Source organism: Gammaproteobacteria bacterium (genome assembly GCA_029882975.1).
In the GTDB taxonomy this organism is placed as follows: domain Bacteria; phylum Pseudomonadota; class Gammaproteobacteria; order SZUA-152; family SZUA-152; genus JAJDNG01.
Genome location: JAOUJW010000003.1, coordinates 115344 through 173014, shown reverse-complemented (window position 1 = coordinate 173014; position 57671 = coordinate 115344). Strand labels below are relative to the sequence as shown.

The window sequence follows — 57671 nt, the reverse complement described above, 5'->3', positions numbered from 1 at the left end:
CCAACTGGGCAAAACGCGGCGGTAATTCTTCCACCTTGCTGCGATCGACTTTCTTTACCGGAACCAAAGGAACAATGAAACCCAAAACTAAGGTGATCACCATGACCACAATTAGTATGCGTTTAAGCCGCTCCAACTCCTCCCGAATGATGGTCCAGGGAAGCGTAAAGGAATGATATAAGGCTGTTGCACTCACGCGTTTACCCGTTGTCCTCAGATTTCCTCATGACCGCCAAGGAAATATTGGTGTAACTGGCTTTGGTACAGGTGTACATAATCTTTTTCAAGACCTCATAAGGTATGAGCCTGTCCCCCATGATAGTGACCTCACGAGGCAAAGGTTTTCCGTCAGGTGTCTTCTTCATGGCAACACGTTTGGACAATCGTGCCAGTTCCCGTTTCAAGCCTTCAATTTCCGGATCGTCCGAGCGCGTTACAGTTTTCAGGTCCGCCACCTTAAGTCCTTGCACTACAATATCTTCGTTACTCACCATGACCACAACGGTTTCTTTGGGAAGCTTTTCCGCTGTCGATTCCGGTAATTTGATCTTTTTAGCATTGGGCAGATCCTGCACCGTTGTGGAACTCACCAACAAAAAGAACACCAAAATGGTAAATATGTCCATGAGCGAAACCATATTCAGGACCGCTTTGCTCTTGCTGCGTTTGTGATGTCGTTCCATGCGCTTGGCGCGCCGGGACATTTTCATTGAGCTCATATGCTACTGCCTCTAACCCGGAGCGTCGCCAATCGAAATAACGGGAAACAATTCCTTTTGCACCACCGTGCCCACTTCAACTACACGTACCGCACGGGAAGCATCCATTGCTTGCACCAAAGTCTCATAAGGCACTTTGGGTTCCAATAGTATGGTGATGTTCTTTTTGTCCGGAAATCGGGACTTGATTTTCAACAACAGATCAGAAACTTCTTTCATGTTGAAACCATTGGCGGTTTTCTCAAAGGTTTTAATGGGCCCGTTAATGGTTTCTGAAACGACGATTTGATCCTTGCGCAAAATCAATTCAAAGTTCATCTCTTTCTTTTGCTGTAATTGCTGCGGATTTTGCTTTTTCTGTGGCGGTAAATTCAATTCCAAAACCGTCATGTGCGAGAAAACTGCCGTAATCAGCAAAAACGGCACCAATATAACCATCAGGTTCAAAAATGCGGTTATATTCAGCTCCGGAGCTTCCAAATGAGCTCTTCTCACCCGACGCGCCATGTTTTGTCTCCGCTATTTGGATCTGGTGGCGTGTTCTGTGATGACATTGAGAAATTTAACCGTCGCCATCTCCATACTATCCACCAGTTCCGTTGTTTTGGTTTGCAACACGGCGTAGACCAGCAGCAAAGGTATGGCAGCCATCAATCCAAATGCAGTCGTGTTCATAGCAACCGAAATACTGGCTGACAGCAGATCCGCTTTGTCAGCCGGATTGGCATTTGCCACTGCGGTAAATGCTTGAATCAGACCGATGATCGTCCCTAACAGTCCTAACAAAGTGGCAATATTGGCAAAGGTGGCAATGTAGTGGGTACGTTTTTCCAAGCGTGGCAATATCTCCATCAGGCCCTCTTCCATCGCCATCTCAATATCATCACGACTGCGCGCTGCCTGAACCCGGGTTAAACCGTAAGTTAAGATTTTACCAATGTCCGCTTTGGATTTAGAGCTGATCGCCATCGCCTGGGCGTAGTTGTTGGTTTTCAATAACGGCGTTAGCTTTTGCCACATCATACGATTCGTGGCTTTGGCGTAGCTGAGATAGAGATACCTTTCCACCGCAATGGCGATACCTGCAGCCAACACCAATGAGATGGGATACATGAACCACCCACCTTCCTGAAAAAATCTGACTATTGCCGAAAAGAATTCCATACGGTTCTCCTCACAAAACACATGCTTGCACAAACAAACTGCGTACTTGTGTCGTAAAAATTATGGCTGATAAAAACTAATTCCTTATGTTTCGATCACCAAATAACGCCCGCTTAAAGAGCCAAGCGACAACAAGCTTGACAAAGCTTACATTGATCTTGACATTAGTGATCTATAAACCTAACACAACTTAGTTCGTGGAATTGAGAAAAGAATCTCATAACAGGCAACTATTCAAAGCGTTTCGGGCCTTGCGATGGTTTGCATCACGCATCAACCCTTGACCTTGTCTCATTCTCCAACGAGTAAATCCATCGCGCTTTGACATTAGAGCATGCTAGCGCGGCGCATTGTCTACCGGGTTAAGCAAGCCATAGTAATCTATTTCGCGCTTAAACACATCACGGTCCAGCACATCCATACTGACCGCGCCACTTTCTTTAACCGGAGTCGCTGCAGTGATTTTTATTTCGGAATCCTTCCAGGGCACCACGTATAACACCTTAGGTAACTCCCGTGCCCCTGTAATGGAGGTCTCATCCATATTCATTTTTTCTTCAGCGGAGGCCTGAGACAGCATAAAAAATATACTAAAAATTGAAACACCAATTTTTTTCATCAGATTCACCACGCGGTTATATTACAAAAATTCCCAGCGAAAAACAAAACACTTTAGAACTAAAACTACTTATACAGGCTTTAATTTACCGGCTCTTTATACGTCTATCCAAGTCGATTAACCACTTTTCCACTTCCTTGTCTTGCTCTTTTGACAGCTCCTGGAAACGTTCATAGTGGTTCTTGGCTTTTTTCAAACGACCCAGATACAAGTCGTACAGAATCCCAATATTCAGATGCGCCAGCGCATATTCACCATCTGCTTCCAGCGCTTTCAAATAAAAGTCTTCCGCTTCCTTAAACTTTCCCCGCCCCCGGTTAATTATGCCCAAATGGTTATAACTCACCGAACTACCGGGATTGATTTCAATGGCTTTTAGAAACGCAGTCTCCGCATCGTCCATTTTTTGCTCACGGTAGTACAGCAAGCCCAAATTGGTATGGGGGCCTGATAAATCCGGGTAATTCTTCACCAGAGTCTGCAGCAGGGTCTTGGCCTTACCTGTGTCACCATTTTTCATCGCATCCAGCGCCTCCTGATAATCAGCGCGGGCTTCCGGTGAAACATTGACTGGAACACTTGAGGCTTTTCGTATAAGAGGGGTACTCGTACTCGCCCCACTACCAAAACATCCTTGCAACAGCAGCACCAACTGGCACAGACACAGGAATCTAATTAATGGTGTCAGCAATCAACTCACTCCTTTCCATTTTTCCGTACCGCGCCGGGCGCAGGGTACGTAAAGCAATGAAACTTTTCTTAACCCACTCATCGTAAAGACCTTCGGAGGCCCTATGAGCATTGGACTCATGAATATCTATAGACTTTTCTTCAAACGGATAAGCCTGTTCCTCCAGGAGGATATCATACTGTTCCAACTCCTCCCGGGAAAGCCCGGATGGCCGTTCAGATTTCATTAATTCTTTTCCAAAATTAGAGTAAATTTCACCCAATAAGTAAACGGACGCCGTTGTTACTTCAGCAATCCCATAATTGGCAGCCTGGGTATAGGCATCCACCGCAGCTTGCATACGCTGTTTTTTCAACTTTAGATTTTCTTTAAGCGGAGCCACTAGATTAATGTTCTGGAATGAGCGCAATGTAGGCTTAGCTAAAATAAAACTGGCCTTGGCCGCGAGAAATTTTGTGCGCTCGGAACGCTCTCTATTGGCAAATTCATCCGTTTGAATAATCTCTCTCAACCAATAATGATACTTGTCCGTATTACCCCGATCTTTGTAATGTGCAGCGATTTTCTGCTTTACTTCAATAGCCATATCTACAGGACGAGGATAATTTTTAGCGTATTCCAGATACAAATTCATGGCTTTGCCGGATTCAGAGGTCCCCTCATACAACTCACTCACGTGCAAAATCATTTGCCGTTGTTTTTCGCGGTCCGATTCGCCAATCATCAGTTTCTCGAATTCGCCTGCGGCTAACAGCGGTTGCTTGTTCTGCTCATAGGCGCGGGCCAACCCACGAGTAATTTGATCCTGATGTTTGCTGCCGGGATATTTACCCCGAAATTTCTCTAAACGCTTAATCGCTTCAGCCCACTGCTCTTTTTGTAAGAAGCCCATTGCCGCGTCAAACAGCGCTGCCTGATTGGCGCTGGAATCGGGAGCTTCCTGTTCAATACGACTGAATTGGGCCAAAGCACCTTCCACATCGCCGGAACTGCGTAGCTGCTCACCGCGTTTGTAGATTGCTGCGGCAATTCGTTCCTGCATATCCAAACGATCTTTCTTGTTTTTGGTCAGCTTGAGTGCGATTTTATATGCCGATTCCGCCTCAGAGAATCGCCCACCCTGCAAATCTGCCTGAGCAACAATCAACCAGGCTGAACGGCGGATTTTATCGGGCACCTTGCCACTAAGCTCCAACACCACCCGGGCAGCGGTTGCCGCCTGATTAAACTTTTTCAGCGCGTATAATTCTTCCGCTGCCTTCATGATCACTGTAGCCGAACGCTTGTCTTTGGGAAAAGACTTGGCAAATCGCAGCGCGCTGGCCACAGACTGACGACTGGCTTTTTCTTTGTCCAAGCCGGATATTTCCGCTTGCTTGGAATAAGCCACTATTGCGGCATACGCAGCATCTGCATCCGACGTCTTATATTGGTAAGCAATGGCCTCATATTCCCGTGCCGCATCCCCATAACGCTTAGCATCCAACAACAAATCCGCCATCAACAAATGTAGCTTCGGCGTCTTGGGATTCTCCGGAAAGCTCTTTAAATACTGCTCATACCACACCAAAGCCTTGGCCGAATCTTCGAAGGATGCAGTTTTTTGCGCGGCCGCATGATAGTGCTGTGCCAGCTCCTCGATATTCTGCGCCAACTTGGGACCTAACTTGTTTTTTTGCTCTTCGGTCAAACTCTTCCAAAACGCCCCATTTACCCGGTAACGACCGGCAAAACTGGCTTTTTCTGTCAGGGCCAGTTTAGCGAACCCCCCATTGGCATAGGCATCAATTGCATACAAATCAAAGTAGGGAGCTTGTGGATGGTCGGGAAAAGCGCTGACAAACTCTCGATAGGCCTTAGCCGAATCCCGTACCCGCCCCATCCCAAGGTAGTGCTCTCCTAACGCCTTGTACAGCCTATATTCATAGGGACGACGACCATTACGGGTAAAATACTCGGAGATGACATTACCACCGCCTAATTCGTTAAAGCTCAGCAAGGTTGCCCTAAACACATCATCCAGCAATTCTTTATCACCCCGACTCAAATGCGAATCGTCCTCTCCCACTTCACCGCTGCCGCTTCTAAGCTTGCGATCAATAAGGCTCACAAAAGAATACAGCGCCTGTTCATACTCGCCTTTTTTGTAGGCCGACCAACCCCGCTTTGACAGTGCTTTCTCATAGAATGGCGAACCGGGGCTAATCACCATAGCCTGTGTATAAGCATCTTCGGCCTCATCATAGGACTGCATGGCAAACAATAACTCACCGCGGCGAAAATGAATCTCATCACGGTTGGTTATACTGGGAAATTCCTCCAGCAATCGATCCAGGGAATGCAGCGACTTGCGCGAATTACCCGCTTGTTCATACGCTCTGGCCAATCGATACAATATTTTCGGTTTGGGATTGCCGCTACGCTTAGATACGGTAAAGGCATTTTCCAGTAACACAATTGCTTTCTCGTAACTCACGCCTTGCAAATTGATCGTCTCATCCGGTTGATCCTGCGTGGTTTGCTTTTCGGTCAACTGCTCCAATTGGGACTGGTAACGCGCTTCGCTTTTTTCCAGCTCCAGATCCGCCAGTCGCGTCAACGCCTCTACACGCAGCGAATCCTCCGGATTGTTATTCATGAATTGCCAGTAGTTATCCATCACATCACTGCGCGCACTCACCACCACGGCATCTTTCTCAATCTTCACGTGAAGCTTCTCGCCCAGTGATCCCAGTGTATTCTTACCGGTGGTGTTACAGGCAGCCAAAGCGATGATTAAACTCGCTGCTAAGGGCCGCAACAGGAATTGAACCTCATTCCTTCTCATGCTTTACCCCCCAGCGTTTGGCGGAATAATCGTAGATTTGCGCCACAGAAAACCGAGCTTGATTAAAGTATCCCACCAGGCGCTTTTTGCGCTGCTCCAATTCCTTGTAGGCCAGGCGTTGCAAATGATGATTGAGCTTTTCAGACGCTAATAACACCTGCGCCTGTAGCTGATTAATTCGGGTTTGGTAGGCACCGTAATTTTGTTGATTCAGCGTTTGGTAGGTGGGTAATGTGGCAGACCAGCTTTCCAGCTTCCCCAGTGAGAATCTCAACTGCTTATAGTTAAACAAAGTTTCGGAAAACTCATAGCTGGCAATCACAGGCCACAAATAGCGCCCTTCAGGTGAATCCAGAACCTTTTTCATCGTCCAGGCACCGGTATCCGCTTCACCGGTTTCCGTTCGCAATATGCCTTCGATCAATTTACCCCCGGCGATAGCATTGGCTGCCGAGTTTATTTTTGTAATCTCTTCCTGAAAAATCAGCATCGCTTTTTCGTAGTATTGCAAAGACTGTTTATACGCTTCCAATTGACCAAAAGCATAGGGAACCGCCATTAACGCTTCCTGCACATGGGGATCGCTGGGATCTCTTTCGATCAACTGCAACCAAGGGATAAGAGATTTCTCGTGTTCGTTACCGGTGGAATAGGCTCTTCCCAAACCCAGCAGACCTCTGTTGGCATGCACCCCATCCAAATAAATTCGTTTGAGAAACGCTTTAGCTTTTTCCGGCTCGCCACTGCCCAAGTATTCATAACCCAGAACCAAATTGGCTCTATCCTTCAAGTGTTGAGCTTCGTCATCCTTAACACGCAGCTTGCCCAACTCATCCAGAATTTCCGCACTTTCCACCTTTTTACCGGTTTTGGCCAACGCCATTGCCATATTGTATTTTCCATAAACCCACCACTGCCCACCCTTGGACTCCTGCGCTAACAATCGTGAAGCTTCACTGAAGCGTTCCAGCCGCATAAGAATGAGAGCCTCCAACACCACACGTTCGGCCCGAAGCTCAGAGTCTAACTGCCCCTTGATTCTGGCAAGCGCATCCAAGGCCTCAGGATAGCGCCCCCTTTGATACTGGGTTTTCGCCAGATAAAACCAGGCACGATCGCTCACCGGTCTGGGTTGATCTTTTTCCAAAAAAGCCTCAAAGAGACTGGCCGCCTCTTGATGAAAACCATAAGACAAATACAAACCACCCAACACCAGTCCGGCTCGGTCTTGATTTTTCTTGATGCGCCCCAGTTTCTGATGGGATTGCAGTCGGGTAATGGCAGCGAAGTGCCGCCCCTGATAAGAGTCAAACAAGGATTCCTGTAAACTGGGGTCACGTAAACCGGACCACTCAATCTCTACTGCAAAGCTGTTATCACACACTAATGCCAGCAGGAACAACACCACAGAGAAGTGAAAAAACTTAACCGCTTTCATAAGTTCAATTCCACTCCTTTACCACCAAAGCAGGATAACCCTTACCCGCACTACTGACATTCAATTCCAAAACAGTCCGAGATACCCCCGAAAGAAATCGATACACTGTTTGCCGCTGGTAATCGGGATTGCGTGGTACGCGTCCCACCATGACCGCGTTAATGCTGTGCATTCCTGCCGGAACATTAGCCAAATACAAGCGGTGGCTACCTCCCCGAGTCAGCGCATGCACATCGGCTGCCGAGTATTGATATTCCGCTACAACCTTACCGTCGATTTCCAGCTGAATCAGGTCCAAGGCAAACAATTTGGTTTTGTCCATAGTGACGAGAACCAACAACTGAAATTTTTCCGGATTGTCTTCGCGCTCCTGCAAGATAGCCAGGTCGCTGCCCAAATTTAGTACTTCTTTCACCAGCAGCTCGGTCTGTTCGTCCAGAGTTCGGAACGAGGCTAACGGGGCAATGGCTGGTGTTGTGGCTTGGGGCGTACTATTTTCCCGCTCCGGATGGGACCCCGGCTCACACCAGGCAATAGCTGAAAACGCCACAGAGAACGTGGCAATTACGTATACTGGAAACTTCACCCTACGTACCCCCAAACCCCAAACACTTTAGCATATGACAAAAATGCCTTATCATTGCCCCCAACATAGCAAAACCAAACTACTTAAGTAAAATCCGTTTTACTGGTATATTTTTCAGGATTGCGCCCCAAACTATATAATGTCTTCATGAGTTGGCGCAATACGCAAGATTATGTATTTGGTTTTAAAGTAAAATTTACCAAGCGCGGAAAAGTTTCTCGGCTCTGAAACAACCATACTATTGCGTCGATAAAGATACAATACCTGATTTTAACAGCAGGGATTTAGAATTAGACATTTTTTTATAACTGTATAATAATTTTTAATATTGGAGTGGGAAAATAGTGCAAAAGTCTATTGTGGTCATTGGTATCGGTGAGATGGCAGGGGTGTTTTGTCGTGGTTTTTTAAAATCCGGTTATACGGTAATTCCGGTAACCCGTGACACAGACATCCACCAGGCGGCCCAATTTGCACCGACTCCGGACATGGTATTACTCAGCGTGGCGGAAAAAGACCTACACAGCTCTCTTGAAACCATTCCTGAACATTGGAAGCCGCAATTAGCCTTGTTACAAAATGAATTGCTCCCCAGAGACTGGCAAACACATCAACTGAACCAACCCACGATCATTTCCGTCTGGTTTGAAAAAAAGAAAGGCCAGGATTATAAAGTGCTGGTACCCTCCCCCATCTATGGCCCCAAAGCCCACATCCTTGGTGATGCCCTGACACAATTGGACATTCCCAATCGTCTGCTCAACAACGCAGAAGAGTTATTGTTTGAACTGGTGCTAAAAAATGTATACATACTCACCACCAATATTAGCGGATTGGTCGTTGGCGGCGATGTAGAAAATTTGTGGAATCAACACCGGGATCTGGCCAAAACTGTGGCCGGCGAGGTTATACAACTGCAGGAATATTTAACCGGCGCAGCACAGGACAGCAACGCCTTAATCGAAGGCATGGTCACGGCTATCAACGGCGACCCCCAACATCAATGCATGGGGCGCTCGGCGCCGGCGCGATTAGCCAATGCATTAAGAATTGCCGATGAAGCAAACCTCTCAGTCCCAAAACTGAGAGAAATCCACTCTAAAACAGTGGACTGAACGGGAATCTTCAGGCCCGGCGATTTTTCGGGCCTGGAAATTATCTTAACAAAGACTTAAGGAGCCAGCATAAATTGACGTACTCTGTTGTATCAGTCATATTAAGCGCAGCTCTCCATAGAAGCTGGATGTTGTAAAGTTGTGAACCCTCTAAAATACAGTTCGTTTAAAAAAACCGTTTATTTGACGACCGCCGTAATTATCGCCTTGCTGCTGATCTCCGCTGTCGTCAACCTGCTGGTGGTCAGAGCCCACTATACCAACTATGAAAACGAACAAATTCGGGAACAGTTGAAAAACAAGACCCTGATTATCGGCAAGCAGATCAAATTGTATAAACAAATCATAGCCAATCTGGCCGGCGAGGCCACCACACGTGATTTACTCATGTTTGGCGATACCAACACCGCTCACAACTGGGCGGTGGAAATGCGCAAATACTTACCTCAATCCATCGGCATTGCCCTGCTATCCTCCACAGGAAAAGTGTTGGGAGACCCGGTGACCCTGCGGCTGGGCCCCCAGTGCCTGACCGACCTGACTCAGTTGTCACAGGGCCTCAAAGTGGCTCACCCCCCCATTCACCGGGATATACCCGAGCTGTCGCACTATGATTTGACCACAGCAGTATTGGACGAAGACGACGTTCAAATTGGAATTCTTTTTGTCAGCTTTAGCCTGGACACGCTCAAATCCACCCTGCAAGAAAGTGTCAGTAAAGAACAACTGCTACAATTGCTGGACCATGAAGGCGAACCCATCGCCGTTGCCGGCTCTATATCCACGACACTGGAACAATACAGCATTTCCATGCCAGTCCCCAACAGCAGTTGGACCATCCAGGTCACGGAAAACCTGGCGTCTTCCTTACCCATTTATCTGACACTGAGCTTATCCAATCTGGCCACATCCATTGTGGTCATCGCGTTGATAGGCTTTTTTATCGTATATTCCTCACGAATATTTAAACACGATTACGAAAAAATACGCGATCGACTGGACCAGGTACAGGAGGGTAAATTTGACACCAATCCGCCCAATATCCATCTGAAGGAAACAGCGGAACTACTCCCCTACATTGATTATTTATCGCGGGATATACAAAAACAAAAACAAATGATCGCCAATCAAAGCTGGGTTGACGAACTAACGGGACTGCCCAACCGACGCCACTTTAACAATGAATTTGTACGCGCCTACAACTTGGCCCGCCGCGGCATCCCCATGGCCGTCGTATTAGTGGACCTGGACAATTTTCAAAAATTGAATTTGCAAGCGGGCAATGCCGCCGGTGATCAAGCGTTAAAATTATTTGCCAACACATTACAGCAATACTGCCGCAAAACCGATTTTGCTGCACGCCTGGGCGGCGATGAATTTGCCTTGTTATTACTCGATATGCAACCGGACAAAATCCGTCCTTGTCTGGAAAAATTATCTGAAACCTTTCTGGAGCAACAGGAACGCCACCCGGCAGTGCCAGACGATTTACGTTGCACTTTGAGCTGCGGTTACACCTTCATCAATGTACACCGGGATTATAATGCCGCCGCGGTATTGACCCGTGCCGATAAAACCCTGGAAACCGCGAAAACTCAGGGTAAAAACTGCGTTGTAGAAGCCTGATGATTGTTGTGTATGATCGCCGTGGCTTCACCCCGTTATTGTCTCTGGAAGAAGACAGCCTCTGCGGCTTGGATTTAAGCGGTGCCAATCTGGAAAATGCCAACTTGGTACAGCACGACCTCAGCGGCTGCGATTTATCCCGTGCCAACCTACAAGGAGCGGATCTGCGCTTAGCCAATCTCAGCAACGCCAATCTAAGCCATGCCAATTTGATAGATGCCGACCTCACCGGCGCGCGTACCGAAGGAGCCGTTTGGGATAAGGCACGCCTGTCCGAGGCGGTAGTAGAGTTGAGTTAGCCGCTATCACGGTCCTGCTCACTCCAAAACACAACAAAGCGCCGTTTTTTAAAGGTTTTTGACTGCGTACGCAGAATCCAATAAATTGCGCCTTAATAAATACTGGTGAGCATGACTCGGGAGGGAGGGGTTCCCTTGGCGCGAAACGCTTGGTCTGCAGCTTGGGTCAGCGAAGGTTTTGCCGCCACGTACAAATCGATTTCTGTTTCCACCGGTGAGCGTGCCACAATCTCCTGTGTCAGGGCCCGAAGTTGGGAATCACCCGCTGTGGAATCCCATTCCAACACAAAAAACACAAAATTATCCAACGCATTTAACCAAGAACGGCAATAGTTTTCTAAATACGGCTTTTGGCCCTGTTCCACCACCCAAAACAAGGTCATGCTTTGCTCTAACTCCAAAGCAATGGCATGTTCCACCAGACTTTTAATAGGACCGAAACCTGTGTCCTGAGCCACCATTACCAGGGGCCGACGGGATTCCTCATCCAAGGCAAATTCACCGCATGGGCCTGTGACCGTTACGTGGTCAGATGATTTAAGCCGGCTAAACACCGCCTCGGAGAAATCACTACCATCCTGGCGAACATGGAATTGCAAAACCATGCCGTTACATGGGCAGCTGGCGATGGCAATATCTTTGGGCGGCAATCCTTGAAACTGCAGCTGCACGTATTGTCCTGCCAGGAAACGCAATGTACTGGAGCGGGGAGTGCGCAAATGCAACACCCGGTGCTGCTCATCCAGCACCTCAATGTTTGCTACTTTGGCTTTTACATTCTGCTGCGGAATATCGGCAGAGGTTCGGGCTGTACTGGCCTCCAGGACCAAGTCTTCTGCCGCCGCCATGCAACACATTAATACCATGTTTTGGGATTTTTCAGCATCGGAAAACACATAATCAAAATGTTGCAACGGCTCGCAACTCCCCTGCACAACACGAGCCTTACATTCACCACAGCTACCACCGGCACAACTGTAGTTCATATTTAAACCGGCCCTCAGTCCGGCATCCAATAAAGTCTCTTTATCAAACGCGGTAAACTCGCGCCCGGCAGGCAATAGTTTAACTTGATGTCCGCTCATACTTAATTGCCCTGCTTAAACCGGTGTAACAGCCATGCATTTAACTCTTCGGCAAAGTTTTTATAACTGTCCGTATGCTGTAATTGTGACAGCTTGTCCATTAAGTCTACAATGATTTCCCGATACATCGCTTCTTTGGTTTTATGCACCGCCAACTCTACAGTCAAACGCCTTATTTGCGATTCCAAAGTTTCCTGAGAATCAAACAAAGTATCTTGTAAGCGTCTCGCATAGGCATTGTTGCGAATAATGCGAGCACGCTCCACCATGGGCGATTCATCCCAGGCCATGGCCGGGAAATGGGACTTCAGCTCCTCCAGATCCACCCTTCCATCGAAAGTGTGCAAATCGCCTTGGCGCGCCATTTCCTGCAGCAAGCTGCGGGGAACACCCAAGTATTTTGCCGCCTTTGCCACACCCATCCATTTCGCCATGTCAGAAACCTATCTTCAGGAAACGTCAAGATAACCACAATAATTACCAAACATCCACACTCGCCAGTAAACCTCCTAAAAGCATAGTCAGCGCACCAAGCTTGCGCCCCCTGCAAATGCAAATTTTTCCCAAACCCGAAACTTTTTCCCGTGCAAATCCAAGGCTTTGCCGCCGCCTTTCCTAACTGTGACCGCAGAGGGGAACATTTTTTACAAACACCGCTCGAATACAATATCCAAACCCGGTAAAATAGCCGGTGCCCTGCGGGGCCAAAACTTATTAATCTCACAGGAGTAATTGAATGAGCGCGCAACCGGAATTTAAATCCGCCATCACTGATGAAGTTAACGTTTCCCCTGCCGCCCACGAAAAACTGGTGGGTTTGCTGAATTCGGAAGATGAGGTTAATGGTGTAAGAATTTTTGTCTCCGGTGGTGGCTGTGGCGGTATGACCTACGGCATGACCTTTGCCCAAGCCCCCACCCGATTTGACAGTATCTTGGAAAAAGACGGCTTAACGGTGTATGTCGACGCAGTGGCTCTATCCTACCTGGAAGGTGTGGAGATTGACTACGTTGAACAGGGAGTCGGCAACGCCAGTTTTGTGTTTAAGAACGTTTTTGCCTCTACCGGAGGCTCTGGGACCTGCGGCGCCTGCGGGGCCGCGGGTGGCGGTTGCGCTTAAGCTCGTTTGAATGATCCGACTGTACCGGGGCGATTACTGTTAATCGCCCCACCCAATAGCTACCGCACAGCAGCCTACATAGAAGCCGCAAAACGTCGCCGTATCCCCATCGAAATTGCTTCGGAAGGAGAACACTCCTTAATCGCCGAAATTGCATCCGGCCTACATATCCAATTCGATGACGTTCCCGCCAGTCTGGAAAAAATACTGAAGTCTCATGAACAACATCATTTTAGCGGGGTTGTGGCCACGGATGACTTTACGGTGGAAATGGCAGCTAAAATAGCACAGCAACTGCAACTGCCGCATAACCCACCCCAATCCGCCCGCATTGCCCGACGCAAGGATCTGGCCCGGCAAATCCTGAAACAACACGATCTACCGGTACCCCAGTTTAAAAAAATCTCCCTGATTCAGCCACTCATTGAGCAAATCATCGATTTTCCCTTGCCGGCCGTGATTAAACCATTGGGCATGTCCGCCAGCCGCGGGGTCATACGAGTCAATGATAGAGACAGTTTTTTACAAGCCTGTGAGATCCTACAGCGCATTTTGCGCCACGAACACGACGAAGAGCTCCGCCATACCGCCCTGTTGGAACAATACATTGATGGCGCGGAAGTGGCGGTAGAAGGCTTGCTGCATCACGGTTGCCTCATACCCCTGGCCATTTTCGACAAACCCGAACCGCTTACAGGGCCGTATTTTGAGGAAAGCTATTATGTCACCCCCTCACGCCTGCCCCAGTCGATGCAAACACATATACTGAAACGGGTACAACAAGCCTGCAGTGCCTATGGCTTGGTGACCGGTCCCGTGCACGCCGAATTGCGACTATTCGATGACGAAGCCTGGATCCTCGAACTCGCAGCCCGTACCATTGGAGGAGAATGTGCCCGTTTATTGGAATACGGCACCGGGCACAGCCTGGAAGAATTGGTGATCAGCTACGCCACGGCAACCCCCTTGGACATAAAGCCTATGGAGCACAGTGTAGGTGTTTTAATGATTCCTACGCCTAAGCCCGGCATTTTACGGCGTGTGGAAGGCGTTCTGGCCGCGCAAAACACGCCACTCATTCAAGAAGTTATTATTTCCGTTCGCGAAGGCCATGAATTGAACTGCTTACCGGATGCTGCCAGCTACTTGGGTTTCATTTTTGCTCGGGGCGAAAACCCGGCGGTCGTTGAGCAAGCCTTACGGCAAGCTCACGCCCAACTCAAAGTGGTTGTTGACCCTTTGTGGAAAATAACCGGCTCAACACGGTAGTCAAACTGCGCAGAAACGGTTATTTTTTACCGCCGCCCGCCCGACCAGCGGGTTGAAACCCGGCGGGCAATCCTCCGAATTCACCTTCCTCAAATAAAAACCCACGCATATGTTCCTCGATGAGCTGCAAATTGCCTTCATCGGCGGAACTCAGTCCATTTTCATTAATGATAATGGTGAGTCGTTCCAGCCATTTTTTCCAACCTTCTTTGGAAACGTTGTCAAAAATCCGCTGCCCCAGCTCTCCGGGGTGTGGCGGACGATCCAGGCCTTCAGCCTCAGCTTTCAATACCACGCATTGGACTAATCTAGTCATATTTCTCACCTTATCGTTTATAGCATCAATTGGTTTTAGGGGCGTCGGTGCCGTCCCCGTTTTTATCTGTGTTTTTGTCTGTTTCTGTGTTTTTGTCTGCGTCTGCGTCTGCGTCCGCCATATTCTCAGGAAGCGGCTCATACTCTTGGTGCGGTTCCTCGGCCGGCTCATCATCCCAGGCGTCGTCTTCGGCCTCAATTCGATCTAACTCCGCATCCATTTCCTCATCCGATAATTCACGATATTCTTCGTTATCGGCATCGTCCGTGGCAGATTCGTCCACCACAAGATTTTCAGAAAGATCATCAACATTCGGAGTTGTCATGGCATTTCCAGCAACCGCGGCCGCTACAGTATCATCGGATTCCTGCTGCGGCTTGGTATACAACCGCGACATTATCAGCCCTAACTCAAACAATATCCACATCGGCAAGGCCAACAGAGTTTGCGAAATGACATCCGGCGGTGTCAGCAACATACCGATTACAAAAGCGGCCACAATAATATAGGGGCGCTTTTGGGCCAGGCTTTGGGCTGTGGCCAGACCGGTCCAAATAACCAATATGGTGGCAATGGGTACCTCAAAAGCAAACCCAAAAGCAAAAAACATTTTCAACACGAAATCCAGATACCGACTAATATCTGTCATCATTTCCACACCGGTGGGCACTATTCCTGTTAAAAAACCAAACACTAGCGGGAACACTACAAAGTACGCAAAAGCCATCCCCAGGTAAAACAGAAACGTGCTGGACACCAAGAGAGGCATGACCAAGCGCCGCTCATTTTGGTACAAACCGGGAGCGATAAAGGCCCACCCCTGATACAAAATAAAAGGAATACAAATAAATATGGACGCCACCAAGGTCAATTTGAATGGCGTTAAAAACGGTGACGCCACTTCTGTCGCAATCATACTTGTGCCTTCCGGCATATGTCGCATTAGCGGTTCCGCGACAAATGTGTACAACTCATTAGCGAAGGCAAATAAGGCTAAAAACACGAGCAATACCGCCACAACAATGCGCAATAAACGGTCCCGCAGCTCAACTAAATGAGCCACAAAAGGTTGCTCCAATGGTGGCGGAAACTGCTGTGTAGTCATTGGTATAGGAACCTGGACACTTAAAACAACATGATTAAAGAATTATGGTTTGGATTCAATGCTATTTGGCTTGGCGCCATCCTCAGCAACCGAAGCGGACGGCATGGGCTCCGGCTTATGAGGCGGTAGCTGGGCATTAACGGAAACACTTTTCCGGGTCTCGTCCACGGTATTTTCGATGATTTCATGCAGCTCTTTCACTTTGGATTGCTCTTCCAAAAGACGCTTGAGTTCCTCGGACTTATCCACTTCACGGCGGATATCATCCTGCACATCAGCCACAAAACGTTTAGCCCGACCAATCCAATAACCCGCGGTACGGGCCACCGTGGGTAGCTTCTCCGGGCCAATGACTACCAGAGCGACTACCGCGATAAGCGCCAGCTCCCAAAAACCGACATCAAACATAACAGGCAGGCCGCGGGACTAAACCTTGTCTTTCTCTTTAGAGGTCACTTCGCCTTCAATCACATGACCGTCTTTTTCGGCCGAAATGCGGTCTGGATTGGCTTTGTTTTCCTCGTCACCGTCTTTTAGGGCGCCACGAAAGCCTTTCACTGCAGCACCCAAATCACCACCTATATTGCGCAGTCGTTTAGCTCCAAACAACACCAGCACGATTAACAAAATGATAAGGAGCTGCCAAATACTAATACCCATAACTTTTCTCCGATAATAAACTCTTAACTCAACCAAATGACATGGCTTGACCGCCCAGCAAATGGAAGTGCAAATGATACACTTCCTGGCCGCCGGCGGGGCCGGTGTTGATGACCGTACGAAAGCCACTCTCCAACCCCTGCTCCCGAGCCACACGAGGCAACACACGCAACATATGCGCAACCAGCGGATCGTGCTCCTGTTCCAGATCATTGAGGCTGCCGATATGAATCCGCGGGATCACCAACAAATGTACATCAGCCTTGGGATAAATATCTTTAAAAACGATAAGTTGCTCGTCTTCAAATACAATATCCGAGGGAATGGTTCCGGCAACAATGTTGCAAAACAGGCAATCGCTCATTTTTTCTCCCGGGCAGCCTTTTCATCCAAACCGGACAAACCGAACCGCCGGTCCAATTCTTTCAATACATGATCCGGCCCTAATCCCGCCTGGGCCAACATCACCAGGGTATGAAACCATAAATCCGCAGTTTCGTAGATAATCTGCTGCGGGTCACCATTTTTAGCCGCGACAATCGTCTCAGCGCACTCTTCCCCGACTTTTTTTAAAATACTATCCAGACCTTTAGCGTACAAACCTGCCACGTAGGAGCTGTCCGCCGGAGCCTGTTTACGTTGTTCCAGCACTTGGGCCAATTGTTTCAGTATGTCGCTCATGAGTAATTCAAATGTCTGCCTACTATCAGGTTTGTATCACCGTAATGTCAGCCGGGGCTTCACATTACTTGTAAATTTGCGCCGGGTCTTTTAACACTGGCTCCACGCTTTGCCATTGCCCATCTTGCAGCTGTTTATAAAAGCAACTTTGGCGCCCGGTGTGACAAGCGATCTCGCCCAACTGCTCCACACTCAATAACAAAACGTCATTATCACAATCCAGACGCACGTCTTTGATGAGCTGCACATGTCCCGATTCCTCACCTTTGCGCCATAGGCGCCCACGGGAACGAGACCAATAGATGGCTCGTCCCTCAGCGATACTGAGCTGCAAAGACTCTCGATTCATCCAGGCAAACATGAGAACTTTGCCGCTGTGATGATCCTGGGCAATCACGGGCAACAGGCCGTCCTCAGCCCACTTTATTTCTTCCAACCAAGCCGTTTTCGACATCCCATTTTCACCTGCTACAAACGCACTTCAATGCCCTGGGCCGCCATAGCTTGCTTGGCCTCCCCCACGGTATGTTCGCCAAAATGAAAAATACTGGCTGCCAACACTGCGTCAGCATGTCCTTGCTTAATGCCGTCCACCAAATGGTCCAAGGTTCCCACTCCACCGGACGCAATTACCGGTACCGAAACTGCGTCACTGATGGCTCTGGTCAGTTCCAGATCAAAACCGACTTTGGTGCCATCCCGGTCCATGCTGGTCAACAAAATTTCACCCGCTCCATAAGCCACCATTTTCTCCGCCCATTGTACTGCGTCTATACCCGTGCCTTTGCGGCCTCCGTGAGTAAATATCTCCCAGCGCGATGCTTCACCTTCTGCCGAAACCCGTTTTGCGTCGATAGCCACAACGATACATTGGGAACCGAATTTTTGAGCCGCAACTTTCACAAACTCAGGATTGAATACTGCAGCTGTGTTGATAGCCACTTTATCGGCACCGGCAACCAACATACGCCGAATATCAGCCGGTTCCCGTATACCACCGCCAACCGTGAGTGGAATAAACACTTGCCCTGCGACCTCTTCCACTACATGTACCATGGTTTCACGCTGATCGGAACTTGCGGTAATATCCAAAAAAGTCAGTTCATCCGCACCTTGCTCATCATAGCGTTTGGCAATCTCTACCGGGTCACCGGCATCGCGAATATCGACAAATTGAACACCCTTCACCACACGGCCGTTGTCCACATCCAGACAGGGAATGATTCGTTTTGCTAACCCCATAGCCACATAACCCTTGTACACCGAACACACATCACATGTACACCTAATCTTTTCCTGCACACAGTTCATCCGCCAATGCCTGGCCCGCAGCGAAATCTAAAGACCCTTCATAGATAGCACGGCCGGTTATAGCACCCAATATGCCCTCATCCGCCACAGCGCATAAAGCGCGCACATCGTCCAGATTGGTAATCCCTCCAGAGGCGATAACCGGGATATGTATGGACTGCGCCAGCTTAACGGTGGATTCGGTATTCACGCCGGTCATCATGCCGTCGCGGCTAATGTCCGTGTAGATGATGGCTTCCACGCCGTCCTGTTCAAACTTTTGAGCCATATCAATCACATCGTGACGAGACAACTTGGACCAGCCGTCGATAGCCACTTTGCCATCTTTAGCGTCCAGTCCCACGATAATGTGCCCTGGAAAATTGAGACAAATGTCGGAAACGAAGTGCGGAGCATTAACCGCTTTCGTACCGATAATACAATACTGCACTCCCAGATCCAGATAGGATTGAATCGTATCTTCATCGCGGATACCGCCGCCGACCTGCACCGGTGTGTCAGGACAGGCTTTGACGATCTGAGCTACCACATCCCCATTGACCGGCTTACCGGCAAAAGCCCCGTTCAGATCCACTAGATGCAAACGTCTGGCCCCCGCATCCACCCACTGCCTGGCCATCGCTACCGGATCGTCCGAAAACACCGTGTCGTCTTCCATTCTCCCCTGACGCAAACGCACACATTTGCCATCCTTCAGGTCAATGGCGGGGATTAATAACATGATCCGGCTCCTCTGGCAGCATTAAAGAATTCAGCGTTAAACAAGCAGTGCATTGAAACAATATTCATCAGCATTAACTTTGCCCATCCCATTCCACAAAATTAGCATATAAGGCCAAACCGTCATGCTGACTTTTTTCCGGGTGAAACTGCACCGCAAATATATTATCCCGAGCTAAGGCAGCAGCAAACGCAAAACCGTAAACACTGGACCCGGCGATAGGCTCGGGAGTAGCAGGTTGTGCAAAATAGCTGTGCACAAAGTAAAACCGGGCATCCTGAGGAATATTTCGCCACATAAAATGAGAGACTGCCTGATGTACCTGATTCCAGCCCATGTGAGGTACTTTTAACTTCTCACCGCTCAACGGGTCCTGCAAGTCCGCCCCAAAAGCTTGCACAGTGCCGTCAAAAATCCCCAGGCATTCCACACCGTCGTTTTCTGTGCTGTGCTGCAGCAGTGCCTGCATACCCACACAAACCCCCAGGAAAGGTTTTTCACGAGCACAACGAAGAATGACTTGGTCTAATTCCAAGCGTCGAATCTCCCCCATGCAATCACGCATAGCACCTACACCCGGTAACACCACACGGTCCGCTGCGAGGATTTCTTTACTGTCTGCAGTAACCACTATGGGAGTATGGGTCACATGTTCCAGCGCTTTGGCAACAGAATGGAGATTCCCCATGCCATAATCAATAACGGCTATTTTACTCATCTTGTATACGTCGATTATCCAGGGATTAACCAGTTACCGCGAGCCATCCACCCGCCACCCGGCATCGCAAACCTGCGCACCTAGAGACTACCTTTTGTGGAAGGCATTATCCCACCCATGCGTTCATCCAGCTCCAACGCCATCCGCACAGCGCGACCCATGGCCTTAAATACGGTTTCCGCAATGTGGTGAGCATTGTCGCCACGAATATTATCAATATGTAAAGTCACCTTGGCGTGATTCACAAAACCCTGAAAAAACTCGTGAAACAAATCCACATCAAAGGTACCAATAGCCGCACGGGGATAAGCCACGCGGTGCTCCAAACCCGGCCTGCCGGAGAAGTCGATCACCACACGGGATAAAGCCTCATCCAGGGGCACATAGGCATGACCGTAACGCCGAATGCCTTTTTTATCGCCCACAGCTTGCGCAAAAGCCTGTCCCAGGGTAATACCAATATCCTCCACCGTGTGGTGGGCATCAATATGCAGATCGCCCTTGGCTTCAATCTCCAAATCGATCATTCCATGACGAGCGACCTGATCCAGCATGTGCTCCAGAAAGGGTACACCGGTTTTTAAGCGCGCCTCGCCTTTGCCATCTAAGTTCAGTTCAACCTTAATTTGGGTTTCCAAAGTCGCACGTTCTACTGACGCTTTACGTTCAACCCGGTTGTCACTCTTGTTTGCCACTATGGCATCCTCATTTAGTAATAAAACAATAGGCTTTCGGTAGAGCCATTCTAAACCTTGAATCCACTCGGCTCAACGGTGCCCGCGACTACAAGCTCGCCTGTAAGGCAGATATGAACTGCTGGTTTTCCGCTTCTGTCCCCACAGTCACCCGCAGACATTGGCTCAATAATGGCCCTGCTGCGGACAAATTTTTGATCAACACGCCGCGATCCAATAGTCGTTCAAATACCTGCTGCGCCTCGGCCTGTTGGGTACGAAATAACAGGAAATTGGCGGAGCTGGGAAAACACTCTATACCGTCCATACTCTGTAGTTGTTTAAACAGCTGCTCTCGGTCCCGCACAATTTGTTGGGTCTGGCCGTCCAGAACCGATTTATGTTCCAGCGCGAACTCCGCACTGAGCTGGGTCAGAGCATTAATATTATAAGGTAAACGAATTTTTTCCAGTTCCTGCATGCAAACCGGGTTTCCAGCCAGGAATCCCAAACGCAAACCCGCCAGACCCAGCTTGGATACAGTCCCCATAACCAGTAAATTGGGGTATCCCTGCAGATGACGCATAAAGCTGTGACCGCAGAAAGCGAAGTAAGCTTCATCAACCACCACCAAACCATTACTGGCTTCAATAATCTGCAAAATAGCAGCTTCATCGAACCGATTACCGGTGGGGTTATTGGGATAGGCAATGAAAATAAGCGCCGGGTCATGCTGCTGCACTGCAACTAAAAATCGCGGTAAATCCAATTCGAAATTTTCCTTCAAATCTACCGGCACGTACTCCATTGCAGCAATAGTGGCAATGATTCGGTACATCACAAATCCGGGTTCAACAGAAACCAGCTTACGACCCTGCCCACCCGCAGCCAGACACAGAGTTTGGATCAGTTCATCAGATCCATTACCCAACATGATATCCATCCCCTCCGGGACCTGGAAAGCATGCCGCACCTGTGTTTTTAAACCTTGTGCAGACGGATCCGGATAGCGGTTAAGACAAGCCCCCTGCATCCGTTGCAGCCATTGTTGCTTCATTTCCTCCGGCCACACATAGGGATTCTCCATAGCATCCAGCTTAATCAGGTCTTGCGCGGGCGGCACATGGTAAGCGCTGAGAGCCCGAATCGAAGGGCGGATCCAGCGTAAAACTTTTTCCTGGGAATCCATCGGACTTAAGTTTTGTCGGAATCAGGCTGAATTCGGTATTCAGCGGATCGCGCGTGCGCGGTCAAACCCTCTCCTCGAGCCAATATGGAGGCGGTTTTGCCCAGCTCCGATGCGCCCTGAGGCGAACACATAATGATGCTGGAGCGCTTCTGAAAATCGTAAACTCCCAAGGGAGAAGAAAATCGCGCTGTTCTTGATGTGGGCAACACATGGTTGGGTCCGGCACAATAATCACCCAGCGCTTCCGCTGTATAACGCCCCATGAAAATGGCGCCGGCGTGACGAATCTCCGGAAGCAGGGCCTGCGGGTCTTCAACCGACAACTCCAAATGCTCGGGAGCAATAAAATTGGCCACTTTCACCGCTTCCGTCATGTCTTTGACTTTAATTAAGGCGCCCCGGTCTCCCAGTGAGACCTGCATGATATCCACACGCTCCATCGTTTGCAGGTGCTTCTTGATACGGGCATCCACTTCATCCAAAAAGTCCTGATCCGGACACACCAAGATGGCCTGCGCATCTTCATCATGTTCAGCCTGAGAAAACAAGTCCATCACAATCCAATCCGGATCGGTTTTTCCGTCGCAAATCACCAATATTTCAGACGGCCCGGCTATCATATCGATGCCAACATGGCCGAAAACCATGCGTTTCGCAGTAGCCACATATATATTGCCCGGCCCCACGATTTTATCCACCTTAGGGACAGAACTGGTACCGTAGGTCAATGCGCCGATAGCCTGGGCTCCACCGATCGCAAATACCCGGTCCACTTCACAAATGGCAGCCGCAGCCAACACCAATTCGTTCACTTCTCCCAAGGGTGTGGGTACCACCATGATCAGCTCGGAAACGCCGGCCACTTTAGCCGGTACCGCATTCATTATCACTGACGAGGGATAAGCCGCCTTGCCACCCGGAACATAAAGCCCAACTCGATCCAGCGGAGTTACTTTTTGACCCAGCACCGTACCATTGGGCTCTTCAAACTGCCAATCGCCCTGTACTTGCTTTTCGTGATACACGCGCACACGCTCTTTGGACAGCATTAAGGCTTGGCGCTGATTCTCTGGAATGGCGTCCAGAGCCTGCTGTAAGCGCTTGTGCGAAATTTCCATGTCTGCCATGCTTTTCGCATCGGTGCGATCAAACTTGTTGGTATACTCCAACAAAGCGTCATCACCACGATTTCGCACCTCGCGCAATATATCCAGCACCGTTAAGTTTACTTCATCATCAGAGACCACGTCCCAAGCTAACAGCTCTTCCAGGTTCCGCCAAAACTCTCCGTCCTGGGTATTAAGTCTTTGAATATTCATATTTTATCGCCGCTCACTACCGAAACATTCACTAACGCGCCGCCGTAACCGCCGCTGCTATTTTATCTATAAAGGACTTTACCATAGTGTGCTTCATTTTCATTGAAGCTACGTTCACCACTAATCGAGAACTAATATCCAAAATGTGCTCAAATGGCTCCAGGCCATTGGCCCTCAGGGTATTACCGGTGTCCACCACATCGACAATCAAATCCGCCAGCCCCACCAGGGGCGCCAGTTCCATAGAACCGTACAGTTTGATGATTTCCACTTGTTGCCCTTTAGAGGCAAAGTAGCGCTGAGTACTGTGAACATACTTGGTAGCCACTCGCAAGCGCGCCCCGTGATCCGACAGCTGAGCTTCTCCACAGCGCCCTGCCACCATCAATTTGCAACAGGCAATATTTAAATCCACCGGCTCATACAAGCCTTCCGCCCCATGCTCCAGTAACACGTCTTTACCCGCCACCCCCACATCTGCCGCACCATACTGCACATAAGTGGGCACATCGGAAGCCCGAACAATTAACAACTTCACATTATCCTGATTGGTATCCAGAATTAATTTGCGACTACTCTCCGGATCGTCCACGGGATGGATATCCGCTTGCGCCAACAAGGGTAAAGTTTCCTTAAAAATACGGCCTTTGGATAAGGCGATAATCAATGATTCATTCATGTCGCACTCAATTTCCCAACTGTTTCCCAACTACTGTTTCCAAGCTCTCAAGCCGGAACTCGGCGTATGTTGACACCCAGTTGGTGTAATTTCTCTTCGATACGTTCGTAACCACGATCGATATGATAAATCCGCTGTACTGTGGTATCCCCTTGCGCCACCAATCCTGCCAAAACCAGACTGGCAGATGCTCTAAGATCCGTTGCCATCACCGGCGCGGCCGTGAGACGCTCCACTCCGGTAATAATGGCGGTATTGGATTCCAGTCGAATTTTCGCACCCATGCGCTGCAATTCCTGTACATGCATAAACCGGTTTTCAAATACCGTTTCCCGAATGACGCCGGCTCCCTCTCCCACCGCATTGAGTGCAGTGAATTGTGCTTGCATATCGGTGGGAAATGCGGGGTAAGGCGCGGTATGTATGTCCACACAGCGGGGCCGTTGCCCTTTCATGTCCAAACTAATCCAGTCCGGACCGGTTTCAATGTGAGCCCCCGCCTCCTTAAGCTTTAACAAAACCGCGTCCAGCATGTCCGGATAGGTATGCTTCACTTTGACCGAACCGCCCGAGATGGCTGCTGCCACCAAATAAGTACCCGTCTCAATGCGATCGGGCAATACGGAATACTGCACACCATTGAGTTGGTCGACCCCTTCGATTGTAATGGTATCGGTACCCGCACCGTCGATGATCGCGCCCATTTTAATGAGGCAATTGGCTAAATCCACCACTTCCGGTTCGCGTGCAGCGTTTTCGATAACCGTTGTCCCTTTCGCCAAAGCAGCTGCCATCATCAGATTTTCGGTTCCTGTGACGGTAACAATATCCATCACCAGTTTGGCACCGTGCAAACGCTTTGCTTTGGCTTTGATGTAACCATTTTCAATAACAATATCAGCGCCCATGGCCTGCAAACCCTGAACATGCAAATTCACGGGCCGAGAGCCGATGGCACAACCGCCGGGCAAGGAAACTTCTGCCCGGCCAAAACGACTTAACAAGGGCCCCAGCACCAGAATTGAAGCGCGCATGGTTTTGACCAGTTCATAGGGAGCTGAAAAGCTGTTTATCGTTGATACATCGGTTTCGATATTGAGCTTTTCATCGATCACCAGGTGCACACCCATGGCACCCAACAGCTCCATGGTTGTGGTGACATCCTGCAAGTGGGGCACATTACCCACCATCATCCGGCCTTCAGCCAATAGTGTGGCGGCCAATATGGGCAAGGCTGCATTCTTGGCGCCGGAGATTCTGACTTCTCCTTGAATTTTTGCGCCACCGCTTATTATTAATTTGTCCATTTTATTTACTGAGCCTCTCTCGGCCATCCATGGCCTCCAAGGCATAATGCCTTCCATGGCAAAAGCCTGCTGAAAAATAAAAGCCACCTGTTTGATACGGGTGGCTGGTGCGGCCATAGTTTTGGCGATTGTCACCAAGGTTAAGGACCTGGTTAAAAACCTCTGGCAATATACCAAATTATCCGGGTTTTGTGGAAATTAAGAAGCGGGGGAACTGAGACCTTGTTCTCAATGAAACGCTAAAATCGCTATACCCCGGGCGGCTATGCACCACCCACCTGGAATTTTTGCGCTTTTTCCCACTCCTCAGGGCTGTAGGCTTTTATGCTCAGGGCATGAATTCGACCGCTGGTGATTTCCGCATTTAGCGTCGCGTAGACCATTTTCTGCTTTTCAAGCAGTGACTTACCAGCAAAGACGGCGCCCACAACGATAGCTTCGTAGTGGCTGCCGTCACCGTTCACAGTGACTTGCGCATCGGCGATGCCTGCTTCTATCAGACGTTTGACTTCCTCATTTTCCATGTGGCTAAACCGCCTCCAAAAGTGAACATTTTAGCGCACTTTTGCTTCAAGCCAAAATGAGCGATTATCGTGACGCAAGAGTGTTTTAGATTGATTCGGCGTTCAGCAGCGACTTAACCCCACTAACCGCCGCAATATCCTGAATCTGCCGGGGCACGTGACTGAATACCAGGGTCTGATTGCGTTTACGGGCTGCACGCATCCACTCCAGCAGCAGCGCCAAACCGGCGCTGTCACTGCGGTCCACGCCACTTAAGTCCACCGATACCGTAGCTCCGGCACTTTTAAACAACTCATTACCCTGTCGAGCCAAAGCAGCGGCACTGTCAAAACTCAACACCCCCTGCAGCAAATAGGTATCATCAGTTTGCCTGGTGATGCTTCCAGTCGCATTGCCGTTTGCACTCATGATTTTGTCTTTCCTTCATCTGCGTTACGTTCAGCCAGCGTTTTAATCAAATGATCAATACCCGACTCTCGCACGGTTTTGGAAAAACTGGTGCGATAATTGGACACCAAACTTAAAGCATCGATTACCACATCGTATACCAGCCATTTACCCTCTTTCTCGTAAAGTTTGTAATCAATGGGAATAGGAAACCCGCCCTTCTGATCCACTTCCGTGCGTACCGTCACCTCTTTGGCGTCTTTCTTCTTGGAACGCATGGGTAAAAATTTTATTTCTTTGTCGATAGCATCCAACAAAGCTTTACTGTAGGTTCGAACCAATAAGGTTTTAAATTCATCTGTGAACTGCGCTTTCTGCTTTTTACTCGCCTTGCGCCAATACTTACCCAGAACCCAACTGGACATTTTGTGAAAGTCAAAATTGGGTAATACATTTTCGTCGACAATTTTCATCAGACGAGCGCTATCTTTTTTTACAATTTCTTCTTCTGCTCTGAGTTTTTCCATAACCAGCTTTGTGGTATTGACCACCAAGGTCTGCGCCGGATGGTCAGCCGCCAATAGGCGTGCGGGTAAAAATGAGACTAAACCCAAACATAAAATCACATTTATCACTTTCATTGAATTTCTCCTGTAACCACTTTTAGCCGCGCTACATTGACATTGTAATCGTTCACGACCTGCAAATATTCACTGTGGGCCAATACATAAGCCTGCAAGGCGGTAATCACTTTATCCGCCTCTTCAATACCCGCTTCAAAATCAGCATAGGTACTGATCATCCAGCGCCGCCCGGAACGGGCCGCTTTATATAATTCTTTTACCATTTTGTCATTGGCACTGACGGTATGAAACCGCTCCGCCACCTGGAACGGGATACCCTGCAAAGCAATGGATTTGAGCTCCAACACCGCGTCCAACTCCGCTTGGGCCTGCGCCACTTTGCCCTTTTGGGCTCCACTGGATAAATCCCACTTCACCCCTAAAACGGGGGTTGCCCCTGCTTTATTAAACGGATCATACACAGCCACCTCTTCGGTACTGACCCGATCCGGTGAATAAGCAAAGCCACCGGCCAAACCGCCGTAAATATTCGGATAGAATTCAGAGTTTTTCGCATCCAATAGCGCCCGGCGAGCGCTCAAACCGGCCTCCACCTGCGACATTTCCGGGCGGTTCTTCAATGCCGCCAATTGCAGCTCCGGCAAAGTCTTATCCGGCATCACAACGGGTTTCAACTGCGTGTCGGCTAAACGCAACGTATCTTCGCTTTTTGCGCCCACCAGGTATTTCAACCCCGCCATGGCCACCTGCTCCGTGCCCCGGGCTTCAGCAAGAAATCGGTTGGCGATGGCCACCCCGGTTTCCAACGCGAACTTATCGGATTGTTTTGCTTTACCGGTTTCCACCCACTCGTCTACCAAAGTAATGGCTCCATCGAGTTTACCCAAGGCATCTTCCACCAGAAGAGCAACATCCCTTGCGGTTAAGTACCCGTAGTAAGCCCGGGTAACATCCAAATAGGTATTGGCGCGCGCCAGGTTTACATCCCCTTTTTTAATTTTGACATTTTCTCTTGCGGCGCGGGAGTAGTTTTCTATCTTGCCGTAGGTATACAAAGGTTTTACTGCCGTAAAATCCACATTGAACCAGGGCCCCACACCGGTCATATCCAAAGAATCGCGATTGTATTGGCCGCTGCTGTCGTAAAAGTCTCCACGAATGGACGGCGCCAAAGCCACAAATGCATTGACATCATAGATCCAGTCCGCAGAACCTTCTGCTTCCAACACCAAGCCCTCTGCCGCACCAACCAGTTTTTGTTTCTCGCCAATGCGTGGATCATGAGCCAGCGCTTTTTCCACTGCCTGTTCCAAGGACAACACCATTTCCTCTGCTTGCAGCGGAGTATTTAAGCCGCACAGCAGAAACCCCGCACTTAAGCACCCTAAACCCAAGGATCCTAAACCCAAGGACCCTAAACCAAACAACCCAGGTCGCGCGCTTTGTTGTATATTGTCATTACCAAACTCGATCATACTTTGTGCCTTTACTGCATCTAACGCCCATTGTTACCCTGATATAGTAAACCCTATGTGGTAAATCCAATCCTGCAAACTATTCGTCAGCTTTATTCACTAAAAACTGACCGATGAGCTTTTCCAACACCACAGCCGACTGGGTCAGCTTAAAGGTATCACCCGGTTTCAAGTAGGTTTCAGAGCCACCAGGCTCCAGCCCAATATATTGCTCACCCAACAAACCGGCGGTATAAATACTGGCGCTGGTATCGTCGGGAATATTGTCGTATTTTTGCTCTACTCTAACGGTTACCACGGCTTCATACGACTCTCGATCAAAACCGATCCCGGCAACTCGCCCCACCACCACACCGGCCATGGTCACCGGCGAACGCACTTTTAGTCCGCCAATATTTTCAAACTTCAGCTTCAACTCATAGCCTTCTGTTTCAGCCAGTGCGCTGATGTTGCTCACTTTCATAGCAAGCATAAACAAGGAGGCAATGCCAATGGCCACAAACACCCCAACCCACACTTGCACCGTCTTCGATTGTTCCATTTAATTGTCTCCAAACATTAATGCAGTCAATACAAAATCCAAACCCAATACCGCCAATGATCCGTGCACCACGGTTCTGGTTGTAGCACGACTGACGCCTTCCGAAGTGGGTACAGCATCATACCCTTCAAAGACAGCGATCCACGTTACCACGAACCCAAATACCACACTTTTGATCACGCCGTTCATAACATCATCGTAAAGATCCACGCTGTCTTGCATTTGCGACCAAAAGGTACCTTCATCCACCCCCAGCAAACCCACTCCCACAAAGTAACCACCCATCACACCCACGGCGCTGAATAAGGCAGCCAATAAGGGAGTTGCAATCATACCGGCAAGAAACCGGGGGGCTATCACTCGATGCAATGGATCCACCGCCATCATTTCCATAGCGGAGAGCTGTTCGGTGGCTTTCATTAAGCCGATTTCCGCGGTTAAGGCAGATCCGGCACGCCCCGCAAATAATAGAGCAGAAACCACCGGCCCTAACTCCCGCACCAGCGTTAAGGCCACAAAAATACCCAGCGACTCGGAAGCGCCGTAAGTCACCAGAGTGTTGTAGCCCTGCAGACCCAACACCATTCCGACAAACAGTCCCGCCACGCCGATAATCAACAGCGACAGAACGCCCGTAGCATACAGTTGTGCCACAACCAAACCAAATCGCAACAACAGCCCGGGGATGCCCATTAGGACATTCAGTAAAAACAGATTACCCCGTCCTAAGCGTTCAAAAATGCCCAGAGCGCCCGCGCCCAGGTTTTGTAGCATACCAATCACGAGCGCCCCTCCTTCAATAAGTCAGTTTCTATGTCAGCCGCCGGAAAGTGAAAAGGCACCGGGCCGTCACTCAAACCCTCCAGGAACTGTTGTACCCATTCAGATTGAGATTGTCGCAAGGTATCCGGAGTGCCGTGCTCCACCACCTTACCCTCTGATATCACATAGACATAATCTGCAATAGAAAGGCTTTCCTTCACATCGTGTGATACCAACACGCTCGTCAGGTGCAGAGCATCATTCAGGGTTTTCAATAACCGAACCAATACCCCCATGGAGATGGGATCCTGCCCGGTAAAGGGTTCGTCGTACATGATCATCATGGGATCCAGTGCAATTGCCCTGGCCAGGGCAACCCGCCTGGCCATACCGCCAGACAATTCGCTAGGCATTAACTGATTGGCTCCGCGCAACCCCACCGCTTCCAGCTTCATTAAAACCAGATCCCGGATCATGGAGTCCGGTAAATTGGTATGTTCGCGCAAAGGAAATGCCACATTGTCAAATACGTTAATATCTGTAAACAAAGCGCCGTTTTGAAACAACATCCCCATGCGTTTTCTCAAGGCATACAATTGCGTGTATTTTAGCTTCGCCACATCAGCCCCTTCCACCGCTACGGTTCCTTGGGACGGTTTGAGCTGCCCTCCCATCAATCGCAATAAGGTGGTTTTCCCTGTTCCGCTAGGCCCCATAATGGCTGTGATTTTACCTCTGACGATATCCATATCCACGCCATTGAATATGGCTCTGCTGCCCCGATAATAAGACAGCCCTCTGATTTTCACTAAGGTCTCGCCTTCCACGCCGGGTTTAACACTGTTATCAAGTTGTTCGGCAATCATAGTATTCTCTTACGTCCTCGCTTCAGGCTCTCACAAGATTATTTCTAAAATTCAATCGTCATCAGCTCGCACTTAACTCATATATCACTTGCGCATGGCGAGCCGCATTTAAACTCGGCGCTTCACCGGAAAAAATCAAAACCACCCTATCGGCCGGCAGCGCCAAACAAGCATCCACAATTACGCGAACATCCCTGGGCTCCGTAATACGACTGTCCTTGACATTCACCAACACCTTATCTGTGCGACACACGTTTCCTTGCAAAGAATCATGGTAACAATAGCAGCCATATGTGTATTGTGGTAGTTTTTGCAAAGCGTTTTGCGATTCAAGGCCATCAGATGAGACCCGCTGGTATAAGACAACATCCGCTCCCAAACTATCACTCACATCCAATCCGTTGCTGCTCTGCGGCAATACCACGCCTGCTAACTGGGGGCGTAATTCGGCTGCCAAATACAAAAAAGCTCCCCACTGCGGTGCTTGCGGCGCTTCTGCGTAAAACTCAAAAGATTCATCACTGTCATCCAACCACTCCTGAACCGTTTCCGGACTGGCCTGGGATAAGAACGACCAGGGTAGCAACACCGATCGAAATTCATTACTGTAATACGAAAACCGCCATTCCTTTGGCATATCCTCCGGATAAAAGCCACCACACCAGTGGGCATGATCCCAACCGTGCAACCCGACTTCGAGCTGCGGAGTGTGTTTGGAATGGTCCTGGTTCATTATTATACAACCTTCTTCTATTGAGCTTACGGATGTCAGTCTGTTATAAAGAATGGGACAGGCTTTAACATTGCACACAACAACCAAACCATCGGCGCTTGTTCTCATTATAGTGGTTCATTGATACTTTATAATCAATTAGATAAACAGGCTAATGACATTCATACAAACGGGCTAGACCAATGGCGCAGGTAATCAAGTTTAAAAAAAAACGACTCAAGGACATCCATAAAGGTAAAGACCTGTGCAAAAGCGGGTTTCACAAATGGGAAATCGTCCAGGAAAAACAATTTGATGTAAAACAAGGAAAATTGATCACCCTGAAGAAATGCAGCCGCTGTGGTATCACTAAGACCACAGCAACTTAAACCCCGCGCTCACAGAGGTTCCCGCACAACCGATCGTCATACGCTCAGCCGGAACTGTCCACAGAAAACAAACTCCATGGATAGTTTATAAACAACACAAACTCATCCCCCTCATCACCGGTGGCATAATCGGCCCGAATAATGATGCCGGATAACACCAGGCGAAATCCAACGCCATAGCTGGTTCTGCGCTGTCGCCATAAATCCGAGGTATTTTCCGCCACACTGCCCTGCTCAGCAAAAAATGCCAGCTGAAAACCGGTGCGTACCCCACGGGCAATGAATATGTCAAACGGTACCCGCTCATCGGTTAAATTCCAACGGTATTCCAAACCATAAAACAAAGAATGCCCCGCCGTATAGCGGCCGTTGGCAAAGGAACGCAGTCTTTGAGTTCCACCAAGACTGCTGGCAACCCCATATTGATTGAACTGAATGCGCCGGTCGACAAACTCCTGCTCAACCTGGAGACAAGCTTGATCTGCCGGGGCACAGTTGAATCCGAATTGCGACTTTAGGTACGCTTCGTCCGTCGACGCTTGACGAGTGACATGGGCATCGGATCGAAATAAATTAAACGCCAGGGTATCCCAGCGACGCATGGGCACATAAGCAGTGAGATTGTAATCCATAATATAGAAATCACTGACTAAAGGATCCTCGTTATTAAATCCCTTGCGGGCGATTTCCGCCCGAACACCCGTGCGCGGGTCCAGGCGGTCATCGGTGTTGTCAAAACTGACGCCTAAAGTATCTCCACGTGCATTTTTCTCGGAGGTATCTCCAATCGGATACAGGCTGCCGTCTTTTTCGCGAATTTCCAGCAGCTGGCTTTTACCCAAGCCCAGCCGATAAAAGGCCTCGACTTTTCGTTGCATGAAGGTAAGTGTCATTTGCCCCAACCAGTAATAACCCTTTACTTTCGGCAACAAATAATCATCCTTATCAGAATCCAGACCACGAGCATAGTCCACCGGAGCCACATCATAATCGTAGTAGCCAAAATCAAAGATCAATCGCTGCGGAATCAGATTGATGTCCAATAAGGTCGCACCTGAAGCACTGAAGTCTCCATCGACCTTAAACCCGGTAAAATCCATATCCGACCCGCCCATATTCATCAAGGTGGCCCCTAAGCCTGCCGCCTGCCCTAAGCCGGGAATATCTCCGGCGATAGGATAAACAAAATAGCCAAAGTCCTTACCATACTGATCCCGACGGCGGTCCACCCCTAAAATTCGGTTTACCGGGGACTTGTAGTTGTCCGGATGTTCCGCCGGCTCTTTGTCTTTATCCGGGCCGACATCAACGGGAACGATAACCGAGCTTCCCGCCCCCTCCCCTGCAGTTTGTGCCTGCACCGATGCACTCGTAAGCACCATAAAAATGGCGCCATAAATCCCGTAGGGACCAAGACAGCCCATGCTTAACAAGCTCCGCAACACTCAACTCTCCTTAGCTGTAAAAAAAGTAACTATTAACACGCCCGAAAAGAAAATATAACTGCATTATGTAGAATTCCCAACCCGGGTGCTACTGTGATTATTTACTATGACTATCCTTTTTGTAACACTTTGTAACACGTAAGGCCAGAGTGACCCGACCCACTCGATTTGCATTTCTCACAAATCCGTGGCAAATCACAAAACCATAGCGGGCATCCATGTTCTACAATAAAATAGGAATTTATATTGCAGTGGGTTGTCATATTAGTGATTGAGACTCAGGGTATTCAAAGAATTACCATTATATTTTCAATGAGTTACATAAGGGGCGTAGTTTCATCCCTACGAAAAAACACATGTTGAGTATTATTTTCAAACCTTTCAGCCTGTTTTTTGGCGCCATAACCAGTATTTATGAGCGCATATACTGCAGTTACACCATGGTCAATCTGCGTTACTGGTGGCAAGGTTTTGGCACAACGAATCAAGTATTACTTATCGCCGGCGGTTTGTTCTTGTCAACCACCGGATTCACAACCTATATGGTATTAAAAGACCAATATGAAATGCGTGATATTCGCTGCCTGGCCATGAACGTGTATCACGAAGCCCGGGGAGAACCCAAGCCGGGAAAGTATGCTGTAGCCAAGGTGACAATGAACCGAGTGGACTCCAAGCATCATCCCAATGACGTGTGCCGTGTGGTCTATTACAAACAATGGAGTAAACGCCGCCAACGTTATATCAGCGCTTTTTCCTGGACCAACGACAAAGTCACTGATATTCCTGAGGAGTCACAAGCCTGGATTGAGGCCGTGCGAATCGCACGAGAGGTGTACCGGGAAGAAGTACCTGCAAATAAAGTCAAAGATGCCCTGTTTTACCATGCCGACTACGTAAAACCGCGGTGGGCACGCAATAAAGTGAAAGTCGCTAAAATTGGCAAGCACATTTTTTACAAATAAGGCTTTACCATATTAAGGAATCGCTATGACAGTTGAAACCCGCCTTCACGTTGAAGGCATGAAATGCGGTGGCTGCATCGCCAATGCCACCAAAGCATTGGAAAACCTCCCCGGCTTCGAGAAGGCCGAATTTGACTTGGCTCAAGGCCAAGCGCTTATTTTCGGAGATATTGACCCGCAAGCCGCCTGCCAGGCCTTGAAAGCCGTAGGATTTGCGGCTGTGGTGAACAGCGCCCGATGACGAAATCCGACACGATCAGCTGCCGCCCCCATTGTGGCGCCTGTTGTATTTACCCATCAATCAGCAGTCCTATTCCCGGCATGGAACAGGGTAAACCGGCAAATGTACCTTGCCCTCAACTGGGGCCGAAGAAACAATGCCTCATTTTTGATCAGCCCAACCGCCCTAAAGTGTGTCACGACTTTTTACCTTACCGTGACGTATGCGGTGACAGTTTTTTGGAAGCCAAATTACGCTTGGTAGAGCTGGAACAACTGACCAGCAACTAATTCATATTCGGCAATTACTGTTTGCAGTCAAATAGAGGCCTCAATGTTGACACACCTTCGATTGGTTAAGCACACGTTGCACTGGAGCCTGTTTGTTTACTTTTTCAGCTGCAGCTCTGTCAACGCCAGTATCGCAGCTTCCATCACCACCCCCCCCGGAAAGCAACAGCTGCAGCAAATGTTTATGGATTTAACACCACAGTTGGAAAAAAACCCCTACGATGCCCCACTTTACCTGCAATCCAATACTCACGAAAAATCCGCCTTCGGTGAGATCTACGCAATATTGCCATACGACTATCAAACGCTTACACAGGAACTATTGCAACCGGGCAGGTGGTGCCGCGCCATGATATTGCATATTAATATCAAAGGCTGCGTAAAGCCGCGTGACAAAAATGCCATTCGTACTTACCTGGGATACAAAACTTACCAGAACCTGGAAGAGTCGCTGGTCCTGGAGTACGCTTTCCAGGTCATACAACACAGCCACGACTACACCCACATTTTACTGAGCTCAGATTTTGGCCCCTACGGCACATCCGACTATAAACTTCACGCCCAAATCATTCCCCTGCCGCCGGAACAAGGTACTGCCACCAACAGGTGTTTTATTCATTTATCCTATTCGGTGCAATACGGAAACTTGGCCATGTTTGTACTCAACTCCTACTTGGCCACCTTTGGGCGCAATAAGGTAGGATTCAGCATAAACAACGACGATGATAAGGACAACGGTCCCCCAAAATTCACCGGCGGCATGCGAGGCGTGGTCGAACGAAATGCGATGCGCTATTTTTTAGCCCTGCAATCCTATTTCGGCACACTAAATCTCCCGGAAGAGGAGCGATTCAAGGCAAGCCTGAATCAATGGTTTGATTTCACCGAAAAATACAAACAACAACTATATGAAATGGAACGCGGCGAATACTTGGCGTTTAAACTGCAGGAGTTCGCCAACCAGACGGAGATGCAGCAACGCATCGACCACCCGCCGGCATATCAAAGCAAGCCCGCGCCAGGTATTTTTGATTTTTGAATAAGTCCGGTGATTCCAGCGCTCCTCTATCACGGAGCACGCAACAACTCGGCAGGTGCATTAATCTCGCTATCCAAAGTACGCAAGAAAGCTTGCAACTGACCTTGTTCCTTTTCACTTAATTCCACCGGTAATAGATCGCTCATACCCACTTTGGTGGATGGCGGTTTGGCGTAATGCCGCATAACGTCGGCAAGTTCTGTGTATTGACCGGCATGCATATAGGGCGCGGTTTTGGAAACATTGCGTAAGCCCGGTGTTTTGAATGACGCGGCGGTTTCCTCTTTGTGATAAATAATGTACTCCAACTCCGGACAATGTTTATCTTTCTGATCACTATACGGACCGCGACAATTGAACTCGCTGCTTCGTACTTTGGCAGTGGCCTTGTATCGCCCCCAATCGTAGCGCTTGCTTGACATGGGAGGTACCGCAATATTATGAAAGCCATGATCAGTGAATAAAGGCCCGTTGTGACAGATACTGCAATTGGCCTTAGAGATAAACAAACGTAATCCCGCGACTTCATCCTTGGACAGAAGGCGCTGCATAGTTTCCGTATCATTTTTCAATGCCGCCTCTACATACCGATCAAAAAGTGAGATTCCCGGCTGCAATCGCCGCTCATAAGCCTCTACCGCTTTGGCCAAATTGACAAACACCCGAGTCACTGCTTGCTGATCCGCTTCGCTCATTTGCAGCCAGGCACCCAGCAAGACCGGATCCTTCACCGGCCCGGCTCGCAGTGGAAATCGATTGCGATCCGACAAATCAGGCATAGGACCAAACAATTGTTCATATTGAGCTTTATAGGCGGGATCGTTGTAAACCAAGTGGGCATATTGAGTGCGACTACCGCCATGCTCCTGCCGGTCTTCCAAAGGACCCAAGGCCTGAGACCACATACTATCGGCACGACCGTCGTGAAAAAACCAGATATTATGACTTGCCCCCACAATAGTTGGCGCATTACGTTCAACCTCACCCAAACCGCGCGCCACTTTCAAACCATCCGTGAAGTATCGCTGCGGTTGATGGCAATTAGCGCAAGCCACTTGGCCGTTGGCACTGAAACGGGTATCAAAAAACAACTTATGGCCCAATGCGACCGCGTTGACATCATCGGCTACCCGGTTGCCCGGATTGGGTGATTGGGCCAAATTACCGATCCAAAAGCTTTGTAATACCGCCAGCTCTGCATCGCTCCAGTGGGTATTTTTAGTCTGTTCGGGAAGCGGCGGTTGCAAATTCACTTTAAACAGCACAAATTCCGTTTGTAAACCTACCTGTACGCTCAGGCTCATTTCCCAATGACCATACATATCGAAGCGGACCCCTTCCACTTCATAGTCTCCACTGCCTAAGTACTTTTTAACACTCAAACGTGTGGGATAACCGTGATTGTGTTGCGGCATGCCGCCATTAGCGTACAACTTACCCGTTTCCAAAGGGTTACCCTGCAGGTCCTCCACATGGACCGTCCAGCTGTGCAATTTATTTACGGGGATGGGCGCTTCATTGCTGAACAAGCTAAGCCTGTAGTTACCTTCCTCGGTAGTTAATGTGACGGCTTTCGCCCGGCTGGTGTATTGCAGCGGGTCAAATTGCCCCCTGTCCATGTGATCGTGGTGGGCGTCAAGGCTATCATGGGTTTGTTGGCCACGGGTTTGCTGATGGCCATTATGGTTATGGTTTTCATTATCATGGCCCTCAGTATGCACCGAGTCCGTGCCGAATTGCAGCTGCGGCGCACAAGCTAAGACTAACATAACAAGCGCTAAAACCAAGATGACCGGCACTGACCTCCACACCCCGCTCCACACCCCGCTCCACACCCCGCTCCACACCAACCCCCACACGTTACACCCACCATTATTCATTTGATTCACTGTTTTCATTATCCACATACTCTAAATCTGTTACATCAACTGCCAAACCCTGCCAATACTAAATTAAGCACCGCACATTGTCATGCCATGATAGGCACGCAGATCAAACCAAATCACACAAAAAACCCGTCAACCTGCAAGCAGGTGACGGGTGAATAACGATACAACTTCTTTATTGTTATGGACTTTAAGTCATGCAGCTATTGACTCTAAGTCAGGGGTTAGTTGTCGTACTCCGCTTCCAATGCCGGCGCATCTGCGGTTCCTTTAATATATCCTGCAGGAATCGGCACGGTAACACCGAAGGCCGCTTCTGCACCGCGGAACGGCTGGATACAGGGAGAACCGAACTCAATGGAACAATCGGTCAGATCGTTACCGTCGGTTCCGTCCATTTTCACCAAGTTCACCCGCGGGAATTCCAGCCCGCTAAAAGTACCACCCAAACCGGCAACCGGAGAATGAGCCGCCGCCACTTTAGCACCGCCATTCCATACATACACATCAATGGAAGCATCGCTAATGTAACGACCTAAGGCTTCAACCGCATCCAATACCGTCAAAGAGCCATCACCCGTGGAGTTGTGCTGATTAACACCGGCATCGTATTCCAGGTTGTCTACCAAGACATAGTCACCCGTTGCGGTTTCTTTGGCCAGAATCAAGATATCACCCTTGGCATTAACACAAGCCGGGGTAAGTTTCTTGGTGGGACCACATTTACCACCAGGAACCAGCTGGTTGCGGTTAATACGATTGTAGTCTTCATGGTAGTAGTAGGATGCGTACTTGATTGTGGCTCCCTTAGACTCATCAATGGGACCGTTTTTGGACGGATCCGCATTGTCGTACAGCACCAGATTGCTGACACGAGCATTGGGTTTGGTACCCCATTTGTCGAAGTTACCACCGGTGGGTTGAAAATCAAATTTCACCCCGGAATAGTTCCAGAACCAGCCACCGCCCCAGGCAGGCACGTTGGGATTCATAGTACTGTTACCGGCCAGCTCCATTTCCTGCTGCAAGCTGCGTGGGAAAGCCACAAATTGCGCCGGATTCACGTTGCCTGCGTTGCTGAACTTGTTGGGATCGCTGGGCGACAGGAAGCTGCCGCCGGTTTCAGCGGTAGGTGTCGTCGGAATGCTGCCCACGGCCACTTGAGCCCCAATGGGGAAGAAGTGGTACAGAGATTTGTAAGTGATGTCATCACCGTCCAAAACACTGTTGGTATAGCGGAATCCGCGAATACCGCCTACATCGGCACCGGTCATTTTACGGAACATATCGGTCACCAAATCGTGCCCGGTACCTTCGATAACCGCCGGCATGACATTGTTAGCCGGGTCAAATTCCGTGGTGAAACGATTACGTTCCAGAACAATACCGTCCGTTTGACCCACAACATCGGTCAACTGCGCGGTAATGACGTGACCGTTATAGGGGTTAACCGCAGTACCGGCAGCGATACTGTCCGCAATCTCCTCATCGATCTGGGCTGCCATATGACGCAGGCGGCGGTCCGGACGCACACTTTCGTTGACGTCATGACCGGTAAATTCCCATTCGACGATGCGGCCGTTTTCCACTTCCACATCCAGCTGGCTGATTTGGGCAATATCTTCACTGTTTTCAATGATGATAACTTTTTTGCCGCGAGGATCCGTCACAACAACCGGAAAGTTGGTTTCCTCATGCATGTCGGAGGAGAAATAAATATCCGGACCGTTATCCATGCCTTTGAGGTTTTCCGCAGCGAAAATGTTTTCCGCAATACCGGCTTCGGACATCACCGCTACCAGGTCCACACCTTCAACATTGCGCAGGTGATTGGTCCACTTCACGATTTCGTTTTTGACTTTGTAACCGGCAGTACCGTCGTTTTGCGGTCGTTTGGTCCAGGGATCAGCAGAGACAACACGGTTACCCGCTTGCACACTGGCATCGGCCGGATTGCCGGTCACTTTATTACCCGGACGCCAGTAGCCGCCTTTGGGGTGTGTGTCGTCAACAATCCACGGGCCGTGAGAAATGGCCTGATCGTCCCAGTCGATGGGGCGGTTTTGCGGGAACTTAATGCCGCCTTTGCAGTTGGAATAACTCACACCGGTGGTAATGGTGGAGCTAACCACTTGAGGTCCACGATTAGTGGTACAACCGATAAAACCGATCTTGATGCCGTCTCTTTCGATAATACGATAAGGAGGTGTCAAATTCATTCCGGTGCCGCGACTGACCACGCCATGATCCAAAGCCCAACTGCCGTTTTCATAAACGTTGGACGCGACCATACCCCAACGATTATAGCCTGTGGCCATATTGGGCGTACCATCAGCGTTATAGCTGGCTACGTATTTGACTTCTCGGAACGGTGCACCAAAGCTGGGAACGTCGCCAATTTCATCTGCAGTATATTTTACGGCTTTCTTAGCGGAGAAGTTATAAGAGGCGTTATCAATGATATCCCGGTTTGCACCGGCATCATTGTGAACTCCAAAAAACTGCATATAGCGATAAGGCGTATAAGCGAACTCCCAGTTTCCGGGAGTGGATACGTCGATACCCAATTGATCCACCAAGCGGATCATTGCCATGCCTTTGGTAATGGATGCTTCACCACTGCCGTGAATGGTGTCGCCGGTGTGTACGTGAATGACGTTTTCATTATGACGACGAATGCGCTTGATTACTGTGGCGCCACGTGCGATACCGCCTTCCAACGAACCGGCAGCATCGCCACGGCCGTTAGTATGTGGATGGTAGTCACCATGAAAGTCGCCGGAATGGATAAAGGTAATTTTTGCTTCATCATCCGCTAACAGAGGTGCACTGGATGCTGCCAGGGCACTGCTGATAAGAGCGGACAGAAGCAGTCTTTGCCTCTTGTTAGATTTCCCCATTTAGTACTCCGTATCTTCTTAGTTAATAATCCAATTACCGGCAGATTAATCTCCGGCAATCACCGATTTTCTTCGTAAATCATAAATCGGGTTCAAAACAACCGCGTCCCATCTGCTCAGGTTTCCTCTGTTGTGTTTGAGACTAAACCTGAATTGCGCCTCTTCCCTAAAGCCACTTTTCTTCCAGCGAAACAATAAAACATGTCTCCCGTATGGTGTCAACACGGGTTAACCCTATATGATCCAGTATATATAGTGTTTTTAATGCGTCTAAGTAGACCGACTTGATTTGCTAAACCAGCGGAACAATAAGATCCAATGGCGTGCACATATACGTGAATGTCAGCTTTTTTTACAAAAAAGTGGCCGATTTTGCAAAACCAGGTTAAATGACACACAATATCTCAGATGCTTGACGGAATAATTTACGCCGATGAAAACCACACGCATTACTCCAAACCGCGACCAAGGGTTTACCCTTAGGTAATTACATCATGTTGAAAATAGCATATTGCGGCTATGATTTTTTTCATAATTGCCTGGATAGCCTACTCACTCAGGAATATGACATATACAAAGTATTCAGTGTCGATGGTGACAGCGACGGGACCAGCAACCAATACGTACTTGAAACCTGTCGCAAACATAGTGTCCCCTACACACTGGAACCCATCAATAGCCAACACATCCGGGAATTGCATAGTTGCAACGTCGACGTCATCATCACGGCCGCCTACCACTACAAGGTTCCCGAACTAAGTAACAGCGGTATACGGGGCATTAACGTGCACCCGACTTTACTGCCTGTTGGCCGCGGAGTATGGCCGCTACCCTGGATCATCCTGGACCAACATCAAGTCAATGGAGTTTCCATCCACAAACTTACCAATGAATGGGATGCCGGTGACATTTTGCAGCAACAAAGTTTTGCCGTTGACGCAAACGAATTACTGGAATCATTAAATGTAAAATGCCAGTTAACGGCGCAGACACTGTTGATTCGGACATTGAAAAACCTGGAGCAATACTGGGAACAGGCGCAGAAACAAATCCTGGAGCCCTGTTGGCCCATACCCTCAAAGGAGCAACGCACACTGGACTGGAATAAAAGCGTGGATGAACTGGACCGCATCGCCCGCGCCTTCGGCAAACACGGCTGTTTCGCTCAGTTTGCCCAACAAGACTGGATGGTTTATTCCCTAAAAGTCTGGACACAAACACATTCACACACACCGGGCTCAGTGGTTCACAAAACCAACACGGAAATGGTCGTGGCCGCCACCGACGGCCTTGTTGGCTTATTGTATTTTCGACCGATAAATTAACAACGTAAAAAGCAAACAGTCCGGCACCACACCGGACTGTTTGTACAACCACATCAAAATTACTGGTTCCCGGATGGCGTAAAGCTAAAGTCAAACGCTCCGGTCCAATCACTGCCATTGGGATAAACGGAAGTCAGGTAATTAATAGGTTCCGCTAAAGCCGCACTGCGCCAATCCATTGGGTCAGCACCCTGATTTTTTTCCTGACCGTCGAATCCATCCTCCGCCTGATGTACAATATTCAGCATTTCAACACAACTGGAATTGATATCGCCGCACATAGCCCCGCTAAAGTACGCCGAATCCAGCCCCAGACCACTCACAATCAAATCCAAAGACGGGTCAAAGGGTAACCACGTGCCTCCTGAGACGGGTGTGTTGCGGTTACCTCGATACTGGGCGGTTGAAATATCCTTTTGTATATATTCCCAAGAACCGTCACCGCGAAAATAGTACTGATCTTTTTTTGAAAACAAATAGTCACCTAGATTGTTATTGGTTTGCGGGTTCAACATCAAAGGCAAGGAAACATCTTCAAAATTCGCAACTGTGGCGCCTCGTCCCAATGCGTTTGATACCGATACCATTTGCAAAACCGGTAATTCAGAAATACCGGCTACCGGCAGAAACTGTTGTTTCATTTCTATCATACCTCTGGCCAAAAACACTTGTCCGTCCGGAGCCGTCAGATCTTTTGTGACCTCGATGCGAAACCCATCCGCCCAACGATTTCCAGCATCAAATGCTAAATACATGGTGGCCTGTTTTTGTACACCGGTGTAATTAAAATCCAAGCGCATCATGGTAGGGTCGTCCGTTTTTCGGTTATCGGAGTTGATCGCTAAACCATCGACAATCAACTTGCCCTCGATATCACCGCTGTCCGCGGTGTTCCAGGAAATATAAAAACCAGGATCAGCCACTCCCGGAACCGGCGGCGTACTGTGATCATAACCGTAATAGAGGCGAATACTAACCTGTGTGCCTGAATCATCAGTGATACTGTAATGAGTTGGGTCCTGGGACCGATAAGTACCGGATGCGGGATCGTTATCCGTAGGATGGACTACACCGTCGTGCTCATAAATGTCCGAGACATGAATCAAGGTATCTGTAATACAGGTCCAGGTGGCCACAGCAGAAACCAGCATTTTACTCATATTGTAACCATTCTTAAAAGGATCATCATTGCCAACCCCTATGTATGCGCATGGCTGCCCTTGCGAATGCGCACCGACTGCCATTTGCACCTGGCCTCCGGTCATACTGTCGGGCAAGCCCATCTGCAAAAACTGGGCTTGACCATCCGCGGAACTACTCGGCTCGGTACCGCACCCGGAAAACACCAATGCGGATACCGCTAAAGGCAGCAACAACAGTTTTCTATTAAAGATACGTTTGGGATTAAATGTTTTCACGCTTGACATTGCTATTCTCCAGTTAGACATTTTATTTGGATTAAATCCTTGAGTTACTGCTATGAACAGACGACAAACGGGCTTCCATTTGAAAGCTAAGCGTTAAAATGTGAAATAATTCCGTTTTGATGAGAATCTGAGGAACTCTGAACATGCCTGACTTAATAACAACCATTCAGCATCAATTTCGTCAGCTCAAAGACTCGGAAAAAGCCCAACAACAGCAACGGTTTTTTAAAACCGCGCCGGGTGAGAACGGTCATGGCGACTGTTTTCCGGGTATTACGGTGCCGCAGATTCGCCGCTTTGCCAAGCAGAACAAACAACTGTCCCTGGACAGGGTTCAGAGCTTGCTATACTCCAGGTATCATGAGGAGCGTTTTCCAGCATTAGTATTACTGATCCAGCACTATCATATAAGAAAATACAAACAAAGGGTTTACGCATTATATAGGGAGCACCGACAGCAGGTGAACAACTGGGACCTGGTAGATGTCTCTGCGCATAAAATAGATGGTGACTATTTGTTGTTATTTTCTAAAACACAACGTCGTGTGTTGTACACACTGGCTCAATCGAAAAGCCTGTGGGAACACCGCATTGCCGTCATCGCGATCTATCGATTTATACAAGCGGGGCAATTTACTGATACTTTGCAATTAACCGAGCAATTTTTACATGACCCCGAGGACGTAATACATAAAGCCGTGGGGTGGATGTTGCGGGAAATCGGTAAGCGAGACGATGATCAACTGCAGAGCCTTTTGTGCCGACGATATCATAATATGCCCAGAACCATGCTGCGCTATGCGATCGAAAAACTACCCCACACACTGCGCCGCCAATACCTAGACGGAACCATAAGCAATTGAATAATAACGATAATAATCCCGAGATCGACTCCCCTCGATGTGCTGATAAAAATATGCAGAAAATTTTCAAATGCGGCAGGTTTCGCAGTCTCTTTAACTGCAGAGGTGGTGTATCCACTGCAAATGAATTGATCACGGGGTTACACTCATGAACCAAAAGCCGGCACACCAAGCCACTTCTTTACCGTTTTCCGCCCGCTCGCTTTTATCGTTCTCGATTTCACTACTGCTGGTTTTTTGCCTGTACCTTCCCACAGCTCATAGCAAAACGCTGGCACCACCGGATGACCCCACACAATCCATTAATTACTGGAAACCCCATACGGTCGACCCACAAAATAATTCCCTGGCACAATATGCTCAAAATATTTTTTCCGTCCTGTTGCGTTCCTGGGACAGTTCCCGCCTGGAGCCCAGCCTTTATGTAGTGGACTCCAGCGCCGGGCCCTGGGCCGCATCACTGGCGGATGGCAATATTTTGCTCAGCCTGGAAGCCATTAACACCTGTTTGAGTTTCGGCAAGCAGCGGGCCGGCCATTTGCTAGCCTTTGTGCTATCCCATGAGTTGTCGCATCAACGCGCCGACGATTTATGGCATCAACGATTTTTCCGTCTGATTGGCAACCAAAGCCCGGAACTGCGTCGCAAAATGCTGCGGGGACTGAATGTCGATTCCAAACTCATGAACGACATTGAACAAAAAGAGGCCCAGGCGGATCACGACGGCCTCATCCTAATGGCCAGCGTGGGTTACGATCCTTACCAGATTCTGGATAAAAAAGATTTTTTCACCGCTTGGGTGGAAAATATTTGGGGCAACTCCTGTATAGTTTCAGATAACGATTCCGCCGCATCAAAAGCCTGCAAACAAGCGCACTCGCGCGCTCTACGGGCCGGCGCACAATTGCACAATGCCGCATCACAAGCCATGCTGTATGAAATGGGTGTACAAAACTTTATTGCCGCGAACCACCTCGAGGCCCGCAGGTACTTCACGGCTTATGGGCGCCAGTACCCTTCCCGAGCGGTGCTGTCTGCACTGGGTTTAACCTACCTGGCAGAAGCTCTGAAAATTCAAAAACGCATGATTCAGGACGGATTTCTAAAACAACCGGACTTTTACTACCCCCTGTTATTGGACACGGACGCGGAAGCCACCCCCCGGCAAGCCGTACTCAAACGTGGTGGCCCTGCGGTTCTGCAGCAGTTGAAAAAACAACTGGATGAAAACGCCCGACAAAGCATCCACTACTTCGAAAAAGCGATAAAATTGGAACCGGATCATCCCGCCGGCTACCACTTGTTAGCCATTACCTATCTGCTACAGGGTAATACTTATATGGCCAGGGGTGTTATCCAGGGCAAAACCATACCTCTTTTTAAAGCCTCTGGTAGCACAGATCTATTGCTTGCAATGACCAATGCCTTAGAAGGTAATAGCACCAGAGCCACCAAGCTATTCAAGCGCGTACTCAAATACACTGATCAAAACCGCCCGGGCAAGCCTCAACACACAAGCGGTAGCATGAGTCCTAACTTATTGTTGTTTAGCGCCTACTATAACTACGCCGCACTGGCTCGACACCAAAATAAAGCAGACAAAGCCACCCAGGTTTGGAATCAACTGGCCAATCAAGCCAAATCATCAGGAAACAGCTTGTTATTCCGGTTAGCTCTTGGACAATTACAAACCTCCCATAAGCAAAAACCCGTGCAACACGCCCCAACCATAAAAGGATTGCGTTTAGGGGACAACCTCAGCTCCGGAAAATTGGCTCAGGCCAAAAGCACGGACTTGTGGATAGAAGGCGAGCAATTTCGAGTATTGCGTTTCCAGGATGGCAGTCGGTTTATCGTGGGACCGGACGCCACGATAGTCAACGCCTGGCTGGACAGCAGTTCTTCCAAAGTCCTGAACCGAATTGCCATTGGAGACAACGCCGACCGACCGGTAAAAGCTTTGGGAATTCCCAACCGACAGATTCATCTGTCCAGTGGCGAATATCTGGCCTATGACCACTACGGACTGGCAGTGAAAGTGGAACAAGGAGTGGTATCCGGATGGTTTCTATACAATCCATGAGCCTTTTACCACACCGACTATAATAGAAACTTGTGCCGACTCTATGAGTTGCCAATAATTTCACTATTCATGGCGGAACCCACGTTTTGGACACCGGTAATCAAGAACCTCTCTCAAACCGCGACGAGCAGATTTTGCTGGCTCAGCAAGCCGCCGCCGGTGATCCGGTGGCGCGCAGCCGCGTTAATCAGTTCCTGGACCCCATTATCCGTTTTCAAACGGACCGCTTTTGCAAACGCTTCTGCAAGGAAAATCAATTTATCTATACCTGCACCTTACCCAAACCCTGGGGCACACCGGCATCAGGTGCCGCACTTTGTGAATGGGGTAACGCCAGCTACGCCTGGATGCTGGACGACCTGAGCAACGCCAAGAGATTACAGCAATACCGTGGTGACAATGGCGCCAGCCTAAACAACTATATGTACCATATCGCCAACTCCCTACCGTTCTACGAACGCTGGAAAAACTGGCGTTTCGGCCGCAAAGTGCACGTTCCTACCTACATACAATCCATGGGTCCTCAGGCCGGCAGCGCATTCCTGGCCCTGCGCAGCGGAGACAATATTGCCCTGATCGCACAAAAACTGAGTTTAAGTGAAGCGGATACGGAGATCCTCTGTCGCAAAATAATAGTGACCCTAACGCAAAAAAATCGTCTGCATTTGCTCAATCCACCCAGCACCATATCTCTAAGCCAGGACTATGACGGTAATGAAACTGAAATGGAACCGGCTGATGCAAGCCCATCACTGGAACAAACCGCTGACCACGACGCCTTACACCAGGCTTGGCAGCTATTAAATCCGACGGAACAATTTGTGCTGGAATCCATGGTCATGGACCAACAAGATGCTAATGATGTGCTGAACGCTTTGGAAAAACTGGATATTCGTATTAAAGATGGAGTACCACCCCAACAGACCAATCGCCAGCACCTATACTATTTTCGACGTAAAACCTTGGCCAAATTGGAAAAATTAATGGAGTCCAGTTAAAGTGAATTCTGTTCAAAAATTATCAATTTTCGGGTCTTTTAAACCATATGCAAACAGAAGCGGCAAATAGTAGGTAAAGGAACCTGATATGCACAACTCCAGTCAACAGGAACAACACCCGGACTTGGAATCCCTCAGCGGATTTGTCATGCAACCCGACCACCCGGACTTCCAGAAGCTAAGTGTACACTTGGCCCAATGCCCCCGGTGTCGCCAACAAGCCGGCACCTTGTCCGCCATCCGCAGCAGACTATCAGATGGTTCTTTACAACCGGATGACACGGCGACATATCGCATAGAAGCTTATGTGGACAAACTTCTGGACGACGAGGAAGTGCAGAAACAGTTACAAAAAAACCCGGCAACACTCAAAGCCGCCCTTCACTACGCATCCCATAGCACAGCCATGAAACGGGCTTTAGCGGCGCATACCCCGCTTAAACCTCAACAACATTCCGGCACGCAGCGTACCGGAATATTGGAAACACTTAAACAAGCTCTATGCCTTCGACCACCCCTGTGGGCCAATGCGCTTGCAGCCACAGCGTTAATTGCTGTAACCGTCCTGCTGGTGCCGACGCTGCAGAATCCCTCAGGACATTCCGAGCCCCAACTCGCTAAAGTTACGGCGTTTACCGTTGCGACTTATCAGGACAGCGATAAGATCTTTTATCAGGAGCACGCCAAACCGGGTATAGGATTTTTCGGCCAGGCCGCTAAAATCAGCAAGCCTTATGCCTCCATGCAGGTAAGCGCAAGCGATAACGCATTAGTGCTGCAGTGGCCTACCGTTGCTAAAGCTGACAGTTACCACATCACACTACAACTGGTAAAAAGTGAAGAACGAACTTTGATTGGCGAGAAACAAAGCAAGGTCAACCAAGTGACTTTTTCCAATCACAAACCGGTATCCGGATACCGTTATGAATGGACTTTGTCCGGAAAAACCATGGACGCCCAATCCTTTTACACCCATGGCGGCTTCGTCATCAACAAGCATACAGAATGAGGTTACACATGAATCAATCGGCTAAAGCGTTATGCCTGGGACTCACCCTTTGCTTGAGTTTGCCACTGGCCGCACAAAACCGGGGCATCACAATGACGCAAAAAACACCTGCTGTAGATCCACAAGCACAGCAAGGTGTCTATAGAGCATTAATCATAGGAAACAACCGTTATAACGACAAAAAGTGGCCATCATTGAAAACGGCGGTATCCGATGCCCGAACCATCAAGACCTTATTGGAAGAGCATTACGGTTTCACCGACGTTAAAATGCTGGAAAACGCCGGAAGGCGCGACATTCTGCTGGCACTGCAGGAATTATCCCAACGTGTACTGCCTAATGACAATGTATTGCTTTACTATGCCGGACATGGCTTTATGGATCTGGAAACCAATAAAGGCTATTGGATACCCTCGGATGCAATGGGGCTGGACCACACTACTTTCTTAAGAAACTCAACCATCCGTGATGAAATGACCACCATTGCATCACGAGCTAAACACTCTTTACTCATATCCGATTCCTGCTTCAGCGGCACCTTGCTGCGCGCCGGCACCCGCGGATTGCCCCCCGAAAACAACGCGGAATTGTTTTACCAAAAAGTGGCGCAAAAGAAGAGCGTGCAAATCATGGCGGCAGGAGGCGCCGAGTACGTTGATGACGATTATAAACAGTCCGGCCATTCTCCCTTTACATATTTTCTCTTAAGTGAGTTAAAAAACAACGATAAGCCTATGCTGACGGTGTCAGAGCTGTCTGCCAATGTTCAAAAAGCCGTGGCCAACAATGTCGATCAGGTTCCGGAAAGCGGCGTACTTCAAGGAGCCGGTGATGAACTGGGCGAATTTATATTTATTAAACTGAAACTCCAAGTAGACGGCGTACCCGCAGACAAAGTGAAAGTGCAGGTGGAAGTGGAGCAGGGCAAGGCCGACAACGCCACCGCAGCTGCCACCAATGCCTCAGCGGACAGCAAAGCAAGCGCAAAAGCGAACCAACCCAAAAAAGTTTTGAATCCCAGATTTGTAACACCTCTTCCCACCCTGTAATCTCAACGCGGTAAACCAGCATGAAAATGAAACCAACACTACTCATCCTAATAGCCTTGATCACTGCATTCGGTGTCAACAGCGTTTATGCCGCCGATGTCAGCCTATCGTTCGGCGCCAAACTTGCGACAAGCAACTGGACAGGCAACAATACAAACAGCGACACCAGTTTTGCACAACGTTCCGGGCACGTCGGCCTCAATCTAATGTTGCAACGGGATCAATTTTACTTTGGCTTTAATTTACAAGGCGGTAACCACCAATTTAAAACCGGATCCCCGGAACGCATTTTAGCAAACGGCTCAACTATTGCCGCCACTGCGAATGAAAACATCAAACACAACGAGCTGGACTTGGTATTGGGTTATTATGTGGTAAAAAATATTTCGATTTTTGCTGATCTCAAGTCCATTAGCAATGAATGGACAGACGAAGACCCAATTGTCAAAATGCAGGCCAGCGGCCTGGGTTTGGGAGTATCCGGTTACGTCCCTGTCGGCAAGCATTTTATATTTTACGGTTCCGCAGGCAGTGTACCTCTTAATGTGCAAACGGACGGAACCGATGTTGGGCAAGGCCGTGTCAACGCCATTGAACTGGGCGGCGCAGTCAACTTGAGCTCTCGTAACCGCTTGAGCTTTGGCTTCAAACGCCAGCGACAGCACTACGAGTTCGACAACGGAGATTCTCAAAAACACAACTTGAACAGTTTCTTTATCGGCTACAACCACAGTCTATGGTTACGTTAATTTTGCTTGCCCCCATGTATAGCCACCTCATTAGGGGTTACACGAATACACAAGCACTCACAAGTTGAACGGAAACAAAATTAAACGACACCCAATGAAACCGTTTTGGCGCATCTTGCTTATCTCTCTGGTGTTGAACAGCCACACGGGCGCAAGTGCCGAGTTCAAACTGAGTGTTACCACCCATCTGGGCGACCGGCAAACTTTCCGCCAAGGCGACACCATTGCCTTTTTAGTGAGTTTGCATCAAGATGCTTATTTACACGTAATTTATGAGGACGCTGCCGGTGACCTGACCCTGGTCCTGCCCAACCAACAGCAAGCAGAAACCTTCTACAAAGCGGCTCAGTTTATCAGTGTCCCGGCTGCGGATGCGGGTTTTGAATTTAGTGTTGGGCCGCCCTACGGGAAAGAAACCCTGTGGGTCATCGCGTGCGACAAACCCCTGGACTTAAACCGCCTCGTAGCCTTAACAGCCGTAGAAAACGGCATGCACTTACTGAAAAACACAAAAATAGAACAATTGAAAAAGAAACTTTACGCGTATGCCAGCGAACACAATCTGAGATTGGATACAGCTGCCGGCAGCATACACACCCTACCTTAATGAGCGTCCATGGGTTTATGGGGGAATGACACACCGAATTTAAAGATAGGACCGCCACTTTGGCGGCAGCCCCATCACCATCACTAATGCTTTGTTATGGCTGAACGTAAGCGAACCCTTTCAATTGAAGGTCGGCGATAGCGGTGACACCTGCAGTCACATAACCCACACCCTCAATGAGCTGATCTGTTTTTACGCCTTTCTTACGCGCTGTGTTTTGGCAATAATAGACTTTTACGCCCAGACCGATGACATCTTCCATAGCCTTCTGAAAAGGATTCGAAATGGCGTTGGGGTTAGCCGCATTATTATTCAAGACCAAACCCGTTCCACCACTGTGCACAATTGCCACAATTTGATAGTCGTCCTTATCCAGGCCATGGGTGATTTCATAGTCCTTAATAGCATTTTTGATATTCCCCAGAGCGTAGGGTGCGGTGCACCCTGAATCTTTACAGGTGTTATGTATCTGGTACACCACTTTTACCTTTTTCGTTTTTTGTAAACACCGGGTGAGTGCCTGTGTGCCTGGACCAAATTCGTCATCTAATGTCATTCCACTGACCAATCCCACCGGACAGTCCTCACCCGCAACCGCACCAAACGAAAACATGGCAGCCCCCAACAATACAGAACTTAACAATACTCCTTTATATTTCATTTGCATCCTCCTATTATGATTGTTTTTGAAACGCCAAGCGCCGGCTTAGAATACCCAATCAGCCACACTAATAAAGATTCTAAACCGTAGCATTTCCATTGCTGTACAAATAGTGCTGTATTACACAAAAAATGCGTACGTCACACAGGGGTTCGACCGGAATCCAACAAAGAAGAAAAAACACATCCTTGCATTTGATACACAACACAGGAGTTCCCTGCTTTGGCAGCCCTGCCGACATCACAACTCATTCTAAAACGAATACCTTATAAATGTGAATATGTAATATTACCTAACCTGATCAGTTGCTAGGCAATCCAAGGGTAATCATAACTTAACAAAACTAAGCAGTTGCTGCTTTCCTGACCACTGCAATAGTCGAAACAGAGATACAACCTTTTTGAACAAGAAACACTCACTGAAAACGGATTTTTGAATTTCGGGACCAAAAGGATTAGTATACCTACATAGATTGCTCAGCAATTCCAATACGAAGCCGGACAGGATAAGGCCTTTATTCAGGCCGCTTGTAACACAGCTCCCAACTCATTCTCGGCGGGGGATACAGAGAATGCGGTCCAAGACTATAATGCATGGATTGAGTCAATGCAGTTTGCCCTATTGCGCACTGGTTGCTGTCTGCGCATCCGTTATTATGTTATCCCTGTACAAGAATGCTACAGCACATGACCATGACGTGTTGCTGCTTAACGAACCTGTTCAACCCATTCCGGTAATAGACATCGACAGGCGAAAGTTTAGTCTGGGAGAATCTCTGTTTCATGAAAAACAACTGGACCGTCACGAGCGTAAATCCTGCAGCAGTTGCCACGACTTAAGCAAAGGAGGTAGTGATGGCAAAACCACCTCACGCCCCCTTAACCCCGAAGAGCCCAGAAGTAAGGAGGTCAATACCCCCACTATTTTTAACGTTAAATTCAACGACAGCTATTATTGGAACGGATTGTTCGAAAGCCTGGACGAGCAATTGGATGACGCTCTATTGGAACTCAACGATTCCTGGCAAATTCTGGCATCTCGCTTAGCCCACATTCCCAGCTATGAGAGAAAATTTAACCTTCTATATAGTGATGGTATTACCGCCACCAACATCAAAGATGCCCTGAGTTATTACGTAGCCTCACTCAGCACGCCAAATTCTCCCTTTGATCAATACCTTAGAGGAAAACCCAAGGCCATTGATGAAAAACAAAAAACAGGATACCGGCTATTCAAACAACACGGTTGCATTGTCTGCCACCAAGGTATTAATGTGGGTGGCAATCTGACCCTTCCCCTGGCCGAAATTACACTTGACAAATTTTCGCCGGCGTTGGGTAATACCCTTACGGATCGAAATTCGGGCAAAAATAACAAAATTCGAGTTCCCAGCCTGCGCAATGTGGCCCTAACCGCCCCCTATCTACACGATGGCTCAGCAGCCACCTTGGAAGGAGCGGTAAACCACATGTCGAGACAAGCACCGGGGCTCTCAATACCAAAACAGGACACGGACTTGATTATACGTTTCCTAAAATCCCTCACTGGGGAGTACAACGGACAAATGCTGTGAAATTACCGTTTTCACGAGTCATACTTGCGTTTTCGGCATTGATACTGACTGTCAGCGCGGTCTATATCAGTCGGCAGACGGTGGACTGGGAGCAGCATGAACATTCTCTGGGAAATTTGCGCAATATCCAGCTCAAGGATTCGCAGATCAACCAGGAAGTGCTCAAGATCCGCTTTGCGGCCTACTCCGATTATGACAAAGTGTCACAAATAGCTACCGATCTGCGCACCCACGCCAAGTCCCTTGAGCAGGTTTCCGATTCTCTGGCCCCCATGAGCCGGGCTCTAAGCCAAAACCTGATGAAAAAAATCCAACTTTTGGAACAATTCAAGTCAGCCAATGCTTTGTTGAAAAACGCTTTGATCAGTCTTCCTACGCTAATGGAAAACACCAAACCGCATTTGCGATTCTTAAGAGGTTACCAAAAAATCAGTAGCCGTCTGGACAAATTAGCCCACGTCACCTTACTCAACAGCCAACTTTCCGGCACTTTAGCAGCAGACATAAATACAGAATTGGACGCGATCGCCACCTGGCAAGTCAACAAGCCAAAAACCACCGCCCCTTACATTAACAAAGTCGTGCGACACATAGAATTTATCAGCGAAAAACAAACCGAGGTAGGCAACATCATTAATAACATGCTGCAATTACCCATCGCGGATATCACCAAATCCATGCAGCAAATCCATTTGGATCGTCACGAAGCAAGGCTCGCGGACACCAATGCCAGCCGGATTTTACTCTACGTGTTATCCCTTGCCTTGCTCACGTACACTGTCCTGGTGTTATTCAAACTCAAACGCAATAGCCAGGAACTAAACGAAGAAAAAGATCGGGCATTGGTTACCCTGCAATCCATCGGCGACGGAGTCATCACCACTGACGCCTTTGGTAATGTCCGTTTTTTAAACCCCATTGCCGAAGAACTCACGGGCTGGACCACAGCAGAAGCACAGCAAGAAAAACTCAACAATATTTTCAAAATTCAAGACGAGCAAACCAAGACCCCAATTGAGGGCTTGGTGGACCAATGCATCAGCGAAAATCGCCAAGTCAGCAGCACAGAATCCAGCATACTCATCAGTCGAGATGGCAAAACCACTCCAATTGAAGAAAGCGTGGCACCTATTCGAGGTAGTGACGAACAATTATTGGGTGCCATTATTGTGTTTCGTGACGTCAGCCGTACCCGCGATCTAAGCCGCAAATTGGCATTTCAAGCCAGTCACGATGCCCTCACCGGAGTGATTAATCGACGTGCGTTTGACCGTAAACTCAAATACGCGATCAGCAGCGCCAAGCGCAACGGCCGCCATCATTCCCTGTTTTACCTGGATTTGGACCAGTTTAAAATCGTCAATGACACCTGCGGTCACGATGCCGGCGACCACCTTTTAATCAAAGTCACTTCGCTGTTGCAGCAAAAATTACGCAATGTGGATACCTTGGCTCGGCTCGGGGGCGATGAGTTCGGCATATTGCTGGAAAATTCCAACCTGGACTATGCCTTGAATTTCGCCAAGGAACTGCTGTATGAATTCAAAAACTTTCGTTTTAATTGGCAAGGCATTAGCTTCCAGCTGGGCACCAGCATCGGCATAGTGCAGATTCACAAGGGAACCGAGAGCATAGTCAGTTTGCTCAGCGCCGCCGACATGGCCTGCTACGTAGCAAAAGACATGGGGCGTAACCGCTTCCATGTGTTTCACAATAAAGACAAGGAACTCATGCGCAAGCACGGTGAAATGCAGTGGGTGTCCCGACTCACCCAAGCATTCAAAGAAGGGCGTTTTGTCCTATATCGACAAGCAGTGGTGCCACTACGGAACCAATTGAGCAATACCCAACGCCATTATGAGTTACTTATCCGTCTGCGTGATGACACAGACGAACTGATATTACCCAGCAGCTTCATACCCGCTGCCGAACGATACAATATCATGCCTATACTGGATCGCTGGGTGATCCGAACTGCATTTGAACAGTGTTTTCAGTTCTCCAGCAACGATCGTTACGCCATCAACCTGTCCGGCACTTCGCTGAACAGCGGTACTTTACTGGAATATATAACCAAGGAACTGCGACGTACACCCGTGATCCCGGATAATGTCTGCTTTGAAATCACGGAGACGGCTGCCATCGAAAATCTGGAAAAAGCCGCCAAGCTCATCAAAGAACTCAAACAACTGGGATTTAAGTTTGCTCTGGATGATTTTGGCAAAGGCCTGAGTTCCTACTCTTACCTTAGCAACCTGCCCGTGGACTATTTAAAAATAGACGGAGAATTCGTCAGCAATCTAACAGACAACCCCGTCAACTGCGAAATCATTAAATCCGTTAACCACATTGGGCATTTGTTGGGCATGAAAACCATTGCTGAGTGTGTAGAAAACGAGAAAACCTCCAACAAACTGGCGGCCATGGGCGTAGATTTCGCTCAAGGCCATAAATTCGGTCTGCCGGAACCCATTTTTGTTAACTGGGCTTTGGCAGAATCCTCTTCGATTATCAACGTCAATTAGGGGCCGCGGCTGAGCCCACAATCCCGGATGCTTTACTTTTTTGCATTGAAGCTTACAATGACCTGTGGTTTGTGATTGAGTAAGCAAGATGGCATCTACACCCTGTACAAATACGACATTAGCGCCAAGCATCCAAGCCAAAAACGGAATTTTTCAAAAAATGTGGCGAGGTTTTTGCCGCGTTATGGTGAACGTTTTCTACCGCGAACTGGAGATTTCCGGTCTGGAAAACTTACCCCAAAGTGGTGCCGTGATCCTATGTGCAAACCACGCCAATGCCCTGGCGGATGCTCTGATAGTACAAACGATAACCACGAAAACTGTACACCCCATTGCCCGTAGCGGTCTGTTTAAAAATCCTGTATTGAAACCGGTTCTCAATTTGATTCAGGCCGTTCCTGTATACCGACAACAGGACGGCGAAGGCGACATGAACCACAATCTGGATATGTTCGCTCGCTGTCATGACATGCTGGAGATTGGCGAGTGGCTATTAATCTTTCCTGAGGGGCAAAGCCATTCAGATCCCAAACTGAGAACCTTGAAAACCGGCATAGCCCGTCTGGCTGAAGGCGCTTTACAGCGCAACATCGAACCCCTCATTGTCCCCATCGGTTTGAATTTTTCCGATAAAGGTCGTTTTCGCAGCCGTGTACTCATCAAAATCAACCCACCCTTGGCCGCCCAACAGGAACTGGACCGCATCGGCCCAGACCCGGAACGGATTCGGTTATTTACCCACAAAATTCAAACCGAACTGGAAGCGGTCACCCTCAATGCAGACAGCGAAGGTGACTTTGAATTTATCCAGTGGTTGGAGCGTTTTTTTGCCATGCGCCACGGCAAGTACAGACGTCGAAGTATGGAGTTGCGATTCAAGGCGTTGAAAAAAATCGCTCAAGCACAAGAACACTTGCGGGAGCATTGTCCCAACAAAGTGGTACAGCTCAAACGCCAACTGGCGCAATTTGAGCGCCTATGCCAACATTGGGGAATCCGCGACTATACACTGACCTTTGACTACCGGCTGGGCAACGTGAGTCGCTTCATTCTACGCAGCATCGCGGTTATTGTCTTGGTTTTGCCCTTGGCCGCCTGGGGTATTCTGAACTCTATTGCCCCGTTTATATTAACACGGGCCATTGCCCGCGCCGTATCGAAAGGTCGCGACCAATACGACACTGCGAAAATGGTCCTGGGATTATTCTTTTTCTGGATATTTTGGGGCACTCAAACCGCACTTGTATTCTATTATTATGAAATCGGGGCGGCATTGCTCTATGCCGCCAGCCTGCCTATCAGTGCAGCCCTGGCGCTGTTTTATCGTAAAGAACGACGCCGTATTTGGGAAAACCTGCGGGTGTTCGCCCTATTTGTCCGCAAGCGTAAACTCAGGCGTTATCTGGAAGCCAAACGCAAGCATATCGAAGCAGAACTGGCGCAGCTGGTGCGCATAGCCAAAAAAACGACTTTGTAGTCACCAAGACCTGATTCCCTGTATAACTGCGGCTCACCGTCCAGGTTGCGACGCGTAGCGCAACTCCTACCCTGTTTAATTCTGGAATAATCCAACGAATCACCTATTATTAACCTCATTACAAAGAAAACCAACGACCTACGGAGCTTCTCCATGACAGTCAATATCATGAAAATATACCACCGCTTGAATCCACGTCTGAACTTCCTCTGTATTCTATGCCTACTTGCCTCGGCTTGTGCCGGTCCCACAGTGAAGCAACGAGTCCTTATGCCCGCCAACGCCGATGTGATGAAAAATTCAAAAAAACTCGCCGTTATCGACTTTCATGGTGATCGCAAAGGGATATTTACGGCGAAAATGGAAGCGTTTTTTACCAACATCCGAGTCCAGGGTTCGCCGTACTTTGCCGTCATTGACCCCGGCATGATGGATTCGATAGTGGCCAACAATTTTACGGTACCTCAACACCTACTGCAGGAAGCAGCCCAATTTGGCGAATCGGGCGACATTGCCTCTATATTGTCCTTGTTTGACGCCATCCCCAAACCACCGGGACTCAAACCAATAAAAACCGGTCCCAGAAAGTCCCCAAGACGCCGGGCACGCAATGAGGTTTCACTGCCTGAGATCACACCTCCAAGCTATGTGTTTCAACGACAAGACGCCGTACGATTGGGACAATTATCGGGAGCAGATACGATTTTAACCGGTGCGGTCAAATGGCCTTTTGTTAACTATGAGCGCTACGAAAAAGAAGAAAGCGAATGCGTTAAGTACGAACAAAAAAACAATCCCTTAACACCCGGCATTAGCTCCAAAAAATGTGTGGAATACGTCAAACATAAAATACCCTGCACCAAACAAAGTGCGGAGATTGAATTTGCCATTAAAGCTGTCAATGTTGACAACAATCAAATCACCTTTGCCAAAACCTATAGCGCTAATCAAACCCATAGTTATTGCAATAACGAAAAGAACAACCAGGCCAAAGACCCCGTTGATTTGTCAAAGATGGCAATGGATACCGCTATCGAGAAAATGCGGCACGACGTCGCACCTTATGAAATCACCATGTCCATTCAATTGTTAAATAAAGAT

General features: G+C 48.7%; 61 protein-coding genes (2 of these 61 cut by a window edge). 22 read left to right on the top strand and 39 right to left on the bottom strand.

Going from position 1 to position 57671, the window contains the following annotated elements; translation table 11 throughout:
• The 9 genes from OEY58_03735 to OEY58_03695 form a co-directional block, all read right to left on the bottom strand.
• On the bottom strand, positions 1–196 hold the beginning of the coding sequence (locus OEY58_03735) for an AgmX/PglI C-terminal domain-containing protein (protein MDH5324553.1). 779 nt of this gene lie to the left of the window's left edge; 196 of the gene's 975 nt are visible here — the first part of the coding sequence; it begins with the start codon at positions 194–196; the stop codon falls past the left edge of the window.
• 4 nt (positions 197–200) lie between these two features.
• The gene (locus tag OEY58_03730) at positions 201–710 is read right to left on the bottom strand and encodes a biopolymer transporter ExbD (protein ID MDH5324552.1); all 510 of its coding nucleotides are present in this window, start codon (positions 708–710) and stop codon (positions 201–203) included.
• 21 nt (positions 711–731) lie between these two features.
• On the bottom strand, positions 732–1226 hold the full coding sequence (locus OEY58_03725; GenBank protein MDH5324551.1) for a biopolymer transporter ExbD: 495 nt from the start codon (positions 1224–1226) through the stop codon (positions 732–734).
• A 12-nt stretch (positions 1227–1238) separates the two neighbouring features.
• Positions 1239–1883, bottom strand: coding sequence for a MotA/TolQ/ExbB proton channel family protein (locus OEY58_03720; protein ID MDH5324550.1), 645 nt, complete (start codon positions 1881–1883; stop codon positions 1239–1241).
• 337 nt (positions 1884–2220) lie between these two features.
• Complete coding sequence (locus OEY58_03715; protein ID MDH5324549.1) at positions 2221–2502, bottom strand: hypothetical protein; 282 nt, start codon at positions 2500–2502, stop codon at positions 2221–2223.
• 85 nt (positions 2503–2587) lie between these two features.
• Positions 2588–3151 carry a tetratricopeptide repeat protein gene (locus OEY58_03710; protein MDH5324548.1) on the bottom strand — a complete coding sequence of 188 codons (564 nt, stop codon included), beginning with the start codon at positions 3149–3151 and terminating at the stop codon, positions 2588–2590.
• A gap of 22 nt (positions 3152–3173) precedes the next feature.
• A complete protein-coding gene (locus OEY58_03705; GenBank protein MDH5324547.1) occupies positions 3174–6020 on the bottom strand; it encodes a tetratricopeptide repeat protein in 2847 nt (948 codons plus the stop codon).
• Positions 6007–7458, bottom strand: coding sequence for a tetratricopeptide repeat protein (locus tag OEY58_03700; GenBank protein ID MDH5324546.1), 1452 nt, complete (start codon positions 7456–7458; stop codon positions 6007–6009). The genes OEY58_03705 and OEY58_03700 overlap by 14 nt, the downstream gene beginning before the upstream one ends.
• Before the next feature lie 4 nt (positions 7459–7462).
• Complete coding sequence (locus OEY58_03695) at positions 7463–8044, bottom strand: AraC family transcriptional regulator (protein ID MDH5324545.1); 582 nt, start codon at positions 8042–8044, stop codon at positions 7463–7465.
• A gap of 344 nt (positions 8045–8388) precedes the next feature.
• Between OEY58_03695 and OEY58_03690 the strand changes: the two genes are divergently transcribed.
• The 3 genes from OEY58_03690 to OEY58_03680 all read left to right on the top strand — a co-directional run bounded on the left by OEY58_03690 (position 8389) and on the right by OEY58_03680 (position 11084).
• Entirely contained in the window at positions 8389–9159 is a 771-nt protein-coding gene (locus tag OEY58_03690) for a hypothetical protein (GenBank protein MDH5324544.1), read from the top strand.
• Between the two features lie 141 nt (positions 9160–9300).
• Positions 9301–10785, top strand: a complete 1485-nt coding sequence (locus OEY58_03685; protein ID MDH5324543.1) for a GGDEF domain-containing protein — start codon at positions 9301–9303, stop codon at positions 10783–10785.
• On the top strand, positions 10785–11084 hold the full coding sequence (locus OEY58_03680) for a pentapeptide repeat-containing protein (GenBank protein ID MDH5324542.1): 300 nt from the start codon (positions 10785–10787) through the stop codon (positions 11082–11084). Before OEY58_03685 ends, OEY58_03680 begins: the two co-directional genes overlap by 1 nt.
• A 92-nt stretch (positions 11085–11176) precedes the next feature.
• Here the strand turns inward: OEY58_03680 and OEY58_03675 are convergent, their stop codons facing one another.
• Positions 11177–12169, bottom strand: coding sequence for a 2Fe-2S iron-sulfur cluster-binding protein (locus OEY58_03675; GenBank protein MDH5324541.1), 993 nt, complete (start codon positions 12167–12169; stop codon positions 11177–11179).
• A gap of 2 nt (positions 12170–12171) precedes the next feature.
• Complete coding sequence (locus OEY58_03670) at positions 12172–12603, bottom strand: hypothetical protein (protein MDH5324540.1); 432 nt, start codon at positions 12601–12603, stop codon at positions 12172–12174.
• 302 nt (positions 12604–12905) lie between these two features.
• Here OEY58_03670 and OEY58_03665 point away from each other — a divergent pair, with 302 nt between their 5' ends.
• Both OEY58_03665 and OEY58_03660 read left to right on the top strand, forming a co-directional pair.
• Positions 12906–13289 (top strand): iron-sulfur cluster assembly accessory protein, encoded by a 384-nt coding sequence (locus OEY58_03665; protein MDH5324539.1) that lies wholly within the window; start codon positions 12906–12908, stop codon positions 13287–13289.
• Between the two features lie 6 nt (positions 13290–13295).
• Positions 13296–14558 carry an ATP-grasp domain-containing protein gene (locus OEY58_03660; protein MDH5324538.1) on the top strand — a complete coding sequence of 421 codons (1263 nt, stop codon included), beginning with the start codon at positions 13296–13298 and terminating at the stop codon, positions 14556–14558.
• 19 nt (positions 14559–14577) lie between these two features.
• Here the strand turns inward: OEY58_03660 and OEY58_03655 are convergent, their stop codons facing one another.
• The 23 genes from OEY58_03655 to OEY58_03545 all read right to left on the bottom strand — a co-directional run bounded on the left by OEY58_03655 (position 14578) and on the right by OEY58_03545 (position 31111).
• Entirely contained in the window at positions 14578–14874 is a 297-nt protein-coding gene (locus OEY58_03655; protein MDH5324537.1) for an oxidative damage protection protein, read from the bottom strand.
• Between the two features lie 25 nt (positions 14875–14899).
• On the bottom strand, positions 14900–15979 hold the full coding sequence (tatC, locus tag OEY58_03650; GenBank protein ID MDH5324536.1) for a twin-arginine translocase subunit TatC: 1080 nt from the start codon (positions 15977–15979) through the stop codon (positions 14900–14902).
• A 42-nt stretch (positions 15980–16021) separates the two neighbouring features.
• Positions 16022–16387: a Sec-independent protein translocase protein TatB gene (tatB, locus tag OEY58_03645; protein MDH5324535.1), complete on the bottom strand. Its 366-nt coding sequence runs from the start codon at positions 16385–16387 to the stop codon at positions 16022–16024.
• A gap of 18 nt (positions 16388–16405) precedes the next feature.
• Complete coding sequence (gene tatA / locus OEY58_03640; GenBank protein MDH5324534.1) at positions 16406–16639, bottom strand: twin-arginine translocase TatA/TatE family subunit; 234 nt, start codon at positions 16637–16639, stop codon at positions 16406–16408.
• A 28-nt stretch (positions 16640–16667) separates the two neighbouring features.
• Complete coding sequence (locus tag OEY58_03635; protein ID MDH5324533.1) at positions 16668–17003, bottom strand: histidine triad nucleotide-binding protein; 336 nt, start codon at positions 17001–17003, stop codon at positions 16668–16670.
• Entirely contained in the window at positions 17000–17320 is a 321-nt protein-coding gene (locus tag OEY58_03630; protein MDH5324532.1) for a phosphoribosyl-ATP diphosphatase, read from the bottom strand. Before OEY58_03630 ends, OEY58_03635 begins: the two co-directional genes overlap by 4 nt.
• Positions 17321–17384: 64 nt before the next feature.
• Positions 17385–17774 (bottom strand): phosphoribosyl-AMP cyclohydrolase, encoded by a 390-nt coding sequence (hisI, locus tag OEY58_03625; protein MDH5324531.1) that lies wholly within the window; start codon positions 17772–17774, stop codon positions 17385–17387.
• 14 nt (positions 17775–17788) lie between these two features.
• Positions 17789–18562 carry an imidazole glycerol phosphate synthase subunit HisF gene (hisF, locus tag OEY58_03620; protein MDH5324530.1) on the bottom strand — a complete coding sequence of 258 codons (774 nt, stop codon included), beginning with the start codon at positions 18560–18562 and terminating at the stop codon, positions 17789–17791.
• 43 nt (positions 18563–18605) lie between these two features.
• Positions 18606–19352 carry a 1-(5-phosphoribosyl)-5-[(5-phosphoribosylamino)methylideneamino]imidazole-4-carboxamide isomerase gene (gene hisA / locus OEY58_03615; GenBank protein ID MDH5324529.1) on the bottom strand — a complete coding sequence of 249 codons (747 nt, stop codon included), beginning with the start codon at positions 19350–19352 and terminating at the stop codon, positions 18606–18608.
• A 73-nt stretch (positions 19353–19425) separates the two neighbouring features.
• Positions 19426–20070: an imidazole glycerol phosphate synthase subunit HisH gene (gene hisH, locus OEY58_03610; protein MDH5324528.1), complete on the bottom strand. Its 645-nt coding sequence runs from the start codon at positions 20068–20070 to the stop codon at positions 19426–19428.
• Positions 20071–20150: 80 nt separating this feature from the next.
• A complete protein-coding gene (gene hisB / locus OEY58_03605) occupies positions 20151–20765 on the bottom strand; it encodes an imidazoleglycerol-phosphate dehydratase HisB (protein ID MDH5324527.1) in 615 nt (204 codons plus the stop codon).
• An 88-nt stretch (positions 20766–20853) separates the two neighbouring features.
• Positions 20854–21933, bottom strand: coding sequence for a histidinol-phosphate transaminase (gene hisC, locus OEY58_03600; protein ID MDH5324526.1), 1080 nt, complete (start codon positions 21931–21933; stop codon positions 20854–20856).
• A gap of 5 nt (positions 21934–21938) precedes the next feature.
• Positions 21939–23252, bottom strand: a complete 1314-nt coding sequence (gene hisD / locus OEY58_03595) for a histidinol dehydrogenase (GenBank protein ID MDH5324525.1) — start codon at positions 23250–23252, stop codon at positions 21939–21941.
• Between the two features lie 31 nt (positions 23253–23283).
• Positions 23284–23931, bottom strand: coding sequence for an ATP phosphoribosyltransferase (hisG, locus tag OEY58_03590; GenBank protein MDH5324524.1), 648 nt, complete (start codon positions 23929–23931; stop codon positions 23284–23286).
• Between the two features lie 47 nt (positions 23932–23978).
• Positions 23979–25238, bottom strand: a complete 1260-nt coding sequence (murA, locus tag OEY58_03585) for a UDP-N-acetylglucosamine 1-carboxyvinyltransferase (protein ID MDH5324523.1) — start codon at positions 25236–25238, stop codon at positions 23979–23981.
• 263 nt (positions 25239–25501) lie between these two features.
• Positions 25502–25762 (bottom strand): BolA family transcriptional regulator, encoded by a 261-nt coding sequence (locus OEY58_03580; GenBank protein MDH5324522.1) that lies wholly within the window; start codon positions 25760–25762, stop codon positions 25502–25504.
• An 85-nt stretch (positions 25763–25847) separates the two neighbouring features.
• Positions 25848–26171, bottom strand: coding sequence for an STAS domain-containing protein (locus OEY58_03575; protein ID MDH5324521.1), 324 nt, complete (start codon positions 26169–26171; stop codon positions 25848–25850).
• On the bottom strand, positions 26168–26791 hold the full coding sequence (locus tag OEY58_03570; protein ID MDH5324520.1) for an ABC transporter substrate-binding protein: 624 nt from the start codon (positions 26789–26791) through the stop codon (positions 26168–26170). The genes OEY58_03575 and OEY58_03570 overlap by 4 nt, the downstream gene beginning before the upstream one ends.
• Positions 26788–28209: a TolC family protein gene (locus tag OEY58_03565; GenBank protein MDH5324519.1), complete on the bottom strand. Its 1422-nt coding sequence runs from the start codon at positions 28207–28209 to the stop codon at positions 26788–26790. Before OEY58_03565 ends, OEY58_03570 begins: the two co-directional genes overlap by 4 nt.
• A 79-nt stretch (positions 28210–28288) precedes the next feature.
• Positions 28289–28750, bottom strand: coding sequence for an outer membrane lipid asymmetry maintenance protein MlaD (gene mlaD, locus OEY58_03560; protein MDH5324518.1), 462 nt, complete (start codon positions 28748–28750; stop codon positions 28289–28291).
• Positions 28751–29524, bottom strand: coding sequence for a lipid asymmetry maintenance ABC transporter permease subunit MlaE (gene mlaE, locus OEY58_03555; GenBank protein MDH5324517.1), 774 nt, complete (start codon positions 29522–29524; stop codon positions 28751–28753).
• 5 nt (positions 29525–29529) lie between these two features.
• Entirely contained in the window at positions 29530–30378 is an 849-nt protein-coding gene (locus OEY58_03550) for an ATP-binding cassette domain-containing protein (protein ID MDH5324516.1), read from the bottom strand.
• A 61-nt stretch (positions 30379–30439) separates the two neighbouring features.
• Positions 30440–31111 (bottom strand): DUF72 domain-containing protein, encoded by a 672-nt coding sequence (locus OEY58_03545; protein MDH5324515.1) that lies wholly within the window; start codon positions 31109–31111, stop codon positions 30440–30442.
• Between the two features lie 182 nt (positions 31112–31293).
• Between OEY58_03545 and OEY58_03540 the strand changes: the two genes are divergently transcribed.
• On the top strand, positions 31294–31479 hold the full coding sequence (locus tag OEY58_03540) for a hypothetical protein (protein MDH5324514.1): 186 nt from the start codon (positions 31294–31296) through the stop codon (positions 31477–31479).
• A gap of 44 nt (positions 31480–31523) precedes the next feature.
• On the opposite strand, the gene OEY58_03535 is transcribed toward OEY58_03540, so the two are convergent.
• Positions 31524–32924 carry a hypothetical protein gene (locus OEY58_03535; GenBank protein MDH5324513.1) on the bottom strand — a complete coding sequence of 467 codons (1401 nt, stop codon included), beginning with the start codon at positions 32922–32924 and terminating at the stop codon, positions 31524–31526.
• A 356-nt stretch (positions 32925–33280) separates the two neighbouring features.
• Between OEY58_03535 and OEY58_03530 the strand changes: the two genes are divergently transcribed.
• From OEY58_03530 to OEY58_03515, 4 genes are read left to right on the top strand one after another with little or no spacing between them, the layout of a single operon-like run.
• The gene (locus OEY58_03530) at positions 33281–33889 is read left to right on the top strand and encodes a cell wall hydrolase (GenBank protein ID MDH5324512.1); all 609 of its coding nucleotides are present in this window, start codon (positions 33281–33283) and stop codon (positions 33887–33889) included.
• Positions 33890–33914: 25 nt separating this feature from the next.
• Entirely contained in the window at positions 33915–34130 is a 216-nt protein-coding gene (locus OEY58_03525) for a heavy-metal-associated domain-containing protein (GenBank protein ID MDH5324511.1), read from the top strand.
• 14 nt (positions 34131–34144) lie between these two features.
• A complete protein-coding gene (locus OEY58_03520) occupies positions 34145–34399 on the top strand; it encodes a YkgJ family cysteine cluster protein (GenBank protein ID MDH5324510.1) in 255 nt (84 codons plus the stop codon).
• A 43-nt stretch (positions 34400–34442) separates the two neighbouring features.
• Complete coding sequence (locus OEY58_03515) at positions 34443–35438, top strand: hypothetical protein (GenBank protein ID MDH5324509.1); 996 nt, start codon at positions 34443–34445, stop codon at positions 35436–35438.
• 29 nt (positions 35439–35467) lie between these two features.
• Here the strand turns inward: OEY58_03515 and OEY58_03510 are convergent, their stop codons facing one another.
• Both OEY58_03510 and OEY58_03505 read right to left on the bottom strand, forming a co-directional pair.
• On the bottom strand, positions 35468–37207 hold the full coding sequence (locus tag OEY58_03510; protein MDH5324508.1) for a FixH family protein: 1740 nt from the start codon (positions 37205–37207) through the stop codon (positions 35468–35470).
• Positions 37208–37548: 341 nt separating this feature from the next.
• Positions 37549–40224, bottom strand: coding sequence for a hypothetical protein (locus OEY58_03505; protein MDH5324507.1), 2676 nt, complete (start codon positions 40222–40224; stop codon positions 37549–37551).
• Positions 40225–40718: 494 nt separating this feature from the next.
• On the opposite strand from OEY58_03505, the gene OEY58_03500 reads away from it, so the two are divergent.
• The gene (locus OEY58_03500) at positions 40719–41549 is read left to right on the top strand and encodes a formyltransferase family protein (GenBank protein ID MDH5324506.1); all 831 of its coding nucleotides are present in this window, start codon (positions 40719–40721) and stop codon (positions 41547–41549) included.
• A gap of 59 nt (positions 41550–41608) precedes the next feature.
• Here OEY58_03500 and OEY58_03495 read toward each other — a convergent pair whose 3' ends face one another.
• Positions 41609–42976, bottom strand: a complete 1368-nt coding sequence (locus tag OEY58_03495; GenBank protein ID MDH5324505.1) for a hypothetical protein — start codon at positions 42974–42976, stop codon at positions 41609–41611.
• Positions 42977–43119: 143 nt separating this feature from the next.
• Here OEY58_03495 and OEY58_03490 point away from each other — a divergent pair, with 143 nt between their 5' ends.
• The 7 genes from OEY58_03490 (at position 43120) to OEY58_03460 (ending at position 50334) form a co-directional block, all read left to right on the top strand.
• Positions 43120–43839 (top strand): DNA alkylation repair protein, encoded by a 720-nt coding sequence (locus tag OEY58_03490; GenBank protein ID MDH5324504.1) that lies wholly within the window; start codon positions 43120–43122, stop codon positions 43837–43839.
• A 148-nt stretch (positions 43840–43987) separates the two neighbouring features.
• Positions 43988–45922 carry a hypothetical protein gene (locus OEY58_03485; GenBank protein ID MDH5324503.1) on the top strand — a complete coding sequence of 645 codons (1935 nt, stop codon included), beginning with the start codon at positions 43988–43990 and terminating at the stop codon, positions 45920–45922.
• An 86-nt stretch (positions 45923–46008) separates the two neighbouring features.
• Positions 46009–46920: a hypothetical protein gene (locus OEY58_03480; GenBank protein ID MDH5324502.1), complete on the top strand. Its 912-nt coding sequence runs from the start codon at positions 46009–46011 to the stop codon at positions 46918–46920.
• 88 nt (positions 46921–47008) lie between these two features.
• A complete protein-coding gene (locus OEY58_03475; protein MDH5324501.1) occupies positions 47009–47929 on the top strand; it encodes a hypothetical protein in 921 nt (306 codons plus the stop codon).
• Between the two features lie 8 nt (positions 47930–47937).
• Positions 47938–48978, top strand: coding sequence for a caspase family protein (locus OEY58_03470; GenBank protein ID MDH5324500.1), 1041 nt, complete (start codon positions 47938–47940; stop codon positions 48976–48978).
• A gap of 20 nt (positions 48979–48998) precedes the next feature.
• Positions 48999–49727, top strand: coding sequence for a hypothetical protein (locus OEY58_03465; GenBank protein MDH5324499.1), 729 nt, complete (start codon positions 48999–49001; stop codon positions 49725–49727).
• 94 nt (positions 49728–49821) lie between these two features.
• Positions 49822–50334 carry a DUF4384 domain-containing protein gene (locus OEY58_03460; protein ID MDH5324498.1) on the top strand — a complete coding sequence of 171 codons (513 nt, stop codon included), beginning with the start codon at positions 49822–49824 and terminating at the stop codon, positions 50332–50334.
• A gap of 94 nt (positions 50335–50428) precedes the next feature.
• Here OEY58_03460 and OEY58_03455 read toward each other — a convergent pair whose 3' ends face one another.
• Positions 50429–50995, bottom strand: a complete 567-nt coding sequence (locus OEY58_03455) for a DsrE family protein (protein MDH5324497.1) — start codon at positions 50993–50995, stop codon at positions 50429–50431.
• Positions 50996–51566: 571 nt separating this feature from the next.
• Here OEY58_03455 and OEY58_03450 point away from each other — a divergent pair.
• The 4 genes from OEY58_03450 to OEY58_03435 form a co-directional block, all read left to right on the top strand.
• Positions 51567–52568, top strand: coding sequence for a c-type cytochrome (locus OEY58_03450; GenBank protein MDH5324496.1), 1002 nt, complete (start codon positions 51567–51569; stop codon positions 52566–52568).
• Positions 52565–55093: an EAL domain-containing protein gene (locus OEY58_03445; protein MDH5324495.1), complete on the top strand. Its 2529-nt coding sequence runs from the start codon at positions 52565–52567 to the stop codon at positions 55091–55093. The genes OEY58_03450 and OEY58_03445 overlap by 4 nt, the downstream gene beginning before the upstream one ends.
• A 184-nt stretch (positions 55094–55277) precedes the next feature.
• On the top strand, positions 55278–56570 hold the full coding sequence (locus OEY58_03440; protein ID MDH5324494.1) for a 1-acyl-sn-glycerol-3-phosphate acyltransferase: 1293 nt from the start codon (positions 55278–55280) through the stop codon (positions 56568–56570).
• A gap of 153 nt (positions 56571–56723) precedes the next feature.
• Positions 56724–57671: the 5' portion of a hypothetical protein gene (locus tag OEY58_03435; protein ID MDH5324493.1), read on the top strand. The gene runs 312 nt beyond the window's last position; 948 of the gene's 1260 nt are visible here — the first part of the coding sequence; its start codon is at positions 56724–56726; its stop codon lies off the right edge, out of view.

Coding starts and splice junctions, on each gene's coding strand:
- OEY58_03540 (MDH5324514.1), top strand. CDS start 31,294: ATGGCGCAGGTAATCAAGTTTAAAAAAAAACGACTCAAGGACATCCAT.
- OEY58_03495 (MDH5324505.1), bottom strand. CDS start 42,976: ATGTCAAGCGTGAAAACATTTAATCCCAAACGTATCTTTAATAGAAAA.
- OEY58_03570 (MDH5324520.1), bottom strand. CDS start 26,791: ATGAAAGTGATAAATGTGATTTTATGTTTGGGTTTAGTCTCATTTTTA.
- OEY58_03500 (MDH5324506.1), top strand. CDS start 40,719: ATGTTGAAAATAGCATATTGCGGCTATGATTTTTTTCATAATTGCCTG.
- OEY58_03530 (MDH5324512.1), top strand. CDS start 33,281: ATGTTGAGTATTATTTTCAAACCTTTCAGCCTGTTTTTTGGCGCCATA.
- OEY58_03720 (MDH5324550.1), bottom strand. CDS start 1,883: ATGGAATTCTTTTCGGCAATAGTCAGATTTTTTCAGGAAGGTGGGTGG.
- tatA (MDH5324534.1), bottom strand. CDS start 16,639: ATGGGTATTAGTATTTGGCAGCTCCTTATCATTTTGTTAATCGTGCTG.
- hisC (MDH5324526.1), bottom strand. CDS start 21,933: ATGGATTCCCAGGAAAAAGTTTTACGCTGGATCCGCCCTTCGATTCGG.
- OEY58_03550 (MDH5324516.1), bottom strand. CDS start 30,378: ATGATTGCCGAACAACTTGATAACAGTGTTAAACCCGGCGTGGAAGGC.
- OEY58_03455 (MDH5324497.1), bottom strand. CDS start 50,995: ATGAAATATAAAGGAGTATTGTTAAGTTCTGTATTGTTGGGGGCTGCC.
- OEY58_03635 (MDH5324533.1), bottom strand. CDS start 17,003: ATGAGCGATTGCCTGTTTTGCAACATTGTTGCCGGAACCATTCCCTCG.
- OEY58_03565 (MDH5324519.1), bottom strand. CDS start 28,209: ATGATCGAGTTTGGTAATGACAATATACAACAAAGCGCGCGACCTGGG.
- OEY58_03700 (MDH5324546.1), bottom strand. CDS start 7,458: ATGAAAGCGGTTAAGTTTTTTCACTTCTCTGTGGTGTTGTTCCTGCTG.
- OEY58_03510 (MDH5324508.1), bottom strand. CDS start 37,207: ATGTTAGTCTTAGCTTGTGCGCCGCAGCTGCAATTCGGCACGGACTCG.
- OEY58_03580 (MDH5324522.1), bottom strand. CDS start 25,762: ATGGAAAATGAGGAAGTCAAACGTCTGATAGAAGCAGGCATCGCCGAT.
- OEY58_03505 (MDH5324507.1), bottom strand. CDS start 40,224: ATGGGGAAATCTAACAAGAGGCAAAGACTGCTTCTGTCCGCTCTTATC.
- OEY58_03490 (MDH5324504.1), top strand. CDS start 43,120: ATGCCTGACTTAATAACAACCATTCAGCATCAATTTCGTCAGCTCAAA.
- OEY58_03675 (MDH5324541.1), bottom strand. CDS start 12,169: ATGAGCGGACATCAAGTTAAACTATTGCCTGCCGGGCGCGAGTTTACC.
- OEY58_03575 (MDH5324521.1), bottom strand. CDS start 26,171: ATGAGTGCAAACGGCAATGCGACTGGAAGCATCACCAGGCAAACTGAT.
- OEY58_03630 (MDH5324532.1), bottom strand. CDS start 17,320: ATGAGCGACATACTGAAACAATTGGCCCAAGTGCTGGAACAACGTAAA.
- OEY58_03705 (MDH5324547.1), bottom strand. CDS start 6,020: ATGAGAAGGAATGAGGTTCAATTCCTGTTGCGGCCCTTAGCAGCGAGT.
- OEY58_03475 (MDH5324501.1), top strand. CDS start 47,009: ATGCACAACTCCAGTCAACAGGAACAACACCCGGACTTGGAATCCCTC.
- OEY58_03460 (MDH5324498.1), top strand. CDS start 49,822: ATGAAACCGTTTTGGCGCATCTTGCTTATCTCTCTGGTGTTGAACAGC.
- OEY58_03515 (MDH5324509.1), top strand. CDS start 34,443: ATGTTGACACACCTTCGATTGGTTAAGCACACGTTGCACTGGAGCCTG.
- hisG (MDH5324524.1), bottom strand. CDS start 23,931: ATGAATGAATCATTGATTATCGCCTTATCCAAAGGCCGTATTTTTAAG.
- OEY58_03440 (MDH5324494.1), top strand. CDS start 55,278: ATGGTGAACGTTTTCTACCGCGAACTGGAGATTTCCGGTCTGGAAAAC.
- OEY58_03715 (MDH5324549.1), bottom strand. CDS start 2,502: ATGAAAAAAATTGGTGTTTCAATTTTTAGTATATTTTTTATGCTGTCT.
- OEY58_03465 (MDH5324499.1), top strand. CDS start 48,999: ATGAAAATGAAACCAACACTACTCATCCTAATAGCCTTGATCACTGCA.
- OEY58_03670 (MDH5324540.1), bottom strand. CDS start 12,603: ATGGCGAAATGGATGGGTGTGGCAAAGGCGGCAAAATACTTGGGTGTT.
- OEY58_03665 (MDH5324539.1), top strand. CDS start 12,906: ATGAGCGCGCAACCGGAATTTAAATCCGCCATCACTGATGAAGTTAAC.
- OEY58_03655 (MDH5324537.1), bottom strand. CDS start 14,874: ATGACTAGATTAGTCCAATGCGTGGTATTGAAAGCTGAGGCTGAAGGC.
- mlaE (MDH5324517.1), bottom strand. CDS start 29,524: ATGCTACAAAACCTGGGCGCGGGCGCTCTGGGCATTTTTGAACGCTTA.
- OEY58_03470 (MDH5324500.1), top strand. CDS start 47,938: ATGAATCAATCGGCTAAAGCGTTATGCCTGGGACTCACCCTTTGCTTG.
- OEY58_03730 (MDH5324552.1), bottom strand. CDS start 710: ATGAAAATGTCCCGGCGCGCCAAGCGCATGGAACGACATCACAAACGC.
- tatC (MDH5324536.1), bottom strand. CDS start 15,979: ATGACTACACAGCAGTTTCCGCCACCATTGGAGCAACCTTTTGTGGCT.
- mlaD (MDH5324518.1), bottom strand. CDS start 28,750: ATGGAACAATCGAAGACGGTGCAAGTGTGGGTTGGGGTGTTTGTGGCC.
- tatB (MDH5324535.1), bottom strand. CDS start 16,387: ATGTTTGATGTCGGTTTTTGGGAGCTGGCGCTTATCGCGGTAGTCGCT.
- murA (MDH5324523.1), bottom strand. CDS start 25,238: ATGGACAAATTAATAATAAGCGGTGGCGCAAAAATTCAAGGAGAAGTC.
- OEY58_03450 (MDH5324496.1), top strand. CDS start 51,567: ATGCGGTCCAAGACTATAATGCATGGATTGAGTCAATGCAGTTTGCCC.
- OEY58_03485 (MDH5324503.1), top strand. CDS start 43,988: ATGAACCAAAAGCCGGCACACCAAGCCACTTCTTTACCGTTTTCCGCC.
- OEY58_03725 (MDH5324551.1), bottom strand. CDS start 1,226: ATGGCGCGTCGGGTGAGAAGAGCTCATTTGGAAGCTCCGGAGCTGAAT.
- OEY58_03680 (MDH5324542.1), top strand. CDS start 10,785: ATGATTGTTGTGTATGATCGCCGTGGCTTCACCCCGTTATTGTCTCTG.
- hisF (MDH5324530.1), bottom strand. CDS start 18,562: ATGGGGTTAGCAAAACGAATCATTCCCTGTCTGGATGTGGACAACGGC.
- OEY58_03545 (MDH5324515.1), bottom strand. CDS start 31,111: ATGAACCAGGACCATTCCAAACACACTCCGCAGCTCGAAGTCGGGTTG.
- hisI (MDH5324531.1), bottom strand. CDS start 17,774: ATGTCGAAAACGGCTTGGTTGGAAGAAATAAAGTGGGCTGAGGACGGC.
- OEY58_03525 (MDH5324511.1), top strand. CDS start 33,915: ATGACAGTTGAAACCCGCCTTCACGTTGAAGGCATGAAATGCGGTGGC.
- hisH (MDH5324528.1), bottom strand. CDS start 20,070: ATGAGTAAAATAGCCGTTATTGATTATGGCATGGGGAATCTCCATTCT.
- hisA (MDH5324529.1), bottom strand. CDS start 19,352: ATGTTATTAATCCCCGCCATTGACCTGAAGGATGGCAAATGTGTGCGT.
- hisD (MDH5324525.1), bottom strand. CDS start 23,252: ATGAATATTCAAAGACTTAATACCCAGGACGGAGAGTTTTGGCGGAAC.